Here is a 53,364-nt window from a genome sequence, read left to right on the forward strand (position 1 = left end):
GGTCCCCCCGGCCGCCCCTGGACGGAGTCCGGATCATCGAACTGGCCGGTATCGGTCCGGGGCCGTTCGCCGGGATGATGCTGGCCGACCTCGGAGCGGAGGTGATCTGCGTCGACCGCCCCGGTGGCAATTCTTGGGCAGTACAGGGACATTCGATCTTGTTTCGCAGTCGGCGCCACCTCGCGGTCGACCTGAAAACGGAAGCCGGCGCCGACGTGGTGCGCCGGCTCTGCGCGGGCGCGGACGGGCTGATCGAGACCTTCCGGCCGGGGGTGGCCGAGCGGCTCGGTGTCGGACCGGAGGACTGCATGGCGGCCAATCCGGACCTGGTCTACGGCCGGATGACCGGCTGGGGACAGAGCGGGCCGATGGCCTCGATGCCCGGACACGACATCAACTACATCGCACTGGCGGGAGCGCTGCACGCGATCGGCCGCAAGGGTGAGCCGCCGGTGCCCCCGTTGAATCTGGTGGGTGATTTCGGCGGCGGCGGAATGCTGCTCGGCATGGGCATGCTGGCGGGGATTCTCGCCGCTCGCGCCGGTGGTGGTGGCCGGGTCGTGGACGCGGCCATGATCGATGGAGTGTCCGCGCTCATGGCGATGTTCCACACCTACCGGGCAGAGGGGCTGTTCACCGACGAACGCGGCACCCATATGCTCGGCACCGGGGCGTTCTTCTACGACGTCTATCGAACCCGGGACGGGCAGTGGGTCAGCATCGGCGCCATCGAGGCGCCGTTCTGGCAGGAGCTGTGCGATATTCTCGAGCTGCCGGACGAGGTGCGCGACAACCAGTTCGACACCACGAATTGGGACGAGTTCCGACGCGTCCTGGCGGCGCGCATCGGTCGCTACGACCGCGCGGAACTGGACAAACTGTTCCTGGGCAGCAACACGTGCTACGCGCCGGTGTTATCCCTGGCCGAGACAGTCGACCATCCGCACCACCGCGAACGCGGAACATTCGTCGAGATCGACGGGGTCGTGCAGCCGGCTCCCGCGCCCCGTTTCGACGGCGTCGCGCCGACTACACCGCGAACACGCCGGTCCCCCGGCGCGGACAGCCGCAGTGTGCTGGCCGATCTGGGCTACGCCGCCGACGAGGTCGCCGCACTCGCCGACAGTGGAGTCATCGCCGACTGAGCCCGGCCGGGGCCGATCGCACCGCGACAACTAGGTTGCGGAATCCTCGCCGACAACGGAGTCGCGAGGGGCGACCGACCCGGCCCGTTCCGCTAGAGACCGAGGGATCGGCCCACGATCTCCCGCATGATCTCGTTGGTCCCGCCGTAGATCTGCTGGACCCGCGCGTCACGCCAGCGGCGCGCGACCTCGTATTCCTCCATGTAGCCGTAGCCACCGTGCAATTGCAGGCAGCTGTCCAACGCCTCGAATTCCAGTTCGGTGGTCCAGAACTTCGCCCCGGCGGCCTCGGCGGCCGTCAATTCCCCCCTGTTCTGCGCCTCGATGCAGCGGTCGATGTACACCCGCGCGATCCCGACCCGGGTGGCGAGCTCGGCGAGCCGGAACCGATTGGCCTGGAACGAGCCGATCGGCTGACCGAACGCCTTGCGTTCCTTGGCGTAGGCGACGGCGGTATCCACCGCATGCTCGGCACTGGCGACCGCGACCACGGCCATCGACAGCCGCTCCTGCGCGAGATTTCCCATCAGGTAGTGCAAGCCCTCGCCGGGTTCACCGAGGACATCCGCATCGGGAACGAGAACATCGCGGAAGAACAATTCCGCGGTGTCCTGCGCGCGGCGCCCGATCTTGTCGAGTTTGCGGCCGCGCTCGAATCCCGCCCGGTCGCCCGGGACGACGAACAGGCCGAAACCACCGCCGTCGGAGTCCGGAATCCGAGCAGCCACGATGATCAGATCCGCCTGGATACCCCGGGTGACAAATGTTTTGGCACCGTTGATCCGCCACCCGCCCGCCGCGCGGACCGCGGTGGTCTTGATGGCGCGCAGATCCGAACCGGTGCCGGGCTCCGACATGGCGATCGCGATCGCGGTGTCGCCGGCAACGATTCCGGGAACCCACCGCTGCCGCTGTTCCGCCGAAGCGATATCGAGGTAGTACGGCAAGACGATATCGTTGGTCAGCGAGAAACCGTCTCCGACGGTTCCGGTGCGCACCACTTCTTCGTTCAGAACGGCGTTGAACCGGAAGTCCCGCAGTCCGGCGCCGCCGAATTCCTCCGCGGCGGCGAAACCGACCAGCCCCTGCGCGGCAGCAGCTTTCCAGAAGCCTCGATCGACCTGACCCGCGGCCTCCCACTCGGCGGTATGCGGCACAGCGTGCTTTTCGAGGAAACTGCGCACCGCCGCGCGGAATTGTTCGTGTTCGTCGGCGAAGAGCGTCCGGCGCATCTCAGATCCCCATCGCTTTCCCGACGATTTCCTTCATGATCTCGCTCGTCCCGCCGTAGATTCGCTGGACCCGGGCATCGGCGTAGGCCCGCGCGATCGGATACTCGGCCATGTAGCCATAGCCTCCGAACAGTTGCAGGCAGGCATCGACCACACGACCCTGAGTTTCCGTCGCCGCGAATTTGGCCATCGCCGCGCGTTCGGCGGTGAGCGTGCCCTCGATATGCTCCCGCAGACAGTCGGTGACGAAGGCACGCAGCACCTCGGTCCGGGTGTGCGCCTCGGCCAGGACGAATCGAGTGTTCTGGAAAGCGGCCAGCGGTTTCCCGAACGCGATGCGCTCCCGCACGTACTCCGTCGCGTACTCGACGGCGCGGGCGGCGGCAGCGGTACTGGCCACGGCGATGGTCATCCGCTCCTGCGGCAGATTCGACACCAGCGCACCGAAGCCGGCGCCGGGTTCGCCCAGCAGGTTCGCGACGGGCACCCGCGCGTTGTCGAAGAACAGCTCAGCGGTGTCCTGAGCGTGCATTCCTATCTTCTCGAGATTGCGACCGCGGCTGAAACCGGGCGTATCGCGTTCCACCACGATCAATGACAACCCCCCGTGCCTACCCGCCTGCTTGTCGGTGCGGGCGGCGACGATCACGAGGTCGGCATTCATCCCGTTGGAGATGAAGGTTTTCGCACCGTTGACGACGAAATGATCGCCGTCGCGCACCGCGGTGGTCTCGATACCGGCCAGATCCGATCCGGTGCCGGGCTCGGTCATGGCGATCGCGGCGATGCGCTCACCGGCGGCCAGCCCGGGTAACCAGCGTTTCCGCTGGTCGGCATCGGCGTAGCGGAGAAAGTACGGCACGCAGATGTCATTGTGCAGGTTGATACCGAAGGACATGACGCCCGCGCGCGCCACCTCCTCGGCAATCACCGCGTTGAATCGGAAATCGTCGACGCCACCGCCCCCGAATTCTTCGCCGATCGCCATTCCGAGGAAGCCGTGGCCCCCGGCTTCGGCGAAGATCTCGCGGGGGACTATTCCGGCCTTTTCCCATCGCAGATAGTCCGGGACCACCCGCGTTTCCAGGAACGTGCGGAAACTCTCCCGGAATGCTTCGTGCTCGGTCTCGTAGATCGACCCGTGACGGGGCCGCTGCTCGATTATCGTCATCTCACGGACAATACATGTTATCCATACATAGCGTATGCACGATTTGTCTCGACTCTTGATGTCGGCCATCCAGAACCGAGCAGGAGTGATTGACGCCACGTCTAAACAGATTGTATGGTCGCTCTATGTCGCAGTCGTCTCCCTCCTCCACTCCTCCGAACTGGGGGGCCCAACCGGCCGGGAGTTTCCGGCCTTCGGCCGATTTCTCGGAGGACGAGCTCGCCGCCGCGCTCGCCGCCGCCAACCTGCCCGTACTCCTGGGATCGCTCGCACTGCTGACCGGCGAGGACCGCTGGATCGAAGCGCCCTACCTACCGACACCGCCGCGCGATCTCGGTGACCACGACACCGGCGGCTTCGACGAGTCGCTGCAGCAGCGCATCCGGGCCGAGGCCGGCGCCGTTCTGCGTGCCTGGCGCGACGGAACCGGACTTTTCCCGAGCACGCCACCCGATCCGGAGCGGCTGGCGCGTGTGCTGTCGGTGATGCTCGCGGATTCGATCCCCGCCGAGTACGGCACCCTGCTCGGCGAGGAAATGGGAATCTATCCCCGGCACAGCGAACCCCGGGCACCCATCGATCCCGATTTCCGGGTGGTGATCATCGGGGCGGGCCTCTCCGGTCTCGCCATGGCAGTGCGGCTGGGGCAGGCCGGCATCGAATACCTCATAGTGGACAAGAACGAGGAGGTGGGCGGCACCTGGCACGAGAACGTCTACCCCGGCTGCGGTGTGGACACCCCGAGCCATCTCTATGCGCTGTCGTTCGATCCGAAGCCCGACTGGTCGAACTACTTCGCCCCGCAGGAGGAACTGGCGCACTACTGGCGCACCCTGGCCGATCGCCACGGCGTCCGCGAGCACATCCGGTTCGGCACCCGGGTCCGCACCGCCGCCTACGACGAAGCCGCCTCGCGGTGGAAGGTCACGGTGGAGCCGGCCGACGGCGCCGGCGATGCCGAGACGCTCACCGCCGATATCGTGATCAGCGCGGTCGGCCTGCTGAACCAGCCGAGCGTGCCGAACCTGCCCGGTCTCGACGACTTCCGCGGACCCGCGGTGCACACCGCGCAATGGGATCCCGAACTCGATCTGACCGGCAAGCGCGTCGCGGTGATCGGCACCGGTGCCAGTGCCATGCAGGTCGTGCCTGCCGCCGCCGAGGTCGCCGCGCAGGTCACGGTGTTTCAGCGCACCGCGCAGTGGGCCACTCCGCACCCGAACAAGGGCCGCGAGGTAACCGACGCCTTCCGGTTCCTCTGTGCGCATGTTCCGTTCTATCTCGCCTGGTACCGAGCCCGGGTGTTCTGGCGCATGGGCGACAAGGTCTGGAGCCTGCTACAGGTCGACCCGGAGTATCCGGGCCTCGGCCGGTCGGTCAACAAGAGCAACGACCGGTTGCGCGCCGCGCTCACCGCCTATATCGAGCGCGAACTCGACGGCAGGCCGGATCTGCTCGCCAAGAGCGTGCCGGACTACCCGCCCTACGGCAAGCGGATGCTCATCGACTCCGGGTGGTTCCGCACCTTGCGCCGCGACAACGTCGAACTGGTGACCGAACCGATCGGCACCATCACCGCCGACGGTGTGCGCACCGCGGATGAAGCCCACCACGATGCCGACATCATCGTTCTGGCAACAGGTTTCAATGCCGTCGACGTTCTCGGTTCCTTCCAGGTCCAGGGCCGGGGCGGGCATACCCTCCGGGAGGTCTGGGGGGAGGGCGACGGCCGGGCGCACCTGGGTATCACCGTTCCCGGCTTCCCGAACTTCTTCTGCCTGTACGGACCCAACACCAACACCGGGCACGGCGGCACTGTCATCGCGGGCACCGAGATGCAGGTGCAGTACATCAGCGCGGCAATCGCCGCGCTGATCGACAACGGATGGGCCGCGATGGAAGTTCGCCAGGACGTCCACGATGCCTACAACCGTGAACTGGACGAAGCGCTGGCACACACGGTCTGGGACTTCGGCGGAACCACCACCTACTACCGCAACGGCCGCGGCCGCATCGTCACCAACAGTCCGTGGCGTTATGTCGACTACTGGAAGCGGGTACACGCGCCGCGGCTGGAGGACTTCGAGATCACCCACCGCGACTCGTCTGTCGCGGCCACTCCCGCCCGATGATGTGAGGAAGTCATGTCCGAACTGGTAGAAATCGCCGCCCCCGGCACGGCGCCCGGGATCTCCGCCGCCACCCTGCCCCAGGCATTCCAAGCCACCGTATCCGAGCGCGGCGAGCGCACGGCACTCGTCGTCCACGGCGAGAATCGATCCCTGACCTGGCACGACTACGCCGCCGCCGTCGAGGAAGTCGCTACCGGCCTGGCCGCGCTCGGGATCCGACGCGGCGACACCGTGGCAATCATGCTGTCCAACAGCCCGGAATTCCACATCGTCGATATGGCGGCGCTGCACCTGGGCGCCACCCCCTTCTCCATCTACCTCACCTCCGCCCCCGAACAGATCACCTACCTGTTCGACAACGCCGGCAACACCGTCCTGGTCGCCGAGGAACGCTTCCTCGACGTCATCGCCCGCACCAGCGCCCCACTGCTGAGACATGTGGTGGTCAGCGACGGTGACAGATCGGGAACCGTGGGGAATGCCGAAGTGCTGTCGCTGACGGCATTGCGGCACCGCCGGCTCACCGGTTTCGACTTCGCCCGGACCTGGCAGGCGGTGCAACCCTCCGACCTCGCCACGCTGATCTACACCTCCGGCACCACCGGCCCCCCGAAAGGCGTGGAGCTCACCCACGCGAACCTGATGTTCGTGATGCATTCGTGCAATATCCGCTTCCCCTTCGGCGCGGAGGGTGCGGCGATTTCCTATCTGCCGACCGCCCATGCCGCGGACCGCGTCTTTTCCCACTACCTGGCCACCGTCACCGGCTGGCCGATCACGACCGTTCGCGATGCCGCGGCGGTATTCGCCGCGGTCGCCGAGGCCCGGCCCTCCTGGTTCCTCGGGGTGCCGAGGATCTGGGAGAAGTTGCGCGGAGCATTGCTCACCAGATTCAGTGCCCTTCCCGAGGAGCAGCGTCTCGCGACCACCGGTGCGGTGGCCGCGGCGATCACCGCGGTACGGCTCGAGCAAGAACACGCCGAGGTGCCCGCCGTGCTCGGCACGCAGGTGGCCGCCGACGAGGAGCGGATCTTCCAGCCACTGCGCAAGCGACTCGGGTTCGACCGGGTCGCCCTGCTCATGACCGGAGCCGCGCCCATCGCGCCGGCGGTACACGAGTTCTTCCTCGCCCTCGGTCTGCCGCTTCAGGAGGGTTTCGGTATGTCCGAGACCGGGGCGCTGGGATTCACCAACCTCACCACCGAGATCCGGATCGGCAAGGTAGGCCTGGCACAGCCCGGTACCGAGGCCGTGCTCGCCGCCGACGGGGAACTGCTGTTGCGTGGACCGCACGTCATGCGCGGGTACCGCAGAGACCCGGTACGGACCGCCGAGGCGATCGATCCGCAGGGCTGGTTGCACACCGGTGATATCGCGGTCATCGACGAGGACGGCTGGGTCGGCATCGTCGACCGTAAGAAGGAACTGATCATCAACTCTGGCGGCAAGAACATGTCGCCGGTCAATATCGAAAGCGCGCTCAAGAACGCTTCGCCGTTGATCGGCCAGGCGTGTGTGATCGGTGACCGCCGGCCGTTCAACGTCGCGCTCCTCGTGCTCGACGCCGATTCCGCGCGGATCTTCGCCGAAGAGCACGATTCAGCCGACACCTCGCCCGCCGCCGTGGCGGTCGATGCGCACCTGCTCGCCGCGATCGATGACGCGGTGGAACAGGCGAACTCGCAGTTGTCCCGAGTCGAGCAGATCAAGGCGTATCGCTTACTCGACATCGAGTGGCTGCCCGATTCCGAAGAGCTCACCCCGACCATGAAACTGCGACGCCGCGGGATCGCGAGCAAGTACGCCGATCTGATCGAGGACATCTATCGCACCGCGCGTCCGGTGTGAACGAACCCACCGGACTCCGGGCGGGTGAGGAATCGTTCGCCGACTCACCCGCCCGGCCACGATGTCGCCGCACCGTCAACGGTACGGACATGCCAACCGTTCATAGTGTCCAGACATCAAGTAAGGTGGACGTGTGGACATGGAATCGTTAGCACGTCAGCGGCCCCGGGCTCACGACGGCGGCGCCGCGGCCGAACTCGCCGTGTTCACGGCCACTGAAGAACTACTGCAGGAAACATCCCTGCACGATCTGACGGTGGCTCAGATCATCAAACGAGCCGGACTCTCCCGCGCCAATTTCTATCACTACTTCGCCTCCAAATTCGACGTCGTGGTAGCCATGGTCTCCCGCCTGCTCACCGACACCTACACCGCCGAAGGACCGTGGAACTCCGAACTCGGCCGTTCCCGGCAGCGTGCGCTCGACGACAACCTCGAACGCACCATCGGGATGTGGTCCACCCACGGCCCGCTGATCTGCGCCGTGGTCGAGAACATGCACGGCCACCCGGCACTCGGTGCGGCGTGGAACGTCATGCTGCAACGCTTCGTCTCCGCCATCGCCGAACAGATCGAACACGAGCGGGCTGCGGACCGCGCGCCGGCCGGCGCACCCGCCGAACTGGTCGCCACCGTCCTGGTCTGCGGCTACGAACGAAGCTTCTACATCGGCCAGCGCGGCCTCGAACCTCGAATCCCCGACCCGGGAGCGACTGTCGCCGCGATCACCGAGCTCACCCTCGCCGGAATCTTCGGGGCCAAACGCCGGACCAAACGCGCGCGGAAGCGCAAGAGTGGGGCCGACGGTCCGATCGCCGTCGCCGCGGTCCGGGAGCCACCTGCCCCGGCAACGGGTGGCGATGCCGAAACCAAGGCCACCATCCTGCGAGCGACCAGCGAGTTGCTCGGCGAGATGACACTGGACCAGTTGAGTGTCGCGAATATCCTGGATCGTTCGAAGCTGTCGCGAGCCACGTTCTATTTCTACTTCGGCAACAAGGACGACGCCTTCATCGAGCTGTTCCAGTCCGTCGCGGACCGAATCGTGCAAGGTTTCGTCGATCTCGCCGACGCCGACCGCGCCGACGCCGATGCCATCCGAGGAATCATCCACACCTGGCTCGAACTCGATGCGGCCGACCTCGGGGTACTACGCAATGCCATTCACGAATGGCCGCGTCGGCCCGAATTGCGTCAGCGATACCTGGACACCGTGGCGACGATGACGACGACCCTCGAACGCATCATCGAGAATGATCGCGCCGCCGGGCTCGCCGTAGACGGACCGCCGGCCGCGGAGTTCGCGGCGGTACTGCTGTGGACCATCGAGCGCAGTATCGCGGGTTCGCTGGCCGGGGAAGCGCATCTCCGGGACATCGACGCGGTCGCGGCTTTCCTGGGCGACCTGCTGGTTTCCGCGGTCTACGGGGTTTGATCAGCGGTCGTCCCCGGCAACACTCGATCGAGCCGAACCCGCCGGCTGAGGCGTGCTCTGATTCAACAGCCCGGCTGCCGGTACTCGGCAGAACACCCTGCCCGAACCGCCCCTGAGCCCCCTCGATACCGAGACACATCCTCGTGCCCCGCCAGTCGGCCGAGGTTCGCCGGGAATTCCGGCCCATCCTCCCGCGCGCTGCGGGCAGTTTACGGCTCCCAGATCCACTGACTCGCCACCGCGGTCAGCCCGGTCCGAGCGGGCGGAGAGCACAGTGGCCCGCGAGACGACGCCCTGTCCCGGTCCCGACGGTCCGACACATCGTCCAGCGCTGCCCGACCGGTCGTTCACCTGCGATTCGAGCGCATTGTGGCTTGGCTCTCTTCTATCCAATTATGTGATTGACACCACGTCTATACACGTTGTACGGTCAGGTTGTGAACACTTCAGAGACCCTCGCCCAGGCCGTCCTACCGCGGACGATCGAGGAATTGACGCCGGAATGGCTCGGAGCCGCACTGAGCATCCAGCAGCCGGGAACCCTCGTGAATTCGGTGACGCAAACCGGCATCATCTGGGGCTCGGCGACCAAGGTCTTCGCCCAAGTCGAGTACGAAAAGAATCCTGCGCAGATTCCGAACCGGCTGTGCATCAAGGGCGGTTTCGACGAACGCAGCCGCGCTTTCGGGCTCGGCCCCGCCTATGAGCTCGAGGGCTGTTTCTACCGCGACCTATCCCCGGTCCTGCAAGCCGAGCACCCGGATTCGTTCTACGCCGCCGCCGAGAAAGACCAGGGTGTCGTCATCCTGGAGGACCTCAACGAGAAGAACGCCGACTTCGCCGTTCCGACCAGGCTGTGGTCGGTCGATGACGTCGCCGCGACTCTGGAGGTGATGGCCGGCTGGCACGGCCCCCTCACCGGCAGCGCCCCGGGCCGCTTTCCGTGGCTACCGGTCGGCGCAGAGGCGGCTCGACGAGCTTTCGATGTCATGCTCAGCCCCGAGCAGTTCCACATCTTGATCAACCGCGACGAGGTTCCCGACCTCTCACCCGGACTCCGCGACGACGAGCGGATCCGCCGCGCCTTCCGCGCCCTCTGGGAGTACGACGACTCCGCCGCCCACACGATCAATCACGGTGACGCGCACTTCGGGCAGTTGTATCGCATCCCGGGCGAAGCACCGGCGTTCCTGGACTGGCAGACTGCATGCCTGGCACCGTGGGGCCACGACGTCGCCTACTTCCTCGGCTCCGCCCTCACCGTCGCGGACCGGCGAACGCATGAGCGAGAGCTGCTCGCGCACTACACCGCCGCCCTCGCGGCCGCGGACGGCCCCACCGTGGACGCCGACGAGGCCTGGGCCGAGTACCGCAGGCACATTTTGCACGGCTTCGCGTGGATGTGCGTTCCGACCGTCATGCAACCCGCCGAGGTGGTATCGGCCATGACCGAGCGCTACGCTGCCGCGATCGACGATCTCGATCCCTTCGAGCTCCTCTTCGGCTGACCGGAGTCCGGCGCGCGCACCGTCGCCCGGGATGAGGCGCTTCCACGCCCCCACCATCGTGTCGCTGGTCGACCGCGCCCCACTCCAGCCGCACTTGCCGCGCCGGCCCGAAGGTCCGCCGAACCCACCGTGAACGGTGTGCGATCACCGTCGGGGCCGGTGCATGCCGAGCGTGGGCATCCACGCCGATATCCTCGTCTTCTCGGACAGTGCGCCCGACAGCACCGCCCCCGCAGCGTCCGGGTGGGCCGACAGCACACCCGGCTCCCGGTGGATATCGGCCGCCGACAACCCGGCACGTCGGCTGGAGAAACCGGGCCGCCGTCCCTAGCAGCGGTTCGCGATCCCGGCGCCGCAGCTGGCCGAGATCTGCCGGGTCGCGGCAATGACCGGCACCGATCCAGAACTCATGCTGGCCGGCTACACCCTGCCCTGAATCCTGGCTGGATGGGAGAGACTTGGAGCATGAGCAGAGTCGATGTCGCGACCATCACTCTCCATGCGCAGCGGCCCGGGGCGCGACGGGTCGTCGGGCAGGGGCATCAGCTTCTCGGGTGGGTGTCGTCGGGGTCGAGTCCGCGTGCGCCCAGGACCACGTCCAGCGCGTCGTCGTCGGCGCGCTTACGTTCGAGGTAGGCCGGGGTGTCGGTGATCTCGACGTCCACCGCCGGGCCCAGGGGTGCCGTCATCGCGTCCAGGACTGCGCGGCCTCCTCATGCCCGAGCCCGGACCGTGTCGCGCGCAGGTCGACCAGGGTGCCGTGGGCGAAGATCAGCGCCAGGCGGAGCAGCCGGTCCTGCCGACCGTAGAGCGGACCGATCTCCTCGTTCTGTGCCCCGCGGGCCAGGCCCGGCCAGTCGACCCAGGCTCCCTCGACATGGGCCTGTCGGCGTTCTGGTCGCGTTGGATCGGAGAGGGGGTGTGGTGTATCGCTTCGTCCGTAGGGTTGCTGACGCAAAATCCGTAGGGCCCGCAAGGATTGCACAGGAACGGCAGCAGACCGCAGAGGCCCGGGGACAGTGGTGGCGGTAGTAGGAGCGGGGAGCCTCCGCATGGTGCGATCGAGTCACTCCACGAAACCCTGTAGCTTGCGCCGTCGAATCCGACTTGAATCAGACCCGACCGGCTCCCGTCGCGCCAGTTGATCTGATAGGTACCCGGGGTGAGGGCTCCAGGCACCCCGCGGCTTTGCGCATCATTGGGATCGAGCACGCAACCGACGGGTGCAAGTGAGAAGACAGCCGCGTCCTGCCCGCCTGGTTTGCCCCGAACCGTCGGAATGGAAAGAACCTGGCCGCTCGCGTCGGTCTCTTCGAACCACGCTAGGAGTCCCTGCGCCGCGACCCCATCGTCGTAGGCGTTGAAGAAGGGGTTGATGCTATTGCGGTACTCGAAGGTAACCGCCTCATTGCCGGGTCCTTGCAATGTGAGGGTTTGTACAGTGGCGGGCAGCTCGAGTCCGAAGGGCGCCACTGTTCGAGTGCCGGATCTTGTTACATCCAGATCGACCGTGCGCTCCGAACCGTTCCAGCCGTATCTCTTGCGATGGAAGGGCTCCATGTAGAAGCCGAACACCGCATCCAAAGGCTCATTGATGGTGCAGGACATCAACGTGAGCGACGAGAGAATGTTGCGCATGCTGTTGCAGACACTGGCCGCTTGGTCAGGGGGAGGAAGTCCAGAGCCGTAGAGATCATCTGCCCCTGGTGAAAGAAGGTGTGCAAGCTCGTGCGCGTAGTTCATCAGACCGGATTGGTGACCGGCGAGAGATACACTCGAGCACACCTCTACGCCGGACATGGGAAGGCATCCCGGATGCCTCGTCGCTCCGGATCCGGTTGTATATCCATCGATTTCCAGGATCGTGAGCTCGTCGGTCGTGACACTGCCATCGTCGTTGGTGTCGTACTTGCTGTAGTCGAATCCCGCGTCCGCGGCGAGCAGACGCACACGCCTGGCCCTTGCCATCGAGTCGCCGTCTGATGTTCGCACGTCGGCTCTGCGTTCGAACGCTGCGCTGCGGTCTTCGAGCACGGTGACCGTATCCACCCTGCTGAAGGTGAACATCCCGCGGGACAACGCCGAATAGTAGTCGGCCACATTGCGTGAACCAGCTACGCCGGTCTCGCCGAAGATCCGATCCTCGTACCAGGCCTCGTTGTGGGCCAGCGCCGCAGGGGGCTTGAGGGGACTCGGAGGCGGAGAGAAGGGATTCGGCTGGAGCAGGATGAGCAACACCGGTCGCGCACCCCGTTCCTCAGCCGACACCTCGCCTGCAAATGTCGCCATGCTGGTACCCAACAGAACAGCGATACAGAGCAGGACACGGACGCGATGCCAGAACAACCTCGCGATGGTCTCGTTGAGCAACTCGCCTCCCTATCGACCGACCGTCGACGGACTCGGTTCCGCCCGCTCACACCACCGCACTTTGTAGCGCAATCATTCAGCCTCTCTTGTGCGACACACCGGTTCTTTGACGTTTTGTTCCTGAGAGTCCCCACCAGTGTGCCAGTGCGTTGACCTGTGGTTTTCCCGCTGATTTTCTGTACGCCCGGCCCCGACGGGGCCGGCGCTGTCGGCGGCGAGCGTGACCAGCTCGTCCTTACGACCGACGTGGTTCGGGCGCAGCCAGACCACACCGAGACCGTCCTGAGCACGAGTGAAACGGGTGCTCACCGCACGGTTGCGTCCGTCGGCCGATGTGGACCTGGCTCCGGTTCAGGACTGATGAGCGGCTTTCCTCGACGAAGTGACGCGGCCCGGTTGCGGGGTTCATGGGCAGCCGGGTGCTGCTGTTCGGTTCTCGTCGCGGGTGTTGTGGGGTAGGTGGGTGTCGAAGAAGGTGGCGAGTGTGTGGTGTTGAACAGCGAGGCTGTGGGCGGGATCGACGGCGCCGACGAAGGCTGTTGTGGTGTGCCCCAGCCGGGGGAGCAGGGTTTGGTAGTCGGTGTAGCTGAAGTGTTCGCCGTCGGGCAGGTGGACTCGGCAGAGCGGGCCGCGGTGGTGGCCGAGGAATTGTTGCCAAGAGGCGTCGGTGTCGAGGCTGTGGTCGCCGGCGCTCATCAGCAGGAAGGGTCGGTCCAGACCTTCGTCGGCGGCTCGGCCGAAGTTGCGGGAGGATTGGGAGTAGGCCATGCTGCCGTCGAGATCGGCGCCCGCGCTGATGCGCGGGTCGGCGAACATGGTCTCGGCGGTGGTGAATCCGCCACCGGAGTGACCGAACATGCCGATGCAGGAGAGATCGAGAGCCGTGTTCAGCCCAGCCGGTACAGCCCGGCCGTCGGCGTCGCGGTGTACACCGGCCGCCAGCAGTTCCAGCTGGTCCAGGACGAACCGGGTGTCCGCGATGCGGGTGGTGATCAGGCGTTTGGAGACGTCGAGGGTGGGCGCTGGCCGAAATTTGCGCGCGACGCGTCCGCCGGGGAATTCGACGGCTTCGGCTTCGTGGGTGTGGTCGATCGCCACGACGATGTAGCCGTCGCTGGCCAGTTGTTCCATCTGTGTGGTGCCGTGTGAGCGCGACAAGGTCGCCCCCGGCGAGTACAGCAGGACCGGCCGGCGCCCGTCGGCTACGGGCGCGCCGATTCCGGAGTGGGTGGGGAAGCGGTAGTCGAGCAGGTTCGGCTCGACGCCGAGTTTGCCGGCATCGGTTGCGGCTACGGCTGCGGCGACCCCGGCGGCCATGTACGGCGCTTTCGGCTCGGTGTTCGGCCGCGCCGGATAGCGCACGGTGATCATCAACTCCCGCACACGGCCGGGTACCCACGGATCTTCCCGGCTCGGGTCGATCAGGTGCAGATCAGTGCTACCGACCGGATACGGTCCGGTAGGTGCGGGCAGGCCGACACGAATCGGCTCCGCGGACGCGGCGGTGGGTACACCGGCCAGCACCACCGCGATGAGGAGCGCGCTGACCCGGCGCAGCAGGAAAGTAGCGGTCACACAGCAGAACATAGAATCGCAAGTGCTGCGCACACATCGGGGCTATCACCTGTACCGACCCCGAGATCCGGCGCCGTGGCCCGCGGCACCGACGGGGTGGTTGCCCGCATCTGTCACCGGAAAGCGTCCCGCGACGGGCCCCGCGTGACCGCGCGGGCCACCGTCGACGGTCTGCCCGCGCTCACGGCCGGCGTCGGCTGCGCTGGGTCAGCTCTGGCTGCCGAGCAGGCCGCCGATCGGCGTCGGCGGCAGCGCACGCACCAGGGTCATCACGGCGTTGCAGTACGCGCTGGGCACGGCTTCCCACGGGTTGGCGTTGCAGACGTAGTTGCCCATCTTGTCGTAGTGCGTTGTACAAATAGATTCCAGAACTGACCGCGAAGTGATCCCGAGTCCGTGCAATCGTCCTACCGCCCAACGCTTCTCCCGCCGTTCGACAGTATGAGCACGGCGGCGGCAGGTATCAGTGGGTAGGCCGGGTGGCGGCGAGATCGCCGCAAGGATGCTGGAAGCAGCACAACGTCTCGTCGAGGCGAGGGCGAGAAGAGCTGGTCGACAGGTCAGTGAATCCCATCGTGGGGCGCCACGCGGAATTCGATACAGCCTCGACCAGACCACCCATACTCAGGCGAAAGGTGAACCTCTTCGTTCCGCTCCTCCTCATCGGCAGACCGCTGCCCGGCCTGCCCCCAGGCCGAACAGTGGACCCCCTTCTCCTCCTGACAGGAGAGGTAACCAATGGCAGCCCTGACCACCGTTCAAAAATTGATGCGTTCTTGGACACATTCGACCTGAATTATCGCTGGTCAGCGACAACGGTTGCCGGAGTTCTGCCCAAGAACGCCCTTTGCGGGACATGCGTCGGTGGATCTCGGGGACCCCTACCGCTTGGGATGTTGCGACGTGCAGTCGAAGAGTCTGTCGAGGTAGTAATCGATGGCGGTCAGCGCGGCATCGGGATCGATGACGTCGAAGTCGAGAAGCGGGGTGAAGCCGGTCAGCGCAAGCAGGAGGTTCGTCTCGATGGCCGGTTCACGATCCGAGGGGATATGGCCATCGGTGATTGCTTGCCTGATCAGGCGTTCGGTCAGTGCTCTGCCGTCGTGTAGTCCGAGGCGGGCCTGTTCGTGTAGCTCTGGGTCGTGTAACGCCTCGAGGGTGTAGGCGGCGCTCATACGGCTGGTGGCGCGGGCGTCCGGGTGCAGGGGGAGCATCTCCATGAGCGTCGCTCGCAGTACGTCGCGCGGGTGTGGAGGTGAGCCGAGGCGGTCGAGGCTTCGGGTGACGCGCCGTGAGGTCTGCTCGGAAGCGAACTCCATAGCGAAAACGAGCATCGCTGTCCGGGAGCTGAAATAGTGCTGGACCTGTCCGAGGGAGGCGTCCGCCTCGCGGGCGATCTCACGCATCGTCGCTCGGGTCCAACCTTGTTGTTCCACTACTCGCCACAGGGCGCGCGCGATGGTTTGGCGACGTTCTCGGTGATCGACCTGTTTGGGCACGCGAACCCCTTCCATCTGACTCCATACACCTGACATAATACAGCTGACTTGAAAAAGGAAGTGGTGAGAATGGCTGACCGGAGATCCCTGCCGAGGAAGGTTGAAGCACCCATTGAGGACCGTTACCAGTCGAGTAGAGGGGGTTACGCTGCACCGTATGCCCTGCTCCTGCTGGGTGAGCGCCGCCGATTCGAGTTGGGGAGTGCGCGATGAGCGCATTCGCCGCCCCTGAGCTGGAGGCAGCATATTTCGGGGCCTACGACGCGGTGCTGGCACACTGGCCGGTACCGGTCGAGACGGCAGATCTTCCGGGTAAGTACGGAACGACACGGGTCACTTCCGCCGGCCCGTCCGCAGCACAGTCGCTGGTCCTGCTCCACGGATACAGTGGCACGTCCGGGATGTGGTATCCGGTCGTCGGTTCACTGGCCGAGGAGCATCGTGTGCGGGCCGTGGACATCATGGGCGAGCCGGGCCGCAGTCGACACACCGGCGCGGCTTTGACCAGCATGGACGATCTCGTGGACTGGCTGGCGGAAACGTTCGACCTTCTCGGGCTATCCAGGGCCGACCTGTGCGGCCAATCCCTGGGCGGTCACCTCGCGCTCCGGTTCACGCTCGCCCATCCCGAACGGGTGCGACGGCTGGTCCTGCTCGATCCGCCCCTGGTCTTCGCCGGGCTCAGTCCCGAATTCGAGGAGCTGGGCCGGAACCGCGACCTGCACCCGACATTCGAGGACGCCCGCGCGGCGCTGGCACCGGGCACCCCCGGCAGCGGGCCGGCGCACCTGGAGGCCTACCTCGACCTGCTCGCTCACGGAGCCGCGCACTTCCCGGCCTCGCCGATCGTCTATCCCCACCTGCCGGATGGGCTGACGCGCCTGCCGGTCTCGACCCTCGTCGCACTGGCCGGGGCGAGCGAGGTGCACGATGCGGAGGCGGCCGCGGATGTCGCGCGGCGTGCCGGGGCCCACACGGTGATTCTCCCTGGTGCCGGACACAGCCTCCTGGCCGACATCGAACCCGTCCGCAGCCTCGTCCTCGAACACCTCCGGCGAACGGACTCGCCGGCCTGACGCCGCATCAGCGAATTTCGAGAAGACCCCTTGCCGTGGACGTACTCTCGCGCTCATTCCGACCGGGTCGCCACGGCCGATGTTGTTCGAGCTGGTTGATACAGCGCTCGACAGTGTTGCGATCCCGGTAAATCACTGTGTCGAACGCCAGAGGCCAGCCGCCTTGCGAGCCGCGCCGGGGGCGGTGCCCGGCTTGATCGGCCGGGCTCGCGATGGTCGCCAGGACGCGACGTCGGCGCAGATACTCACGGTTGGCCCGTACGCAGCCCGACAAAGTGGATCGGCCAGGTACGAACCTGGCACCGCGCGCTGCCCCCGACGCTCGGTGCACTCCAAATTCCTCGTTCAAAAACCGATCCTCTTCTGGACACTGCGAGGAAGTCCGAATCCGGACCGAGATTGCCTTGTCGCTGCTCTGCTCTGGTGTTCAGAAAACGTGTACTCCCCAGGTGATGGTGGTGTGGCGCAGCCAGTGGATCGAGGTGCCGTGGGTGTGCGCTCAGGGGAGGTGTTTACCGAGGCGTTCGAACAGGTGGTTGTAGCGTCGGCGGGTGATCGGGTTGCCGTTGCGTGCGCGCAGCAGTGGACCCGAGGCGGGCGCACCGCATTGTTCGGCGTGGCGGCACAGGGCTTGCATGAGGGTCGGTGAGATCGGTTGCCACAACTGTGTTCCGCCTTCTCCCGCGGGAGGATCACCGATTGCACCGGATCGAGATCCTGCGGTCGCAGGGCCAATGCCCCAGCGCGGCGGCAGGCGGTTTGGGTGTGCAGGCGCAGGATCAGGCTGTCCAATTCGGAGTCGTTACCGGTGAGTCGGCTGTCTTCGGCGTGCCTGTACAGCTTGCGCAGCGCATCGATGACGTGGCGCCCGACTTCGTTGCCGCCACGATCGGAGCGGCGGATCACCCGGCCGGCGCGGATCTGTTCACACAGCACCTGCCGTTCGGCGGTGGTGGGTTCGTCGAGTCGCCGTTCACCCAGCCGGGTTGGGCGATGATCTTGTTCCAGTAGGTGCAGCAGTGGTCGCGGGTGCGGCCCGCGGGCATCCGGTCGATCGCGACCGGGATGAACTCGGCGAAGGTCGGTGCGAGACGAGCGGCCTCGGCCAGCGATCCGGTGCCGAGGTCCGTGACCGTCAGACCGAAGCGTTCCATCATCATCTGCACCGGGGCGAGTGATCAGAACCAGTCCCCCGGTGACCTGCCACGACAGCAGATCTCCGGGATGCCGGTCGAGGGCTCCGACGATGGCTTTGTCGACGACGCGGCCGTTGGTGTCGACGGGCCGGATGCTGTGCATTCGCTATCCCCGGAAGTCGAGGCGTCTCGGTCCACCATGAAACATGGGCTACCCCCGAGACCTGCGAGGCCCCGGGCCTTGTCCGGTACGTGACGGCCGAAACCTACCGCGCCGATCGGTCGGGGATCGACGGGCACCGATGTCGGCGGGAGCCACCAGAGCGGTGAGGCGGTCCGAGGGCGTCACGCCGAGCTCACGGGCGATCAATTCGCGGTGCTCGAGGTAGCAGCGCTGCGCCTCGGAACGGTTCCCCTCGGCCAGGTGCGCTTGGATCAGAATGCGCTGCGCGCTCTCGCGAAGGACGTCGGCATTGACGGCGACGAGAGCCACCTCGACGGCCTCGGCACTGCGGCCCAGGCGGATGAGTTCTCGGGCCATGCACTCTAGCCCGTGGAGAAGTCGTTGACGGATGCGCTCGCGTTCGAGGACCAGCCAGTCATCGGGCCAGCCGGGCAGCAGATCGACGCACGCGACGTCCCACGCGGTGTGCGTGAAATCGTCGGAGGTGCGATCGCCGCTGATCACCCGTGCCGCCCAATCCGACAACAATCGGACATCGACAAGGACATGGGACTGCAACGAAACCCAGCACCGATCGGCATCGACCAAGGACACCGGTAGCGCATTGAGGCGCCACAGCGCCGAGCGCAGATTACCTGCGGCACGGGATTCGGGCGTGTCCGGCCACAGCGTGCCCGCTATGTAGTGCCGGTCATGGGCCCCCGGATGCAGCGCCAAGAATGCGATCAGTCGGGCGGCACCGATGGACATCCCCCAATTCGCGGACGCATGGACGACGGTGACTCCTCCCAGCAACTTGACGAGGGGCGCGTGCGCTGCCGCTCTCGTCGCCAGGGCTCCTATCAAACCGGCTGCCATGGTGCCTCCACGTTCGATGGATCGACTATGACTGCACGCCGTCACTGGTCCGTCACGGAGACCGCCGAGACCCGGGCCCGCTGCCCTCGATGCGGGTGAGAGATCGAGCTGCCGCACCGGCGACCACGGGTGGGACACCGCCGTACCGGATACGGGTCAGCTTCGGCACTGCACGAGCCAATCGCAATTCTCCCGCGGCCAGTACCCCACGCAAAAGCCCCTCGGCGGATTCGATATCCGATCCGGGCAATTCCAGCAGCTCGAGGATGTCCGCGTCCTGCAGTACGGGCAGCCCGGGAGGTGAATCCGGCGAATGCAACAGGCGTAACCATGCGACGGGATCGAGCTCATAGGTGGCAACTTCTCCGGCACGCCGATAGCGGGCCACCTCCGGTTCGTCACGCACCAGCGGCGGGAAAAGGGTGACCGGGCCGCCGACCCACCCGGCACCGAGTAGTGCGGCATGCACGGCACGGAACGGGACCTCGGGCCGAACCACCCACGTCCGTGCGGCGGCGCCGGCGGTCATCGTGAACTCCCGGGTTTCGCATCGCCCTGGACTGCCACCGCCAGCACGCGGTCCAGAGCGGCCCGGCGGTTCCCGGCCTTCGCCTGCCGGGACAGTGCATGCTGGAGTTGGGCCGCTTGGGTGGGGGTCAGCTGCTCGCAGGAGACGATGACTCGCGCCAGCGCCGAGGCGGACGCGCCGGGCGGAGTCTGGTCGGCGAGCGCCAGAATGCGGTGCGCCACGTCCTCCGCGTCAAATTTTTCTCCTCGCACGATATCGACGACGAACGGCCGGCCCTCGCCGTCGACCAGGTAGCGCCCACCGGGCTCCCACTCGATGCCGTCGGCGATCGGGCTCTTCTGCGCCCGGAGAGCCAGCATCACGGCCTCGGCCGTCGCGATGGAGTCCGGTGTGACGCCGGTCGGGCGCCGCGCCAACTCGCGGAACAGTCGGGCGTCCGATTCGGCCATTCCCTCGGTGCCACCCAACCGGTAGCGCTCCACCGTGGCCCACCAGTGCTCTGCCTCCGCGATGCTCTCCCGGGCGATATCCGTGCCGCGGACCACCGAGATGTTCTTGCCGAACGACCGCAGCCGAGTCTGGATAGCCTCGAGCGTCCCCGCCGCGATACGCGTGCTCTGGCCGGCACGCACCTCGACCTGCACGCGCCGTTCGTCGACCGCCTCGAGCGCCGCACGGACCTCGGTCTCGTCGAGGCCCACCGCCATGAACGTATCCGTACGGAGCAGCTCGATCAGGCGGTCGCGGACCCGCTTCAGGTTCTTCCGAAAATTACTGTCGATCGCGCTGAAGTCGTTGACCGAGCCGGTGTAGTGCTTGGCCTCGCCCACGATGATCTTCGCGTGCACGACGCCGCCCGACCGCCGGGTCTCGATTATCACGTCGTCGAAACCCCAGCCCTGCGGGGTCTGGGCGTCGAGCTGCACCCGCTTCACGCCCTTGCCGCCGGCAGGCCGCGCGTTCTCCATTCGCATCGCGAGCTCGGCGACGCCACCGGCCCACCGGCTCGTCCGACCGGACCTGACCCAGCCCCGCTCACCCAAGCGCTCCTCGTACTTCTCCACCACGTTCCCGAAGTCGTCGTACACCTGCACCCACCTCGACCGCCGAGACCCCTCGGTGATTACCTTTCCGCGGAACACGCGCTCCGGACCGACCATCCGGACACCGAACTCCTCAGCGGTCGGCGCCTTTTTGGCGAAGAGCCGGGGCACCTCGGCCAGGAAAGGTGGCGGGTCGAGGTCGCCGATGCGGATGCGGTCGAAATCGCCGGCGTCGAGGTCGAGCAGCATGCCGCGGCGCTCCGACAGCACATCGAACGCGGCCCGCGCGTCCTCGAAGCGGTCGACGAGGTCGGCGGCCCGCTCGGTGGTCAGGCCGGGCCGGGACAGTTCCGCGTCGTACTCCGACATCAGCCGTGACTGCACCTCGAGTTCCAGATCGAGCTTGGCGTGCCACGCCGCGGCCCGGTCCTCCAGGGAGGTCGACGCCCACTGCGCCAGGCGGCGCTCGTCGAGCAGAGCCACCCGCTCGGCGTTGAGGACGTCGCGAATCTGGCGAGCGTGCTTACCTTCCTCGCGCAGCGCGGACAGCGGCGCACCCTCCCGTAGCACCACCACAGGCTCGCCGGCCACGACCAGAGTGACAGCGTGGCCACGGAATTCGCTGCCCGTGCGGGCCGTGAACTCCACATCGGGCAGCACGATGATCGGGGTATCGACGAACCGGCCGCGCTCGGCAGCGGGGATACCGGACAGGAAGTGCCGCATCATCTCGCGACGCACCTCGCGTACCGCCTCGGCACTCGCGACGGCATCCGCGGTGCCCCGGGCCAGCGCGCGATCGAAATCTGCCGGGGTGCGGTCCGGGAACCTGCGCAGATACTCCCGCCGGGCCGCCAGCCGCTCGACCGGCGATCCGCGGCGCGCCGACAGGTCGTGCGATACAACTCCGGCCGCGAGCGATTCCGAGGTCGAGCGCAGCAGCACCCGATCGGCCGCGATATCGGCCCCCGAACCCGAGCGCAGGGCGCGGATCGTGTCCACGGCGGCACCCAACGCCTTGGGGGCGTACTTCATCACGCCGTGTACGGCGGCGCCCACACCGATACCGACCAGTGCTGCCATCCCGGCCGAGGTGGCCAGGTTTCGCAGCGGGTCCCCCTGCCAGGTGCCGCGGTCGAGTGCGGCGGCGGTTACGGAGGTCGGCACCGATTGAACAACCTGCTCGGCCGCGAACGCCGCGGCTCGGCGCAGTGCGGCTTTCGTCGCACCGACCGGTTCGATCACCCGGAGTAACTTATCGCCCAGCCCGGCGGTCAGCACGGTGACAACGGCGTCGACAACTCCGACGATCAGGTCGTCGGTCAGGGCCTGCCGGCTGTATGCCGCTCCGAGAATGTCCTGTTTGGTCGCGACCGTTGCGGCCGTGCCCGCCAGTGAAGCCGCTAGACCGAGGACCACCGGCCCGGCGGTGCCGCCGGTTGCGGCGGTCACCAGCACGGCCGCGGTGATCGCCGCGCTGGCCGCCACGATCTGGGCCGTTCGGTCGACATAGGCGTCGACGGCCTCGCGGTAGTGGTCGGCCACGGCGTTCGTGGCTTCCCGCGCGGCACGGACGGACACCTCCGCCCGGCGGATCGCGCCCGCATCACCCGACCGTACGGCGCTCTCGTAGGCTTCGTATCGCTCGGTCGCCCGCCGATAGGACCGTTCGAGCATGGCGAGTTCGGGCCCGACGGCGTTGTCCCGCTCTCGGGGGTTGTTCTTGAAGTACACGTCGCGCTCGTACTGGTAACGCCGAGTCGCCGCGGCGAGCTCCTCGGCTGCCGTGGTCGGCACGCCGCCCAGCGCCTCACGCAGGTCGAAGGCGTCTCGTTCGAGGACAGTGTATTTCGTGTCCGCTGTCCAACCGCCGGTTTCGGACCGGAGCCGGGAAACCATATCTTCGCCGTCTACCTCGCGGATGTACTCGGCGCCGATCCGGGCGATCTGCTGCTTTGTCCGACCGGTGAGAGCCCTCAGCACCGGATCCCGATCCATCCCCCACCCGACCACGCCGAATCGGACGGACTGCGCGGCAGTGAGCCCGCCGCCGCCTGCCAGCCGAGACCGCGCCTCTTCCGCGCCGCCGAATTGGGTGGTGGCAGCGACCATGTTCTGCAGCGCGCCCTGCGCTTTCCCACCCCAGCGACCGGCATAGCGGGCGCCGAACGTCCGCGAGACGTCACTCATCCACTGCTGTGCGAGCTCCCGCGCGATCTCCTCCGTCGCCTCGCGCTGATAGGCCTCGATCTCGGCGGCCGCCGGGCGGCGCCCGTCGTCGGTGATGCCGTCCCGGTCCATGAGAGATTGGGCTCGCTCCTCGACCTGCCGACGGCAGGACTCCGAGCGGCGCACCTCGGCGAGCGCGTCCTGGTAGGTACGTTCCAGTTCGGCGTTCAATTCCGAATCGGAGGTGTAGAGCCCCTCGGTGGTGCGCTGCAACCGGGCGGCGCGCTCGCCGGCGCGATCGACATCGAGCAGGTCTAGCGCGATCTCACGCCGGGTGCCGCGCAGGTTCCACGCGATGGCTGTCCGCAGCGCGCTGATCCCACCGGTGGGCAGCTCGGCGCCGAATTTGCGCTCGTAGGCGTTCTCCATCGCGCGCGTTCGACGACGTACCTCGTTGTCGACCTCCTCGGCAGACCAGGCTGCAGCACCCGGTTCGGCCAGCACGGACGTACGGATCCGCGCGAACAACCGGTCGATATCCGGAGCGTCGGCGAAGGTTCCGGGGCGGATGTAGCGGTCGAGCTCGATGGCGTCGGCTTGCGCCTGCAGATCACGGATCGCGCCAGGTGGAGACTCGCCCGGATTCCGGCTCATCCGATTGATGTCCAGCAGGATTCGCAGTTCCTTTTCGCCACGGTCTTCGGTGACCGTGCCACGCGACTCGACCCAGCGGCGACCACCGAGGACGGAGACGAGATGGGCACGAGTCTCGCGGTCGTCGACGACCGCGGCGGCCTCGCCCGGTGGCAGCGCCCGGATCGCGTCGAGGGCACGACCCGGGTCATTGGACAACCAGCCCTTCGAGTCGGCAATCACCCCGCGCGCGTGGCGGGCCCGCGCCTGTGCGGCCGTCGCCGAGCCGTCGTTTCCCGCGAGGCCGCTCGCCTGGTCACGGTCGGAACCCGACATCTGCTGCTCGATACGCTGCTGTAGCGATTCACCGAACACAATGTTGTAGTACTGGTTCAGCAGGGCCATCGCTGGCCCGTCCACCCCGGTGAGTGCCACGACGACCTCCTCCTCGGCCGTGCCGTGCCACACCGTGAGTGCGCGCCGCAGTCTGTCGGCCCGGACCCCTAGCGCTCCGTCGCCGCCCGGAAAATAGATCGCGGCGAGATCTTTGGCTTCGGCCTCTCTACCCGGCCTGATCGCATACACCTGCTCGCGGAGCTCGGCCGTCTGTTGCTCATGGTGTTCCTTCTGGTACCTACCGACTAGGACCCCGGCGACGGCCGACATCGGGTCGCGGTCGGAACCGGCACTGAGATAGTGCCGCGCGATCGCCATCTGGTCGGCGTCGAGGCGGCCGGCGCGGTCCGCGCCGGCGCCGTATGCCTCGTGCTGTGCCTGCAGGTAGGCGGCTGCGGCGAATCGGATCTCCCCGACGAGCTGAGTACGGACGGCGTTCTGCTCGGCCTGTGCCTGGGCGGCGGTGATCGCGGTCTCCTGGGCGCGCGCGTCCGCAACAGCCTGGAGTCGCACGTTGTCTGCGACGAACGAGCGATGCAATCGCCGGTCGGCCCAATCCCGGACCGCGGCCCCGGCCTTGATACCGGCATTCCGTAGGGTCGCGACCAAGCCCGCTGCGTCATCGGTCGTCCGGTCGGTGAGCGTGCGCATCGCCGCGGTAAGCCTGTCGTCGACCACATCGAACCACAGGTTTTCCCCCAGATTCGCGGGCCGCCGGGGCTCGGTAGGCAGCCGCGCCTGGAAATCGTCGTCGGCCCGCCGGTAGGCGTCGCGGTATTCCTCGCGGTAACCCTCGATCAGCTCCTTGCGACGGGCAGCGGCCGCCTCGATCGCCACAACCCCTCGGCCGACGTCACGATGGATATAGGCGATCCGCTGGGCGACCAACTCCTCCACCAGTTCGGGTTTCCGGCTGTGCAGCGCCAGCCGGAGACGTTGCACACGGCGTGCTTCGTCGCGCAAGCGGGCGGCCTCGATCCGGGCGTTCGCCCGCTGTGCCGCAGCGGCCTGTGCCGCGCTCGCCCGAGTGACGGCGAGTTCGCCCTCGGTCGCGACATGCTCGAGATGGGCCTCGAGTTCATGGCGCCGCTGTTCGACCGCGGCGGCGAGAACGGCAGGCGCGATGCGGGCAGCATCCCGCAGCTGATCCATCTTCGTGGTGAGATCGGCTTGTACTGCCTTATACAGAGGTTCGGTCAGTTCCTCGAGGTGATTCGCCATCCGGGCGGGCGGGAAGGCCGCGGCGCGGACAGCCTGCACGATATGGCCGGCTCGCTGCGGGACAGTGGCGAGCACTATCGACAGGACCCGGAGAGTCTGGCCGACCTCGAGCTGCGCCTGAGCTGGTGGCAGCGGCGGCGGGGGCGGGGGCCGGAAGTCGATCAGCACAGGCGGCTCGATCGGCACGGCCGCGGGAACAGTCGCGACAGGGGTCGTGGCCGCCGCGGCGACCGCAGCCCGCGCCCGTGCGGCTTCGGCCGCGTTGACCGTGGCACTGCCCGTTCCGGGCTGGCTCGCCGGCACCTCGACCGCCAGTTCATCGGGGCCGGCCTTCGGGGCCCCGGCCAGCCGGGGTCGGGTACCGTCCGGCATCGGCTCCAGCGCCGGCAGGGCCAGTTCCGGGAGCCGCGCATTGAGCGCATCGGTAATGACCTTGGTCGCTTCGGGAACGGGGTCGATTTCGATCGGGTCGATGGGTCGCGGCAGCGGAATCCGCCTACCCCCACCGATCTGCCGCGGCCGGGTCGCCCGAGCCCGCGCCGCGGCGAGCCGGGGTTCGTACACGGCGGACAGCGGTACCGCCGAAGGTGTTTCGTGCGGGAGTGCCGCTGCGGCCGTGCGCACCGCCGCCATGAGGTCCTCGGGGCTGCGCACCGTGGCGGCGGACGGGCCGGTGATCGCCCTGGTGTCCGATGCCGGTCCGGCCGGTCTCGCCCGCACCGCGGCCGCCGCCCCGGTCGACGTCTCGATATCGCCCGGTATCGCCGCGCCGGCTTCGGCGATCCCGGCCTCGAACGGGACGGCAGCGGCACCGGCGGGTTCCGCGGGCCCGGTCGCCCCTCGGTCCCGCACCGGCGACCGAGTCGGAGAAGAATTTCGAGCAGCCGCGACCTCTTCCTCGTCCTGCCGCGTGCGGGTATAGGCGAAACCGCCGAAGGGCGACGCGGCCGACGCTACCGGTCCGGGATCGACCTTCTCGCGTATACCCGCACGCTCGATCGTTTCCGCGGACGCGGTGGTCCCGCCGTCCGGCACCGAAACCCGCGGCGGCGACGGCCGCCCCGCGACCTCGACCTCCTCCTCGTCCTGCTCAGTGCGCGTATAGGCGAAACCACCGAACGGAGACTTGTCCGGGATCGGCTCGTCCGGTGCTGCGACCTCGGCGCGGGCGCGGCCCGCTGCACGGTTCGACAGTCCCGGCGCCGCGGGGGTGACGGTGTCCGGCCGAGTGGTCCGGGGACGTCGGGCGCGGACGACAACCGCCTCCATGGTGATGACGGGCTCGCTCATATCGCCCTCCGCGCCGTCGTGACGAGGGGGGCGAGGTCGGCGAGTTCGTCGCGGGTCGGTGCGCGCCCCGCCTTGGTGAGCTCCTGCACGGAGGCACGGACCAGATGGCCGAGCGCAATCGTCTCCTCGTGTGCGGCAGCGGCGTACGCCGCGTTCAGCGCTGCTGTCCGGATCGCGCCGCCGGCGAGCTCGAAACGGTCGGCCACCGTGCGCAGAGCCGCCTCGTCGGCCACCGGCGCCGCCGGCGGGACGGACATCCGCCAGAGCCGGCGGCGCAGCCCCGCGTCCGGCACCGCGAAGTCGACGCGTTGACTCATCCGCCGCGCGAACGCGTCGTCGAGGTTCTGGCTCAGATTGGTGGTGAGCACCGTGACGCCGTCGTGGTCCTCGATGCGCTGGAGCAGATAGGCGACCTCGACATTGGCCCAGCGGTCGCGCGCCTCACGGACATCACCGCGGCGGCCGAACAGGGCGTCCGCCTCATCGAACAGCAGCATCGCGCCCGCCGCCTCGGCCGCCCGCAGGACCCGGTCGAGTTGTTTCTCCGTCTCCCCCAGATATTTGTCGACCACCCTGGCCAGATCGACCACCCACAGCTCGAGGCCCACGGCGCCGGCCACGACGGCCGCGCCGAGGGTTTTGCCGGTTCCGGTGGGTCCGGCGAACAGCAGGTGGTATCCCCGGCCACCGGGCCGATCGGCGAATCCCCAGGATTCGAGCACGCGGGCCCGGTGGCCGATCGCGCCCGCTATCTCACGCAGTTGACGATGCACCGGCGGCGCGACCACGAGATCATCCCACCCGACGCCGGCCGGTCCCGGCCGCGCCACGGTGGCCAGATCGCGCCAGATCGTCCTCCGGGCGGCGGTGCGCAGTTCGGCCAGATCGGCCGGCCCGGCGGCGGCAGTAGCGGCCTGTACCCGGAGCGCCGCGTCGTCGATCGCGCCGGCACCCAGCAGGAACTCGGCGGCGACGGTCGCCACATCCCCGCGCTCGGCAGCGACGCCCAGCCCGTCCAGTGCCGCGCCCCAGCGAATCGCCCGTTGCCGGACGTTCAGCGGATCGACAGTGACGGGTCGCCACGTCGGCGGCGGCACCCAGCAGGCGCTGCGGTCGATGCTGAGCGCGATACCGACACCCAGCGCCCAACTGCGCTCACAACCGTCGACCAGCCATGGATCAGGCGTTCGGTCGCAGCTGACGACGAGTGGCGCACCGGCCGATACGGCGGTGCGGGCCAACCGCCCGAGTACGTCGACGTCCGGTGGCTCGTCCACCAGGGCAGCCCGGTCGGCGTGGTGCGCCGACGCCGTGCACTCGGCATGCTGTACGTGGTCGGCGCCGCTCACCGCCAGCGGTGCCACCGATCCGGATTCCGGCCACGGGAACACCCCTGGGGATGCCGGGACCCAGCGCACCGGCAGGGTGTCGCCGCAGCCGACCAGCCACGCGGAGGCCAGCAACTGATTGTCCAGCGTGGAGGGCCGGCCGGCCACAGGCAGGACACGCACGACGTCGAACCACGCCAGCCGGCCCTCGGCAGCGCAGACCCGCCGGACATCGGCCGGCGACCGCCCGATGGCGCCGGCGAGTTCGCCGGCCAGCCCGACCGTCGGCGCGCGCACCGTCGGGTCGTCACCGAGCGCGGCCACCAGGGGCCGGAGCCGCGGTTCCCACTCGACGGCGACGGCGAGCGCGGCTACCAGACGTTCCGTATCGTCCAGTGCGAGCAGGTCGGCAGCGGCCCAGGCGCCGGACCACTCGCGGAACCAGTCCACAAGCTCGGCCGGCCACGGGGTGTCGCAGAGAGCCGCGGCGCGCCAACTCGCCAGCGCATCCGCGGGATCGATGTGCAAGGCCCGGAATTCGTCCGATCCGCGGTAGCGGCCTTCGCTTTCCTGCCGCTCCCACGCGGCCAGCAGCGCGGACGCGACCCATTCGACCGCGGCCCGCATCAGTCACCCTCGTGCACGACGACCACCGGGACATCCAGCCACCGGCACCAATAGGTGAACGCGTCCAGGCCCGCGAGTCCGAGCAGGACGTGCAGGGGCGGCGGCGGCAACTCGACCACCACGACGTCTTCGTCGAGCCGGACCGAACCGCCGAGTGGGAGCGTGCGTTCGGTGAGGTATGCCGCACCGGCCCGGCCGAATCCGGGGAGATGGGCAGCGAACCGGCGCAGCAGAGCATGGGCAACAGGGACCAACCGCTCGTGGTGTGCTGTCAACGCGGCGAACCACGCGGTATCGCCCGGATGTTTCCAGCCGAACACCTCGTCGGCATCCAGGGCGGCCGGCCAGCCACCCAGGCCGTCGAGCAACTGGCGGAGATCGTCGCCATTACCGTCCGGGCGATGCGGCTCCGCGCCGGCGGCCAGGCGGACCGCGGCATCCTCGGCCCGCACATCGCGGCCGAGAACCGCGGCCAGCAGCAATGCCCGCGCGTCGCCGGCAGCGCGGGAGTTACCGGCCAGGTCGGCGCCGGGTTCCGCGACGGACAGCAGATCCTCGAGGTCGGGGACGAGCAGGAAGGCGGCCGCTCCGGGTGCGGACAGTTGGGCGGGTATCAGCGGCTGCACGATTTCCTCCGGGTGAGATAGCTGACCACCGACCCGATCCGGCCCCGGTCCTTCCGCGAGCGGTACCCGAGCCGGCGGGGTATCCGAGCTGGCGACAGTCACGGACGGCGCCCCGGCCGGGGGTACCGGTTCGGCGGACCAGACCGCGGCGGCAGCCGCCGGGCCGGTGAGCCCGGCGGCCGACACCTCACCGAGCAGCCACAACCGTCGTTCGACCGCGGGTCGCGCCCACCCTGCGGCCTCGGCACCGGTCGAGCCGTGCCACCGGATATTCCGAACCGTCGAGCGAACCGCCGCACCGGCCGGGCCGAGCACTTCCCGACCGATCGCGGCCTCGAGCCGCGTCAGTTCGGCGGCCCGAGCCGCGGTGATCAGCCGCGTCCAGTGGCCAGCCGAGACGAGAGCGTCGACCACAGTGAGGAGATCGGTTTCGACGGCTCGCGCCGCCGCCACCACGGCGTCGGGTGCCGGCAGCCCGCCGAGCATGCGAAATCGGTCGAATACCCAACCGCCGGTGCCGCCGTCGAGCACGATGCCGATATACGCCGCGACGTAGGCGGCCCGCCCACCGAACCGCACGGCATCGGGTGCGGGACCACAGCGCACCACCCGCTCGACGGCAGCCACCATGGCTCGGGCGATCCGCGCCGCGGATCGTGCCGGATCGGGTTCGGTGGCCGGAATCCGGACATCCACGAGTACCGCACGAAGGACCCAGTAGGCGCCGGGATCCACCTGCTCGAGCAGAGCGAACGCGGCCGGCACCGCGTCGGTCAGCGGGGCCCCGAGGGCAGACTGCAGCCGCTGCGTGGCCGGATCGCCGAGCGTCCGTGGCACCGACGCCCGGATCCCGACTCTGCCGACCGTCGCGGCGGTCATGCCTCACTCCCGGCTCACTGCGCCCACCGGCTCGGGTTCCGACGGCACCTCCGATTCGGCGGTTTCGCGCCCGGCACCGGCCAGCTCCTCGAGCACCTGCACCGCCCCGGAGATGCGCAACATACTGGTGACCAGCTGCTCGCGCCGCTGGTCGAGTTCGGCCAGTGTTCGCTCACCCGTGGCCAGTTCCGCACGCAGTTCCGCGAGCCGCAACTCCATCGACGTCATGTGAATTTCCTTCCGATCGCGACCACGGTGATGACCGTCCGGTTGTCCTTCTCGAGTTTCCCGTCCGATTCCGCGCAGAATGCATCGCCCCATGCCTTGTTCGTGTCGAACCCGATCAACCTCGCCCACACGTGCTGCGGGATCGCCCCGGCGTGAGGCCAGTGCCCCGGGGTCGGGTTGTACACGTGGTCGGCGAGGCTGAAGCCGTTCAGGACCACGAACGCGTCCTGGATCTCGTCGAATTCACCGACCCAGAAAACCGACCACAGCCCCGGTCGGCCCACCGCCCCGGATGACGCATTCACCACCTCCGTTTCCCTGGTCACGACCTTGACCACGCTTTCGACCGACCCCGGGCCGACGCCGCGAACCCGCAGCGGGCCGTTGACTTCGAGCACCGACGGCGCGCCGCCCGCGCCGACGACCACGCTCCTGCCGGTCCCCCAATTGAGGAAGAGAGAATCCGCTGCATCGGACCCCACCTGCTTGCCGATCACGTGCCGCGTGACCACAGCAGCGTCGCCTCCGGCACCGACAGTGAGGTTGTCCCTGGTCGTGACGGCCCCGTTCACCGACAGCCGGAACTCGTCGAGATGCATCATCATCGCGCCGCCGCCGGCGTTGCCGCGCTGGTCGATATGCGACCCGCCGCGGAACCACGCCATATCGAAATGTGTGCGGAAGTAGAGCGTGTAGGGCTGCACGCCTATCCCGTAGGCGCCGCCACCGCCGCCGGACCACAGTTTGAGCATTTGATGTGTGGTGGATCCGAAGTCGAGCGAACCCTCTTCGTCGAGCATCAGGCGGCGGGTACCGCCGGCGCCGGGTTCCAGTTCCTGGGCGTCGTGCCCACCGCCGGTGTACCAGGCGAACCGCTGCGGACTCCGCAGGTACAGCGTTCCGGTTGCGCCGGCCGCCGGGCGCTGGGTACCCATTCCGTATGCGGGCGAGGACAGTTCGATTTCCTGGTCCGCGGCCGGACCGATCGCCAAGGGCCCGGACGGCATTCGGACCCGGCCGTCGGTGCGCACCTCGAGCGCGGTCGTCGAAGGCGTGCCCGCGCTGATGGCGAACGTCGTCGTCGCCGCGGCCGCCGTACCGAGCTGGAGGTGGAGCCGGTGCCCGGCGCCGTCCCGGTCGCGGGCCAGTGTCATCGGGACACCCTCATCGGCGCCGGCATCGTAGGTGAACCGCAAGGCGTCACCTTCCAGCCAGAGCTCGCGCTCGGCGTTGATCCGGCCCTGCACCCGCAGCCGGCCTTCGAACCGAGCGAAGTCCGCGTCGTCCACGCTGGTCGGGGTCCGCCGGGCCACGCGCAGGGTGTCGTCCGGGGCGAGCACCTCTGAAGCAATGGATCCGATGTACCGCCGACCCTCCGCGAGCCGCCCCGGCGCCGCGGGTCGCAGCCGGCGCGGCCCGCCGTCCCATCGCACCGTGCCGAGACGCACCAGCCAGCGGCCCACCGGGGGCTCCGGCGGAATCTCCTGGTAGGGAACGGAAGTGTCGGCGGGAGTATCCGGCGGCGCAGCGATCACGCCTTCGACGATCACGTCGGCTGTCGTATCGACCGGGTCGACGAGCAGCCGGAACGTCTCGATCGTGCGGGTCTGTCCGCCGTCGGCACAGTCGGCCCAACCGTCCTCGCTCGGCCGGGCGGTGGTCTCGTAGTACTCGATCCACAGGCTGCGGTGCGCGTCGTCGACGAATGCGTCGAAGAGGGCGGGGTCGACGAGGATGCGGGAGAACGAGACGAGCTGCCGGCCGTACCCGTCGGTGGCCACGCCGGGTGTCAGGTGGACGTCGACGAGCGTGGGATCGACCGGGTCGGGTGTCTCGACCAGGTCGAGACCGACCATGATCCCCCAGGTGTGCGCACCGATTTCGTGGCGGCCGAGGGTCCGCCGGTGGTAGTCCTGGGCCAGTTGGAAGTCGGCGGTGGTGAGGTATTGGTTCTCGAAGTACCGTGTGCGCTGCACATCGAGACCGGCGATCCGCGGGGCGGTCACGATCCCTCCCCGGCTTCGCCGAAGATCGGCCGCGGCCCGCTGACACCGACTACCGTGGCGCCGAGCGTGTACAGGGTGGCGGTTTCCCCCTTGGCCACGCGGGGCACGAGGTCCAAACCTCCCGCTCGGGCGCGATCATCGACCTCCACGACTTCGACCTCGATACCCTGGCGCCGCAGCGCCGCATGCGCCACAGCCGCGTCGGTGTGTAGAAGCGGTGCCAGCGCGATGGTGCCCTTCTCGGCGGCCAGTACCGCTTCGGCCCGCCGCAGCCGGTTCAGTGGATGCCACCGGCGCACAACCGAACCGGCCCGCGCCCGCCACAGGATCGGTAGCGCGAAGTCGTCGGATCGGATAGCCGCGAGGACTGCCGTGTACCGTCCCAGTACGCCGCCGCCGGCGGGCTGCCGGCCGAAATCCCGCCCGTTCGCATCCTGGTCGTGTGGAAGCGGCACGATGCGCCGGGTAGGCAACGGAAAACAGCACACCAGTGCGGCGAGCCAGCCGAGTACCGGCCCGAGCGGCATCCAATACTCGCGATTGACGAACGAGCCGGCGTACCTGCGGCAGCTGAGGTTGCAGACACGCACCACGCGGCCGTCCCGGACGGTGACACAGGCGAGCATGACGCGGTCATCGCACGTTTCCGGCGGACACGGCGGCAGCAGAGCGAAGCACAGGCAGTCGCGCAGATATATCAGCACCAGCTGGAGCAGCGCCTCCAATGCAGCGAGCATCCGCCGCTGGTATTGCTGAGGTGTCTCCGTCGCCTCGTCGAACGGCGAGCAGTCCACGGTCCACAGCTCTTGCGGTAGTACACATTCGGTGTGCACGGGGTCGCGCCGATACAGCTCGACCACGTTCTGGTAGAGGGTGCAGATCGCATCCCGGGCGATATCACCGGGCTGCACCTTCCCGCCGAACACCAGGGAGAGAGCGGCAATCTGCATGGCCTTTGTCATTCCCCGGCTGAGCACCGGTCGCAGATGCTCGATACATTCGACCACCTTCAACGGGAACGTACCGCTCAACCGATCCGGCAACGACTCATCGCAGCATCCGCCATCTCGGCCGGCCACACCGAACTCGTAGAGCTCGCTGACCCGGCTGGGCTCGCAGTCGGCCGGGACATGGCGGGCCGGACGCGCTGCCTCCGTGCACGAACACAGATCGCGGGCCGACCCGGAACACCCGCACGGCGCGCCCGATCCACCGGCCGGGTGGCCGCCGCACCCGCACCCGCAGCCGGCGGAGGAATCGCCGGAGCACCCGCAGCCGCGAGAATCACCTACGTTGCCCCCGGGCGGGGATACCGGCCGACCCGGTTTCTCGACGTACCTGACCCACAGGCACCAGGACTGCTCCTTTTCCGCGCAGCCGGTCACCTGCGGGGCCCGGGGCGGATCGCAGTCGGCGGCCCGCTCGCGGCGTGTACACGTGTCGACGAGATCGACCACATTCACCGAGATATTCTCGGGGAGAACGATATCGGCTCCGCAGGGGTCGATCGCGTAGCCCGGGCGCAACCGGACGCCGGGCCCGCACTCGTCGCATTCGACCTGGAGGCCGCAGACCACGCCGGTCCCGTGCAGATACCGGTTGTGTAGCCGGTCCTTCTCGGTCAGGTAAGTCGACAGCGCGGTGAGCTCGGTATCGGTGAGCAGCTGCCCGGCGAAGAACCGGGGGCGCACGAATGTACGTAGCCCGGCGCACGCCGGACATTCGCATCCGCCACCGTGCGCTCGAGTCGCGGATGCCCTGGAGCCGATCCGGGTCATATCGAGGATGCTCACTGGTCAGACCTCCCGAGTACGAACCAACTCTCGAACCGGCCGCCCTCGAGGAAGTCGCCGGTGGGACAACGTGCCGGAAGCCCGGGACCGGGGTGGTTGCCGTCGAGGGCAAGCGGTCCGAAGCTGCCGTCGATACGGGTGCCCGCGCGCAGCGACAGAATCGCATCACCGTCGAGCACCACGCGGTACACACCGTTGGGGGCCGAGCGCCCGAGTTCGATCCACACCCCGGTGACATTGTCCACCGGCGGATCCGTACGGCACTGATCGATCACGTCACCGCACTGGGCATCGACGAAGACCGGTCGCGGTTCGCGGTACAGACCCACCCAGTGGTATCCGAGCTCGGTGTAGGTCTCGGCGGGCATCCGCACATACACGGCCACCGACATGAAATCGAGCGTTCGCGGATCCATCGGCTCGCTGAACGCCACGATCAAACCCCGCCGCTTGAAGCGGTGAACGGCCTCGTCGGACGTGACGATCCCCCGGTGCTCCCAGGAGAGAGCCACGATCCGCGGCAGCTCGATAAGGGGGAAATGACCGGGTGGACCGGCTTCACCGGTCTCGCCGGGTGGACCGGGCAGCCCCTGCGAACCGGAATCGCCCTTCTCCCCCTTGTCACCCTCCTCCCCCTTATCGCCCTTCTGGCCTGGGCCGCCCGGATCTCCCTTATCGCCCTTCGCTCCGGGGTCGCCCTTCTCCCCTGTGTCGCCGGTAGCTCCCTTCTCGCCCTGCGGCCCGGCCGGCCCGACCGGGCCCGGCTCACCCGTGGCAGCGGGCCTGCTCAGCAGGCAGTGCACCGCGGCGGTCAATTGGGCGACACTGGGCAGCAACACCCGGTCCGCGCCGGTGAGAACGGTGTCCGAGTACGGATCGCCAGGAGTCCACGACTCCACCGTCGACAGCACGAGGCAGTCGCCACCGTCGCAGTCCGGACACGCCCGTTCCCCCAGACTCGCCCCGCAATCGTTCGCCGATACCGCGAGCACCGCGACACCGGCAACCGCGGGCGCTACCGCGCCACCGGTCGAGCCGACGAGCACCCGCGACCCGACCGGGTCGATGGCGACCCCGATGGGTCCGTCGCCGACGACCTCGGCCGGTCCGGCGGACGCGGGCCCGGTCCCCATCGCCACGAGATCGAGCACGCGGGCGGTACCGGCGCCGTCACCGTCGCGCTCCCCGGCGAGGACGGCCCACGCGGCGCTGCCGGCAACAGCTACCGCAACTGGGGCATCGACGGTAGTGCCGGGATGTCCCACCGCCGTCAAGGTCCCCGCGGCCAGGTCGACGGTGTACTGCTGTGCGGTGCGCGCTGTCGCATCGACCACCAGGAGGCGGCTTTCTCCGACGGTGGGCACGGCCGCAACGAGTAGTGCACCGGCGAGGGATACGGTGTGCGGGGTACCGGGGGCGGTCGCATCGACGAGTTGCACCGTGCCGTCGCCGCAGCCCACCGCCCAGCCGACGCCGTCCGACAGCACCGCGACCCCGCGCGGGTCGGCCCCGGTCGCCGCACTGCCCTCCAGCGCCGTCGACGAGTCCGCACCGGTATCGACGGCAGCCGACCAGGCGTGCACTGTCGTGCCGCCGATATCGAGGGCCACCAGGCCGCCGTCCGGCCGGGACGCGAGCCGCACCGCTGCTGTCGGCGCAGTCGTCAGCTCGAGCGCGACGACCGTACTGAGGTCGCTCGCGTCGAGAACCAGCACCTCGGCGGTATCCGCGACCGCGATATACACCCGGTGGCCGGTGCGGGAGACGGCGACAGCGAGGCCGACGGCGGGCAGCGGGACCACCGACAGGACGGCACCGGTACCCGCGGCGAACACCAGCAACGAGGTCTCGGTCAGCACATAGACCCGGTCTCCGGCCGCGTCGACGGCGAAACCGACCGTTCCCGCTACCGCCAGGGTGGACGACCAGTTCAACGCGGCCGGCAGCGGCGGAGCCGCCGACGGCGCGTCGATGACGACCCCGAACCGGTAGGAGTCGAGGACCCGGCTGGGCCGGCAGGACGAGTGGTCGCACGTCGCCTCGCCGCAGCCGCACGAGTCGAGCAGTGTTTCCACATCCTCACCCAGACATTCGCGGTAGGACAGACACAGCTGTACCCGGTGCGGCCCGGTCATTTCCTCGTCCTGGTGGTCGGCGACCCACTGGTCGAGGACGAGCTCGCGGATCGGTACGACTTCCTCATGGGTCAGCAGGATCTCGTTGCCGCAGCAGTCGAGGGCGGCCCCGGGTGACACCACCAGATAGTCGGGTCGGCAGGCGGGGTTCGGGTGCTCGTGGACGTCCAGCCCGCAGACTATGCCGAGGCCGTGGAGATATCGGTTGTGCCGGGTGATCTTGCCCAGCTGGTAACTCTGTTCATCGGTGAGGTCCCGCTCGGTCATGAGCTTGCCGACCCACCACAGGTTCCGGGAGAGCTGCGGGTTACCGCAGGTGTCGCAGCAGTGCCCGCGGACCAGGGTGTGTGACGCGTTCATCTCGTGCTCCTCACCCGAGGGCGGCCCCGGCGCCCACCCGGGCGTCGATTCCGACAGCGGACAGGTCCGCGCGACGCGGGTCGCGCGCGATCATGGTGGCGCCGGCCGGGTTCGACCCCAGCCGGTCGCCGAGACGAGCGAGCGGCAGCGGGCCACTGATCACGGCATCGAGGCCGAGTGTCGCCTGCTCACCTACTCGCGCTCGCGGCGTGACAACAGCGATCGAGCAGACGGTGTGGGCCGGCCGTACCGTCGCGGCGACAGCGGCGGCGGTAGCGGCGAGTTCGTCGGGCTCGTCATCGTCGCGAGCATGAACGAACAGCGTGAAGCGGTGCGCGTACACCGCGAACGGATCGAGCCGCGGTGACGGCGTGCTGACGAGCCGGAAGGCCCCGATCGCGGACCCGCCGTCGAGCTGCAACCGACCCACGATCTCGCGTCCGAACAGTCGCGTGGCATCCCCCAACCGACTCCGATCGTGCACCGCCCAGCGCCGCAGGCGATAGTGCTCGAGCACTTCGGTGCGCCGCCCCAGCCAGAGACCGACGTGCCGCGCAACGCCATCGGGAGTGCCGCGCCGACGGTAGAGCTCGGCCGCCGCACCGATCAATCGGCGCCGGCGTTCCTCGGGCAGGGCACCGATGCCGGCCATGCCGACCCAGGTGCCCAACCAGCGGAGCAGATCGCGCCTGCTCGATGCGTCCGCACTGCGGGCATCCAGCTCACGCGCGAAACCGTCCAGGTGGCGGGTAACGCTGTCGCGCATGCTGTCGGTGAGTGCGAGGAATCGGTCCAGCGTGTCGGATTCGCCCGCACTGTACACGGCAGGCAGGTAGCGGAGCGCGGTTTCGCGTGGGAAGTGCACTTCGATGCTGTCGACTATGGGTGTAACGGTGCCGTCGCCACGCAGCGTGAGCCGAAGCCACAGATAGCGCCCTCGGGGAGCGCGTACGAGAGTGTCCCAGCGCATCAGCTCCGGGTCGCCGAACACTCCGAGAGCCGACCAGCGGGATTCCTCGACAACGTCGATCTCTTGTTCGGTGCGGGGGGCGTCGCCGACGAGGACACCGACCGCTACCCGGCTGCCCGGTGGAACCCGCCCGGTCAGTACGACGCGATGCCAGCGGCATCCGGGGGCGCCCGAGTCGAGCGCCGATGTGACGGCCGTCCCGCTGGTACGGAAGCGGGTCGAACCTTCCGGCGGCGGACAGCCGGAGACCGTCGCCGCGGCGCGAACGCCCCGCGGCACACCGTGGCGATCGATCACGTGGACCAGCCCGGCGGTCACGTCCAGGACGCCGATCAGGCCGTCCTCGAGTCGCACCAGTCCCGCCGGATTCCAGGCGTCTTCGGGCCATTCGAGGACCGGAGCGCATCCGTCTGCCGGAACCCGCCGGACAGCCGCGACCGGGCCGACCGCGACCTCGTCACCTTCCTCGGACACAATTCGCCACGGCCCGGCCGACGCACGCACCTGTCCGGTGCCGGTCACCAGCGCCACCGTGCGCTGTGCGGGACGTAGTTCCGCGTGTTCGCAGCACGGCAGCTCGAGCCGGGTGGCGACTGGGCAGTCCAGCACACTCGGGACAGCGGTATCGGCCAGCCGCAGCGCCCCGCCGTCATAGGTCGTCCCGTCACTCAGCGCGGCGGAGGCCCGCCATCCCGGACGGTCCGCAAGGAGGAACCATCGGCCGCTCATGCGTATCCCACCCGCAGATCCGGGTCGAGCGGTTCGACGAGTTCGCCGATGCCGAGATCGATATCGCGGCAGAAGGGCTGGCGCTCCTCGTCCAGTTCGACGGTCAGCTGATTGTCGCGTACTCGGAGCACACCGGGCACCCGCAGAACGACTCGGAAAAGGTCGGAGGAGTAGAGCGGGCCGCCGAAGGGCCAGCCCCGACCGTCGTCGCCACCGCGCAAAGGATGCAGGAAGGTGACGAGCGCGTCGGCCACGGCGCGGTGAACCTGAGCCGGGTCGGCGTCGGCAGCGATCACGAGATCGGCAACGACCCGCACCCGCCGGTAAGTCGGGCAGGTCGCGAACACCTCGGTCGTGACCAGCCGGTGCCGGTCCAGCCACGCGCATACCGCGGTCAGTGTGGCCGGGGCGGCCTTCGGAGTATTGCCGGGCGCGTCCGGGACAACCAGGACCGTGATCGCGCCCGGCACCGCCACACCGGGGTACCGGGGGTGGGTCAACGCGAGCGCGTGCGCACGGGCGACGGCGGCGGCCGGTGCCGCACGAGCGAGCAGCTCGAAGTCTTCGGCGGTCACGGCGCGGCCCTTGGCCTGCAACTCGGCCGGCGCCCGCAACTTGGCTGCGTCCACGGTCTCGGCGTCCGCGCCTCCGGCGGCCGGCAGCTCGTTGCGAACGGTCTTGATACCCGGCAGGACAGTGGCGAGGGTCGTCACCGAACCCGCGCCGAGATTGGTGGCCGCTCCTCCGCCGGCCACCCACCGGCGCGCCACGATATTGGTCATCGGCGCAGCGACATTGGCGGTGGGGATGGCACCGTGTCGGCCGTCGCCGAAGCGGATCGCACCGGTGTTGCGGTCGAGCAGATAGTGCGGGTCGTCCGGGCCCGAACCGCCGAAGTCGTCCACTTCCTGCCATACCTCGAAGCCGCTGCCCTCGTCGATCTCGAGCCGCAGGCTCTCGACCGTGACCCACCGGCCGTCGGCCCGGCGCACACGTTGCGGGTGATCGAGCGGTACGACCGGCGCGCGCGACAGGGTGAGCGGCCCCTGTTCCGGCATCCCGTCGGACCCGCCGAGCACCTCGTCACGCAGGGTGACCGCGGCGCGGGCGGGAACCGTGTTGGGCGCGATCCGTTCGAGCAGCGGTCCCCGCTCGTAGGTTCCCGTCACCATCCGCACGCAGAGCCAGTACAGCGGGGTCGCGACCTGGCCGATCGCCTGCCGGACGGCACCGGATCCGGGCCCGTGCACCACGATCCGACCGGTCGCGGTGAAGCCGGCCGTTTCGTCCCGTTCGACACCGAGCGGCTCCCATCCGGCGCCGTCCCAGTACTGGTAGGCGAACCGGGCGGGCGGCGGCACCGCGAGCGCCCCCGCCTGCGCGAGCGGTACGGCGCGTCCACGCGATACGTACGCCATCAGGGTGATCGGGTTGTCCGTGCAGGGGCCGAGACCGCCGGCCCCGATACCGGTGAACCCCAGCAACAGCGCGGAGTTCTCGTGCGCATGCGGTCCGAAGGGTGCGAATGCCTGGTCGGCCGTGGTGTTCGCTCCGGTGACGTCGCGGTAGGCGAAACCGTCGAAGGTCTGCACCGCGGTCAGCGGCGCGCCGATTGCAGTGAACCCTTCGGACAGCTCGAAGACCACGGGTTTGCCGTCCGGGCCGGGTCCCGAGACCTGTGTCCCCGCCGGGACGACCCGGTCCGCGGCGGTCGCGGTGGCGAAGGTCAGGTCGACTCGGGCCGGCCGAGCCGGACGGGCCTGAATACCCAGCAGCTGCAAGAACTTCACATAGTGCAGCTCGGGAACCTGGTTGACCCGGTAGACGAGCTGATCGGTGAACCACGCGAAGAGCTGCAGCAAGGTGATACCCGGGTCGGCGTCGTTGTGGTTGGTCCACTCCGGCAGGTAGCGCGGGATCAATGATCGCGCCTGCGTGACCAGATCGTCGTACCGGCGATCGTCGAGGTCGGGCGCGACAATGGCGCTCATCGCAGTTCACCCTCCCCGATGTAGAACGGGTAGACGAGATTGTGCATCGCGTTGTTGTCCTCGAGTCGGTAGTCGATCGCGACCAGCAGCACCTCGGACAGATCACCCTCCTGCGTCACGCGGACGTCGAGCACCTCGATCCGCGGCTCCCATCTCGTCAACGACTCGCGGACATGGTGGGCCACTATCGCGAACGTCGCGTCGGTCACCGGAGCAAGTACGAGTTCATGTACTGCGCAACCGAATTCGGGGTTCATCACCCGCTCACCCCGGGCAGTCGACAGCACCAGCCAGATCGATTCGGTTACCGACCGCTCCCCTGCGGACAGCCCGAAGCCGCCGTCGGGCCCGATCGTGACCGGGAATCGGTACCCGCTGCCGAGGAACGATCTGCTGTCCACCACGCTCATTCACCCACGATCGCGTCGATGGCCGATACCGCCGTCTCGAGGACGGCGATCACCTCGTCGAGAGCCTCGGTATCCTCCGGTGGGGCGCCACCGGTCTCGAGCGAAATATTCAGCTCCATGCCCGCGATCTCGGCAAGGGTGCCGGCCAGGGCCAGGACACCGGCAATGGGTTCGAGGGAACTGGTCATCGCTTGGGCCTGCGTGGCGAGATTCTTCTGGGCGCATTCCAGTTGGGCACGTAGTTCGGGGCGCCCCTCGGCCTCACCGAACCGGAGGGCCAGACCGTTCATGGCATTGCGGATGGTGCGCAACTGGCCGAGCAGGCAGCGCAAGACGGACCGGATCAGCCTGAGCAGGTCCTCGATCATGAGCGGGACCTTGCCGAAAGCCGTGAAGCAGGTGGCGACGGCGACGGCCGCGTCGGTGAACTCCGGCATCGCCTTGCCGATCGTGGCCATATCCATTGTCGGCAGCGCCTGGACGATATCGATGAGCGGTTTCAACAGCTTCAGCATCTTTATCGGGCATTCGAGCGCCGCCAGCAACGGTGCGATCTGGAGCATCAGATTGAAATTCATCGAGCAGTCGGTGGGAATACCTTTGGACATATCGACGAAAGCCTTGATCGACCCGCCGAACGGCAGATTCACCTCGAGCGGGGCGGGCATCGGCAGCGACATATCCACGCAGGACAACGGCGCGAGCGCCTGCTCCAGTGGTTCACTGACCGGGATATCGTAGGTCGCCATGGCGTATCCCTCAGATCGGGTTCGAATTCGGAGTGACCACGCGCCGGTTGCCCAGGCTGGTCAGAACGATGGCCGCGGCATCGATCTCGAGCTGGCCGACGGCGTGCAGCACGATCTTCCCGTTGCTCATCACGATCGAATTGCCGGAGGAATCCTCGATGGCGATCCCGCCGTCGTTCCCGTCGGCCGACGTCGGGTCCAGAAAGCGGATCGTGTGCTGGTTGACCGAGCGGATCATCCGCTCCTTGGTCGATGTCGAGGGTGGATCGTCGATACCGTTCCAGAGGAAGCCGAGCACGATCGGCGAGCTGGGATCGTCGCGATCGAAACCGAGTACGGCTTCGTCACCGACCTCGGGAACGAACCAGCACCCACGGTCGTGTCCGGCCATCGGCGCCGCAATGGGTGCCCACGCGCTACGTGCCTCGTTGCCGAGGAACGGATAGGACACCCGGACCTGTCCGCGCCCGTCGGGGTCCTCGGTGTCGACGACCACCCCGAGGACCAGACCCGGCTGGGTGGCCGTATGCGTGGTGAGATGCATCGTCATCGGTGTGCCTCCTGGCGGCCCTCGAGCCGGGCCTTGAAGGTGGTCCGGTAGCCGGTGTCGTTGACGACGTGACGGGTGGAGGTCACGAAGTAGTCGCCGGTGAGGTGCGGTCCGACCCGCTCGATCCGTACCTTCCGACCGGCCCGGAGCTCGGGTAGTCCGACCACGACGCCCTCCACCTCCACCAAACGCGCGGCCAGGTCGTACAACTGCTGGATCGCGTGTGTCCGGGCCTGCTTCTCGGTCCGCACGACGCGGTTGGTGACGACCTCCTCACGGCCGTTGGCCCGGGCCAACGCCCGGGTCGTGGCCGGCAGGAACTCCCCGTCCTTTTCGATGGTCGCCTCGCCACGCACAACGGACTTGCGTACCCGGTCCCACCCGAGCACGGTGACCTTCTTGACCTGCCGAGCGGTCGATACCGTCGCCTTCAGGGAGGTCAGCGTCCTACCCCACTCGAGCACATAGGTCCGGTCATGGATATCACGCGAGGGACCGAAATACAGCTCCTGCTCCCCGGCCGGCGTACGCACCAGGAACAGGTCGTAGCCGTTGCGGCGGGCCAACTGGAGCAGGAACACGATCGGGTACTGGTTGTTCATGAACACGTGCGGCTGCGGCTCTTCGTCCTGTAGGGCCTTGTCGCTCACCCGCACTCGCGAGATTCCGGGGAGACCTGGTTTACCGGCGGCCGAGGAGTGTGTGTCGCCGATATCGGCGGCGACTTCGCTGTCGCGTATGGTGCCTGTCGCCGTTACCGGCCAGGACCACGTGTACTGGCGGTCCCGGAGCTTGTCCAGGACACTGAGTCCGCGCACGGTGATCCGAGTGCTGCCGGAGTCGGGCAGATCGATGTCCAGCGCGGTGAGGTATCCCGTCGTCATCACCCGCAGATCCGGCCGATCTCCCTGGTACCCGAGCGACAGCACGATGCCGTTGCCCGGTTGGACCTGGCCCCAGAATGTTTCGTCGGCACCTTCCCCCACGTATTGCGGCCGGAGCCGGTCGGTGTCCCAGTTGTTGAGGACGAAGCCGAAGGAATCGATCCCGTCGATGCTGTCTTCGAAGGTCACCTCGACGATGTCCCGGACAATATTTCGCGGCATCGGCGACCCGTTCACCTCGACCTCGAACGCTGGCACGTAGAACGCCTGCCCGGCGCTGGAGAGCGGCAGTACTCCGGTCACGACGCCGCCCCCTTCGGGATTCGCAGCACGGTACCCGCGCGCAGCGACAGCGGGTCGGTGATCGCGTTCTCGTCGGCGATCCGGCGCCATGCCCGCGCATCGCCGTACTCCCGATAGGCGATCGCCCCGATCGTGTCCCCCGCGCGGGTGACCGTGGCCTTGGTGTGGTCGGCCGAATGGAATCCGAGTTCTTCCAGGTGCAGTGTGAGTGGCTTGTACTCCTTGAGATCGACGGTCAGTTTGGCGCGCAGCGGGACACCGTTGGGAGCGAACATCGTGAACTGTTGCCGCACACTGGTCACCACGCACCGGAAGCCGTCGCGCCGTGCGCCGGGGAATGCCGTACCGCCCCAGCTGAACAGCAGCACGGGCGGCGCGTGGGTCGCTCGGTCGGCCTTGATCAGGTTGTAGAACTTGTCGGTTCTACCGGTGACAGGTTCTGCGGCGGCGCTGGTGCCCTCCTCGGTGGAGTCGAAGAACAGCTCCACCGAGACGGTCTCGGCCTGCCCGCGCACATACTGGAGCAGTGGAGTGTCCAGTCCCGGAACCGGAATCTCGGCGATCTGCGCCGCCTTGCTGAACGACAGCTCCGTCGGGTTGTACTGCACGTCGAGGAAGCTGCCCGTCGCATCGGACGGGGTCGCGAGCCGCTGGAAGCGAGCCTTCGCCAAGACAGTCATCCCAGCCCTCCCTCTCGTACGGAGCCCCACAGGGTCGCCTCGTCGCGGCGCGCCGCATCGAGGCGGCGACGCTGTTCGAGCCTTTCCAGCACGGCCTGGGCCACGGCGTCCAGCACCTCGGGGCTGAGCAGCGAGCGGTCGTCGACCGCCCGGACCGTAGTGTCGATTTCCCCGATATGGACGTCCATCACGACCTCCCGAAAACCGACGACACAGTGTTGAGCAGTTCACCCGCGGCGCCACCGGTCTGTACGAAGAGGCCCTCGTGCGCGATCTCCAACTCTTCGACGGCCACCGCGCTCGACAGCGCCGCGAGGGCCGGACCCGCCCAGCGCACGGGAAGCCCCCGGCGGAACCGCCAGGTCCGGACGGCGGCGCCGGTATCGTCGAGCAGTTCGATCACACCGTCGCGCCGCCGGCCGCGGCCCTGCAGGAAGGTCTCGTGCCAGGTCCACAGTTCCTTGCTCACCGCAAGGCCGCGACGGAGCTTGATGTTCGGATGCGTGACACGGCCCGGGAATCGCAGCACCGCGTCGTTGCGCCCGCCTTCACGCCACTCGTCGACGGCCATGGTGGCCTCGAGCCCCGATACCTCCGCGAAGCCACCGGCGACGGGAGGCGCAAAGGTTCCGATGACCGCCGCCGCCGGTTTGGCGGTCTCCACCAGGCGGACCGTGAAATTGAAGCCACCGACCAAACCTGTCATCAGATTTTCTCCGCCCGAACAGGTTCCGGCAGTTCGGCGATATCGAGCCGATTGTCGGTGCGGGAGACCCGCAGGGTGAGAAACTCCGCCGGCCGGGACAGCGCGACCCCCAGAACCAGTTCGAGCTGTCCGATCCTGGCCGGTCCCGGCTCGACCCGCAACAGATAGGAATCCTGTGCCCCGGCCCCGGCGAGTCCACCGGCCTCCCACACCTGCTCCATGAGCGTCGCCACCACCGACTCCACCGTCTTGGCCAGCAGGGTGTCGTTCGGCTCGAAGACCGACCACGCCAGGTGCACCCGCAGGGCCCGGCGCAGGTAGATCATCGTGCGGCGCACTGTGAGGAAGGTCCACGACGTGTCGACCGAGAGAGTCCGGCCGCCCATCGGGACGAGCCCCCGGCCGGGCAACGCCCGCAGGACGAGCATGCCGTCGTGGTTGGCGAGGGCGTGCTGCTCGTCGGTGAAGGACAGATCCACCCCGTGGGCCCAGGCGAGGGTGCGGTTCGCGGGGCCGAGCCAGGGGCCGCTGAGCGCATCGGTACGCGCGATCATTCCGGCCAGGTGGCCACAGGCGGGGATACGCCGTATCTGTCCGGCGGTACGCGGGTCGAGGACGGTCGGCCACGGCACCACGGCGACGGCGTACGACGAGGAGAACCGCGCCGCCCACGCGCGCAGGGCACCCAGCTCGGCTGGACTATCCGCGGTCGGGGGATCGAGCAGGGCGATCCGTTCGGTATTGCGCTCGCACGACTCGACCAGTGCGCATTGCGCCGCCACGACCTGCTCGGCGTCGAACGCGGCCCCCGCGTCCACGGCCACCGCGTCGAGTGGCGGCGGGACGGATATCGGCTCGGCGCACGGATCGCAGGGGTCCGCGGGGGGCGGCGGCGCGAAAAGAGCTGGCGGAGTCCGCGTTCCGACCAGGTCCGGCACAGCCAGCACGGCCGGTTCTTCGAAGCCGAGGAGCGCGGCGGCGCCGCGCCCGTCGCCGAGTATCTCGTCACCCACCAGGTCGGCGACCGTCAGCGCGGCGGTCCCGTCCCGACCGCCCCGCAGCGAGGTACGCACCGGCCGCGCAGCGGTGAGTCCCGGCGCGCGGACCTGAACCCGCGTACTGCCGGCGACGACGGCGGGGGCGAACCTCGGATGCTCCGGTCGCATCGAGAGGTCCGGCCAGATTTCCACCACCCGCCCGTGCTCGAGGACCGTGAGGGAGGTCCTCTCCGTTTCGAGGATGATCGGCGCGGTGAGGTCCAGTGCTGCCGGGAGCGGCGAGGTCCAGCACACAATGCGGTCGGCGGGGTCGATTCGCTGAACGATCCGCGTCTCGGAGACGACACTCCCCGCCCCTTGGCCGACCCACACCACATCCCCCACGGCGAATCCGGCGGTCGATACCACCGGAGTCGCCCGGGAGCTACCCGGCTCACCGGCCCGGCTGACGGTCACCGTCCGCCGGCCGGGGGAGGCCACCACCTCCAGCGCATTGCCCCACGATCCCGGGCTGGCCGCCACGACGTCGAGCGCCGGGGCTCCGCCGGCGGCGCGCAGCCGGGCGGCCGCGAACCCTGCGCCGGTCGACACCGTCATCGGCTTCGTGCGAACGAAACTCGGATGTAGCGGGCGGTCCCAGGTCAGCGTCGATGCGGTCGGGTCCACCGCGGTGACGAGATAGGTGTGCGCCGTGTCCTGCTGACGAACCGTCGCGGCCGCACCCACCACGAACCCGGCCACCGAGGCCACTCGGGTCCACGTCCGGTCGTCCGGTTGCGGGGCCTGGGCCGTGGTCGTCACCTCGGGGGCCACGACCCGGATCACCCAGCACACTCGTCCGCCCTGTTCGAAGAAGGCCTTCACCGCATACGCGCCGAACCCATTCGCTATGAACCCGCCGAATACGAGGCGGAACTGCGCCCAGGAACCCAGTCGTACCGGCTGGTCCACGGGGCCCCGTTCACAGACGCAGACGAAGGCGGGCACATCGATGCGCACCGGCTCGACAGGTGGCGGCGGGTCGGCCACCTGGACGAGAACACCGGGTGGGCGGGCCCCGGCCGCGGCGAAAAGTGCCATAGCTCAGACCATCTCCAGTTTCTCCACACACAGCTCGCACGAAATGACGGCGACCTCGTTCGTGGTCGCGTTGAAGGTCGGGAAGTCGACTTTGCAGGGCCAGGCGGCGTAGAAATTCCAGCGCAAGGCGTCGTTGTGCTCTTCGTCGAGCAGGACGACGGCACCATTGCGGCGGTCGGCGACGCCGTTCACGATCTGGCGATACCACAGCCACAGCTCGTTGTTGGTGGTGATTCCGCGCTTGAGGACGAGGTTGCTGTATTTGCGCAGTCCGAACAGCTTCTTAGGATGCAGGTCACGTGAATTGCCGTCGCGGTACTCGGTGAGGTCGGTATTCACGGTCAGGCCGCTGACCTCCCGGAATGCCGCCACCGCCTCCGACATGGTCGTGACCTCGACGCGGAAGTTGAACCCGCGGAACGGATCGACGCGATCTCCTGTGGACATGATGTAGCCTCCTGGCGGTCAGAGTTCCGCGACGCTCGACCCGCCCAGCCATTGGCCGATTCGCAGGATCACGAATTCGGCCGGGCGGACGGGGCAGATACCGATCTCGACGACGAAACGGCCGCCGAGGATGTCGTCGTCGGCCATGGTCGAGCGGTCACAGGTGACGAAGAAGGCCTCCTCTTTCTTCTCGCCCATCAGCGCGCCGTCGCGCCAGACACCCTCGAGGAAAATGGAGATCGAATCCTTGACGCGTTGCCAGAGCCGATAGTCGTTGGGCTCGAATACCACCCACTGGGTGCCCTCGTCCAGGCTCTCTTCCAGGAAGATGAACAGCCGCCGCACATTGACGTAGATCCAGTCCTGCTCGCTGGTCCGGCAGCGTGCCCCGTAAACCCGGAAGCCGCGGCGGTCGGCGCGCAGGTCCCGGAGCACGTTGATACCTCTCGGGTTCAAGATCTCCTGCTGACCTTTGGTGATCGTCTGTTCGAGGCCGGTGATACCGAGGATGACCTCGTTGGCCGGGGCCTTGTGCACGCCGCGGGTGTTGTCGACGCGCGCGTAGATACCGAGTACATGCCCCGAAGGCGCCACCACCCGGGGCGCGCCGGTCACGGGATCGCTGACGACGACGCGGGGGTAATACAGCGCCGCATAGCGGGTGTCGAACTTATCGGCGTAGGTCTGCACGATGGGCAACGACGCCGAACTAGGTGGGTCGAGTACCACGAAGCGATCCATCAACCGGGTGGCCTGCTCCACGAGCGCGCCCTGCACCGCGGCATCGATGACACCGGGCGCGGCGAGCAGTGCGATCTCGTCGACCTTCTCCAACGCCAGGAGCCCCGTGGCGTCATTGGGTGCCACCTCCTTGCCGCGGTAGTCCGACGCGATCGGCGCGGCCGTACCGTCGGTCCCCTGCGTATTCAGGGTGTCGGCCAACCCGTCCGCGGGGCTCGGGAAGAAGAAGGGATGTGTGCCGGCCGGGTCCGCCACGGTGGAATCGACCTGTACGAGCGCGGAGCCGGCGAGCTGGTCCACGTAGTAGCGACCCGGCACCTTTTCGAGTGTCAGTCCGGTGAAGCGTTCGGTGACGGGGGTGTGCTCAACCGGGTCGGACCAGCTCACAGTGAGGTCGAACTCGCATGTCGCGATCCGGGTCTCGGTGATCGGCGCGGCCGGATCCCACGCCCCCGCGGCGATATCGGGCCCGTCGAGGACCAAGGCCTGATCGACGACCCGCTCGACCTTGCGGTAGACCTTCTGGGGCTCGGCGGTGCCGAAGGAGACCTCGACCCAGGCCCCGGGGTAGAAGCCTGCCGTCGATACCACCGGGATAGACGGGGAAGCGGTGGTCATCAACGTATGCCGGACAACGGACCGACCGGCGGACTTGTAGTCGACGCCGACCCGGATCTGGTTGCCCCATGACCCTTGGCTGGACGCGACCAGTCCGAATGTGTCCGGCTTGGCCGAAGTCGTACCGCCGAGCTCGCTCACCTGCCCGTTGTTCGCCACTCCTTTCACATTGGTGAGCACCCTGGTGTAGCGGGCTTCCCAGGTCTTGTCTGCCGGCAGTTCCGGCGTGATCGTGACGATGCCGGTATCCCGGTCGTAGTCAGTGATGGTGAGGTTCGCGGAGTCCTCCTCCACGCCGTTCTTCTCCATGACCAGCCTGAGCACGCTGCCCACGCGAAGCCCCCGGGTCGTGGCCAGGGTCAGCGTCGTCGCCTCGGGCAGGGCGTCGGAGGCCAGTCGGGTGATGACACCGCCGTGCAGGGTTCCCAGCGCCGCAGTGGCGCTGGTCGGCACCACTCGGCTTATGTAGATTCGCCTACCGCCGTTGGCGAAGAAGCCGCGCACCGCATCCGGCAGATCCCGGTGTTCGGCGAATGCGGGGCCGAAGTCGAACGCGCCGCCGAAAGTACGCACGAATTCCGCGTAACTGGTGACCAAGGTGGGAGGCCCTTCGGCGGGGCCGCGGCGGGTGACCCCGATCATCCCGGTGGTCGTGGTCCCGACCCCGGCTATCGGGGGTGGACCGGAGCTGATCTCCTCGACGTAGACGCCGGGGGCGAGGTACTCGGGCATGAGCACTCCCTCTTCTGGTCAGGCGGGCAGGTCGATATCGATCACGTTCGGATCGGCAGCGGCGCTCAGCAGGTGCACGACGGGACCGACAGTGGTCAGGCCCGGGGCGGATACGGTCAGCGTTACCCGGGGAATACCGCGCACTCCGTCGAGGCGCCAGCGTCCGTCCGTATCCGAGCGCAGACCGGTGGCCCGCAACTCGGTCCGGGCACCGTCGCTCACCTCGATGACACCCGCGGTCGAGGCCGCTGCGGAGACGATCACGCCGTCACCCGGGTGGACCGCGCGCGCCAGCATCGTCGGCGCGGACAGGCCGCCCGCGCCGAAAAGTCGCACGGGCGTGCCGTCGATTACTGTGCGCGCCAGGGGAATTCGCAGAACCACGGTGTTGCCCGGCTCCACCCTGGCAGCGATGACATGCTCTTCGCGCTCCGGCGGGCCCAGCGCTAGAACCGTGCCGCCCCCGATGTCGGCGCTCGGTGTGACGACGACGCGGATCGAACCGGAAGCGGCCGGTCCGGCAGTAGCTGTTCCGATCGGGGTGAGAGCGCAACCGGAGACGGCGATTCCCGCCTCGTGCGCGAAGGCCAAGGGCGCACGCAGCGCCACGAGCTGTCCACCCGCCGCACCCCGGAACTCGAGGGCGGCACCCGGGACCGGAGCGTTCGGGTGGTCCGCTTCCCTGACGCGACCGGCGACCGCAACAACCGCCGAGTCCAGCGCCAGCGCCGGACCGAACCAGGGCAGGTCACTGCCCGACGGCACCACCAGATCCACATCCTGGTTTCGGTGCCCGCGCCGTTCGATCCGGACCGTCACGGTCCGGTCGGCAGTGGCAAGGCCCGGCATGGCCCGAGCCGGTACGCCGGTGAGCACCAGGTAGCCGTCGGTAACGTGCGCGCGGACGCACGGCGTCCGCGACAGAGCACGTACCTGTTCGGGCGCGGCGCCGGTCCACTCATCGAGTAACGCGATCACCACGAGGGCCTCGGTACGCAACCGCTCACCCTCGACGGTGCGATAGGTCCCGGTCGGGGTCACGACCGTCCTGGTCACCACAACTGCCACCTCATACCGGCACCTCCGTGATCTGTTCCACCACCGAAGTGGACGAAAGCACTCGGCTGCTGTCCTGCGATGTGAAGTGGGTATCGATGACCAGTCCGTTCACCCGCAACGCCACACCCGGACGCATATGGGTGTGCAGAGTGCCCCACAGCAGAGAGAGGTCATACTGCCCCAGTGTGTCGACCCCGAGCAGGAGGGACGTCGATGAACCGGCCAGACCGCCGACGAGGTCGGCCCCGGCGAGGCGACTATGGTCGGAGAGCACCTGCACGATCCGCCCCAGCATCAGCGCGCGGACCGGCCCGGCCGGATCGAGGGGGGTGATGTGAATGAGCAGTTCGACCGGTGTCGGCCGGTGCAGCATACGGTCGGGTGCAGGCCGGGGTGCGCAACGATTGACGAGATCGGGTTGAACATCGATTCGGTGCAACCACACCGAGACCCCCGTGGTGGTGGGCACGAGTTCGAGCTCTCGGGGGGACAGAGTCGAGACCGGCACCCCACTCAGGCCGGTCTCGCCGGACTGGGTGATATGTCGCTCCAGCAGAGTGACAACCGAGCCCAGCGCATCCCGTACGGCGGTATATCCAGCCATGACTGCAATGCAACCGCTGCCCTGTCACTCGACTGTCGCGCCGTTCACCCACATTCCGTCACCGTCGCGTCACCACCTGCCGTTCCCTACTCGAAAACGCCCTCGACGTGCACTCGCCCTCGTATCACTGGAACAGAACGAGGCCATGCAGCGCATGTCCAGCGCAAGCTTCGCCCAGGGCGAAGAAGTCAAGAAGATCTCCTCTTGGGCAGCCATCCTGTTCACCTCCACCCTCATCGCGTCGGTATACGGCATGAACTTCGACCACATGCCCGAAGTAGGTGGGGCGGATGCCGCAGAGGCCATGGGTCAACGGAAAGCGGGGCCGTCTTCACGTTTCACCGCGATCTCGACGTTGTTCTGCTCGGCGTCCTCACTCCGATGCGCGCCGATGCTCTCCCCCGCGGTCGTCACTGCGGGCTCGGGAAGATTGTCGTTGTCGAACTGGGTCATGGCTGTGGATCTTCCTCTCCGAACCGGGCCGCTGTCTCGGATCGTCGCGTCATACTTCGGTTATGGGGAGCGAGTCGCCACGGGGGCATGCACGCGGGGGACGTCTGGGCGGCACGAACGTGAAGGGGTACACCCGCTTCACCGACCGGCCCCGCGCCGCGGCGAGGCGGTGGCCGGTCCCCGTACTACCCCGGATCGCGCAGCGCCTCGGTCATGCCGACCCTGTGGGCCCTCGGCGCGCTCCTGGTCGGCGGGATTCTCGTGCTGGTCGTACTGACCCTCACCCACATGGACTCACCCGCCGAACGCACCGAGGGACCTGCCGCTCCTTCGACGGTCGTGCCCGCGAAACCTGCTGCCCCGCCCGAACCTGCTGTGCCTCCGCCCCCGTGCTTCCCCCTGGCGCCGTGCTGAGGAGTGCCCAGCCGTAGCGGTGATCTCGTTCAATCCAGGTAGCCGAGCTGCTGAACCGTGCGACCCAGCGCTGGCGTTCCTCCCGGTTCAACAGCTTGCGGACCGCGAGCAGCTGGGTTTCGTCCGCGTCCGGGTCGGCGTGCACCGCGAGCTCGCAGGGTTCCGACCGTCGTCCTCGGTGAAGAACCAGTGCTCGATCTCTCGCACCGTCAGATACAGCGCTGTCCGAACGCCGGCGAAATGGAGCCGGTCACCAACACGCGGCAGGGCCACTGCATCGACCAGGAAGTGGACCGACTCGCCCGTGGGCGCTCCCTCGTCGTTCTTGGCCGCTATATACACCCTCACCCCTCCCCACCGGTCATTCGGAACAGCGCACCAGGACCTGACCGCGGACCCGACCGCCACACCCTGAGTGGACAGAGCTCAGGCGGTCCGGACCTTGCGGCGAAACTCGTACGGCGAGGTGGCCCCGGGATGCCCTGCGGCCGTCGGAAGGACATGATGATTTCTTGATGTCCTCGGACCACCGCCGACCGTTACACGCTCTCCGCGACCAGCGGTCAATCCGGCGGGAGACGTTCGCTTGATGAACCCCACCTCGTAGGTGGACTGCATGTGGCCGTATTTGCGTAAACCGCACATGGTCCATCAGTAGGTGCCGACGCGTTAGCCCATTAGCGGTGCTTCGGGGTCCGACCTACGGAACTTCACCGAACTGGCCGGAACAGCGGCGCGGGTGGTTTTTCCGGGCAAGCCAGGGCTAACGCGGCCTCGTCGCGACTTCTTGGATCAGGTGCAGCAAAGCCCGCGCAGCGGCTGGGTTGAGCTCGGGCGGATTCTCCGAGACGATGACCTGGAGTTCCCCTGAGCTCCTGCTACTTTGCGGCGAGCGAGCGTTAGTCGACCTAGGAGTCTCTGTCTGTTCGCCGTACTCCATGACGCCACCTTCTGATCGTTGTGGCAGGAAGCGAGGAAACACCCCAACGGCGGGCACTCAACCGATACCCTCGAGAGCCGGAAGGACACCCACGATACGGCGAAGGCGATGCGCTACGCCAACCTGCCGATTTCTCAGTATTCCCTCAGCTTAGTCCGAATCGAACCCCCACAGGCCCCTACCTGCAGTTTCGCTTCCACTTCGCGCCGCGAAAGTGTCGCTGATCGGGAAACCCGAGGGCGCGCCACTCCGTTGCCCGCACACCACACTCGGCGGTGAACTGATCGCAGGCTTCGGCGAGCCAGGATCGAAACGTGGGCAACAATGCGCGATCGTAGCTGTGCAGGGTCACGGCTATGGAGGCGCCGATTTCGATCTGCGTCTCCATATCGGCCACCAGCTGGTCGTGCCCGGCGCAGCGCGCGGACGTGGGCACTCGAATCCGGGAGTTCTGATCGTGTGTGCGAACAACACTGCAAGGGCGACGTCGTAGGCCCAGAAAAAGTGCTCGACAGTACCGTCGTCGAAAACCACCGCAGTGGTGTTGCTCATGGCTTGGCAGGCTATCGGATGCGGATAGAGGTCGTCGGCATTCTGCATCTCCAGATGTACGTGACCTCTACCCGCCGGGATGCCGACATCTTGCCGAGGGCGACGCGCCTTTCGTAAAAGCCGCCGGCTAGCCACCGAACCGGTCGTCGTCGACACCTGCAGTACCAGCGCCCTCCGGTCTGTTCCGAATCACGCCGCCTACAGCGCATCCAATTGGGTGGTGCGCGGCATGACCCGGGTAACCACCCGGGCTCAGGGGGTGGCCTGCCGGACCGTCATGCGTTTGATTCCGTGGATGAGCGCGCTGTGCCCGTACTCGGGT

General features: G+C 68.0%; 41 protein-coding genes and 1 pseudogene (1 of these 42 running past the window's edge). 9 read left to right on the top strand and 33 right to left on the bottom strand.

The features are described from left to right. A protein-coding gene (locus tag IEY68_RS15280) for a CaiB/BaiF CoA transferase family protein (protein WP_062997376.1) crosses the window boundary here: on the top strand, positions 1 to 1,145 show its 3' portion. The gene continues 7 nt to the left of window position 1, outside the view; only the last 1,145 of its 1,152 coding nucleotides appear in the window; its start codon lies off the left edge, out of view; its stop codon occupies positions 1,143 to 1,145. A 92-nt stretch (positions 1,146 to 1,237) separates the two neighbouring features. Here IEY68_RS15280 and IEY68_RS15285 read toward each other — a convergent pair whose 3' ends face one another. Both IEY68_RS15285 and IEY68_RS15290 read right to left on the bottom strand, forming a co-directional pair. Then, positions 1,238 to 2,377: an acyl-CoA dehydrogenase family protein gene (locus IEY68_RS15285; RefSeq protein ID WP_062997374.1), complete on the bottom strand. Its 1,140-nt coding sequence runs from the start codon at positions 2,375 to 2,377 to the stop codon at positions 1,238 to 1,240. A 1-nt stretch (position 2,378) separates the two neighbouring features. Further along, complete coding sequence (locus IEY68_RS15290; RefSeq protein WP_062997372.1) at positions 2,379 to 3,548, bottom strand: acyl-CoA dehydrogenase family protein; 1,170 nt, start codon at positions 3,546 to 3,548, stop codon at positions 2,379 to 2,381. Positions 3,549 to 3,673: 125 nt separating this feature from the next. Between IEY68_RS15290 and IEY68_RS15295 the strand changes: the two genes are divergently transcribed. From IEY68_RS15295 to IEY68_RS15310, 4 genes are all read left to right on the top strand, one after another. Continuing rightward, the gene (locus tag IEY68_RS15295) at positions 3,674 to 5,680 is read left to right on the top strand and encodes a flavin-containing monooxygenase (protein ID WP_062997370.1); all 2,007 of its coding nucleotides are present in this window, start codon (positions 3,674 to 3,676) and stop codon (positions 5,678 to 5,680) included. Positions 5,681 to 5,692: 12 nt separating this feature from the next. Further along, positions 5,693 to 7,528 (top strand): AMP-dependent synthetase/ligase, encoded by a 1,836-nt coding sequence (locus IEY68_RS15300; RefSeq protein ID WP_062997368.1) that lies wholly within the window; start codon positions 5,693 to 5,695, stop codon positions 7,526 to 7,528. Between the two features lie 139 nt (positions 7,529 to 7,667). Beyond that, complete coding sequence (locus IEY68_RS15305) at positions 7,668 to 8,963, top strand: TetR/AcrR family transcriptional regulator (RefSeq protein ID WP_062997991.1); 1,296 nt, start codon at positions 7,668 to 7,670, stop codon at positions 8,961 to 8,963. A gap of 437 nt (positions 8,964 to 9,400) precedes the next feature. Next, positions 9,401 to 10,471, top strand: a complete 1,071-nt coding sequence (locus IEY68_RS15310; RefSeq protein ID WP_062997366.1) for a phosphotransferase — start codon at positions 9,401 to 9,403, stop codon at positions 10,469 to 10,471. 542 nt (positions 10,472 to 11,013) lie between these two features. Here IEY68_RS15310 and IEY68_RS15315 read toward each other — a convergent pair. The 5 genes from IEY68_RS15315 to IEY68_RS15330 all read right to left on the bottom strand — a co-directional run bounded on the left by IEY68_RS15315 (position 11,014) and on the right by IEY68_RS15330 (position 15,930). Further along, positions 11,014 to 11,160 (bottom strand): hypothetical protein, encoded by a 147-nt coding sequence (locus tag IEY68_RS15315; RefSeq protein WP_189094303.1) that lies wholly within the window; start codon positions 11,158 to 11,160, stop codon positions 11,014 to 11,016. A gap of 82 nt (positions 11,161 to 11,242) precedes the next feature. After that, positions 11,243 to 12,841, bottom strand: coding sequence for a metallopeptidase domain-containing protein (locus IEY68_RS15320; RefSeq protein WP_062997365.1), 1,599 nt, complete (start codon positions 12,839 to 12,841; stop codon positions 11,243 to 11,245). A gap of 405 nt (positions 12,842 to 13,246) precedes the next feature. Continuing rightward, on the bottom strand, positions 13,247 to 14,416 hold the full coding sequence (locus IEY68_RS15325; protein ID WP_229718798.1) for an alpha/beta hydrolase family protein: 1,170 nt from the start codon (positions 14,414 to 14,416) through the stop codon (positions 13,247 to 13,249). Between the two features lie 207 nt (positions 14,417 to 14,623). Continuing rightward, positions 14,624 to 14,752, bottom strand: a complete 129-nt coding sequence (locus IEY68_RS36775) for a hypothetical protein (RefSeq protein WP_268241626.1) — start codon at positions 14,750 to 14,752, stop codon at positions 14,624 to 14,626. 545 nt (positions 14,753 to 15,297) lie between these two features. Then, on the bottom strand, positions 15,298 to 15,930 hold the full coding sequence (locus IEY68_RS15330; RefSeq protein ID WP_229718799.1) for a TetR/AcrR family transcriptional regulator: 633 nt from the start codon (positions 15,928 to 15,930) through the stop codon (positions 15,298 to 15,300). A 194-nt stretch (positions 15,931 to 16,124) separates the two neighbouring features. On the opposite strand from IEY68_RS15330, the gene IEY68_RS15335 reads away from it, so the two are divergent. After that, positions 16,125 to 16,991 (top strand): alpha/beta fold hydrolase, encoded by an 867-nt coding sequence (locus tag IEY68_RS15335; RefSeq protein ID WP_062997361.1) that lies wholly within the window; start codon positions 16,125 to 16,127, stop codon positions 16,989 to 16,991. Positions 16,992 to 17,490: 499 nt separating this feature from the next. Here the strand turns inward: IEY68_RS15335 and IEY68_RS15340 are convergent, their stop codons facing one another. After that, positions 17,491 to 17,655: a hypothetical protein gene (locus IEY68_RS15340; RefSeq protein WP_189094304.1), complete on the bottom strand. Its 165-nt coding sequence runs from the start codon at positions 17,653 to 17,655 to the stop codon at positions 17,491 to 17,493. A 35-nt stretch (positions 17,656 to 17,690) separates the two neighbouring features. Between IEY68_RS15340 and IEY68_RS15345 the strand changes: the two genes are divergently transcribed. Then, entirely contained in the window at positions 17,691 to 18,002 is a 312-nt protein-coding gene (locus tag IEY68_RS15345) for a hypothetical protein (protein WP_189094305.1), read from the top strand. Positions 18,003 to 18,338: 336 nt separating this feature from the next. Here IEY68_RS15345 and IEY68_RS15350 read toward each other — a convergent pair whose 3' ends face one another. From IEY68_RS15350 to IEY68_RS15460, 23 genes are read right to left on the bottom strand one after another with little or no spacing between them, the layout of a single operon-like run. Further along, positions 18,339 to 19,169, bottom strand: coding sequence for an AfsR/SARP family transcriptional regulator (locus IEY68_RS15350; RefSeq protein WP_063916242.1), 831 nt, complete (start codon positions 19,167 to 19,169; stop codon positions 18,339 to 18,341). Positions 19,170 to 19,221: 52 nt separating this feature from the next. Continuing rightward, positions 19,222 to 19,698 carry a hypothetical protein gene (locus IEY68_RS15355; RefSeq protein WP_062997355.1) on the bottom strand — a complete coding sequence of 159 codons (477 nt, stop codon included), beginning with the start codon at positions 19,696 to 19,698 and terminating at the stop codon, positions 19,222 to 19,224. Then, positions 19,695 to 26,450 carry a hypothetical protein gene (locus tag IEY68_RS15360; RefSeq protein ID WP_062997353.1) on the bottom strand — a complete coding sequence of 2,252 codons (6,756 nt, stop codon included), beginning with the start codon at positions 26,448 to 26,450 and terminating at the stop codon, positions 19,695 to 19,697. The genes IEY68_RS15355 and IEY68_RS15360 overlap by 4 nt, the downstream gene beginning before the upstream one ends. Further along, the gene (locus IEY68_RS15365; RefSeq protein WP_062997351.1) at positions 26,447 to 28,405 is read right to left on the bottom strand and encodes an AAA family ATPase; all 1,959 of its coding nucleotides are present in this window, start codon (positions 28,403 to 28,405) and stop codon (positions 26,447 to 26,449) included. Before IEY68_RS15365 ends, IEY68_RS15360 begins: the two co-directional genes overlap by 4 nt. Next, positions 28,405 to 29,910 (bottom strand): hypothetical protein, encoded by a 1,506-nt coding sequence (locus IEY68_RS15370; RefSeq protein WP_062997349.1) that lies wholly within the window; start codon positions 29,908 to 29,910, stop codon positions 28,405 to 28,407. The genes IEY68_RS15365 and IEY68_RS15370 overlap by 1 nt, the downstream gene beginning before the upstream one ends. Before the next feature lie 3 nt (positions 29,911 to 29,913). Beyond that, complete coding sequence (locus tag IEY68_RS15375) at positions 29,914 to 30,138, bottom strand: hypothetical protein (protein WP_058856611.1); 225 nt, start codon at positions 30,136 to 30,138, stop codon at positions 29,914 to 29,916. Continuing rightward, the gene (locus IEY68_RS15380) at positions 30,135 to 32,144 is read right to left on the bottom strand and encodes a hypothetical protein (RefSeq protein ID WP_058856612.1); all 2,010 of its coding nucleotides are present in this window, start codon (positions 32,142 to 32,144) and stop codon (positions 30,135 to 30,137) included. The genes IEY68_RS15375 and IEY68_RS15380 overlap by 4 nt, the downstream gene beginning before the upstream one ends. Continuing rightward, entirely contained in the window at positions 32,141 to 33,937 is a 1,797-nt protein-coding gene (locus tag IEY68_RS15385; RefSeq protein WP_058856613.1) for a hypothetical protein, read from the bottom strand. The genes IEY68_RS15380 and IEY68_RS15385 overlap by 4 nt, the downstream gene beginning before the upstream one ends. Further along, entirely contained in the window at positions 33,934 to 36,432 is a 2,499-nt protein-coding gene (locus IEY68_RS36215; protein WP_058856614.1) for a collagen-like protein, read from the bottom strand. The genes IEY68_RS15385 and IEY68_RS36215 overlap by 4 nt, the downstream gene beginning before the upstream one ends. Positions 36,433 to 36,442: 10 nt before the next feature. Beyond that, positions 36,443 to 38,131, bottom strand: a complete 1,689-nt coding sequence (locus IEY68_RS15395; protein WP_058856615.1) for a phage tail protein — start codon at positions 38,129 to 38,131, stop codon at positions 36,443 to 36,445. After that, positions 38,128 to 40,122, bottom strand: coding sequence for a putative baseplate assembly protein (locus IEY68_RS15400; protein ID WP_058856616.1), 1,995 nt, complete (start codon positions 40,120 to 40,122; stop codon positions 38,128 to 38,130). The genes IEY68_RS15395 and IEY68_RS15400 overlap by 4 nt, the downstream gene beginning before the upstream one ends. After that, positions 40,119 to 40,532 (bottom strand): GPW/gp25 family protein, encoded by a 414-nt coding sequence (locus IEY68_RS15405; protein ID WP_058856617.1) that lies wholly within the window; start codon positions 40,530 to 40,532, stop codon positions 40,119 to 40,121. Before IEY68_RS15405 ends, IEY68_RS15400 begins: the two co-directional genes overlap by 4 nt. Continuing rightward, positions 40,529 to 41,281: a hypothetical protein gene (locus IEY68_RS15410; RefSeq protein WP_058856618.1), complete on the bottom strand. Its 753-nt coding sequence runs from the start codon at positions 41,279 to 41,281 to the stop codon at positions 40,529 to 40,531. Before IEY68_RS15410 ends, IEY68_RS15405 begins: the two co-directional genes overlap by 4 nt. 10 nt (positions 41,282 to 41,291) lie before the next feature. Then, the gene (locus IEY68_RS15415) at positions 41,292 to 41,831 is read right to left on the bottom strand and encodes a phage baseplate assembly protein V (protein ID WP_058856619.1); all 540 of its coding nucleotides are present in this window, start codon (positions 41,829 to 41,831) and stop codon (positions 41,292 to 41,294) included. Beyond that, positions 41,828 to 43,018, bottom strand: a complete 1,191-nt coding sequence (locus IEY68_RS15420; RefSeq protein ID WP_058856620.1) for a phage late control D family protein — start codon at positions 43,016 to 43,018, stop codon at positions 41,828 to 41,830. The genes IEY68_RS15415 and IEY68_RS15420 overlap by 4 nt, the downstream gene beginning before the upstream one ends. Further along, positions 43,015 to 43,698, bottom strand: a complete 684-nt coding sequence (locus tag IEY68_RS15425; protein ID WP_058856621.1) for a CIS tube protein — start codon at positions 43,696 to 43,698, stop codon at positions 43,015 to 43,017. The genes IEY68_RS15420 and IEY68_RS15425 overlap by 4 nt, the downstream gene beginning before the upstream one ends. Then, positions 43,695 to 43,886, bottom strand: a complete 192-nt coding sequence (locus IEY68_RS15430; RefSeq protein WP_058856622.1) for a hypothetical protein — start codon at positions 43,884 to 43,886, stop codon at positions 43,695 to 43,697. The genes IEY68_RS15425 and IEY68_RS15430 overlap by 4 nt, the downstream gene beginning before the upstream one ends. Continuing rightward, on the bottom strand, positions 43,886 to 44,404 hold the full coding sequence (locus IEY68_RS15435; protein ID WP_058856623.1) for a phage tail protein: 519 nt from the start codon (positions 44,402 to 44,404) through the stop codon (positions 43,886 to 43,888). The genes IEY68_RS15430 and IEY68_RS15435 overlap by 1 nt, the downstream gene beginning before the upstream one ends. Further along, a complete protein-coding gene (locus tag IEY68_RS15440; protein WP_058856624.1) occupies positions 44,404 to 46,482 on the bottom strand; it encodes a phage tail sheath C-terminal domain-containing protein in 2,079 nt (692 codons plus the stop codon). The genes IEY68_RS15435 and IEY68_RS15440 overlap by 1 nt, the downstream gene beginning before the upstream one ends. A gap of 3 nt (positions 46,483 to 46,485) precedes the next feature. Next, positions 46,486 to 46,929 carry a phage tail protein gene (locus IEY68_RS15445; RefSeq protein WP_058856625.1) on the bottom strand — a complete coding sequence of 148 codons (444 nt, stop codon included), beginning with the start codon at positions 46,927 to 46,929 and terminating at the stop codon, positions 46,486 to 46,488. An 18-nt stretch (positions 46,930 to 46,947) separates the two neighbouring features. After that, complete coding sequence (locus tag IEY68_RS15450) at positions 46,948 to 49,020, bottom strand: phage tail sheath subtilisin-like domain-containing protein (RefSeq protein WP_156426372.1); 2,073 nt, start codon at positions 49,018 to 49,020, stop codon at positions 46,948 to 46,950. A gap of 18 nt (positions 49,021 to 49,038) precedes the next feature. After that, the gene (locus IEY68_RS15455) at positions 49,039 to 50,088 is read right to left on the bottom strand and encodes a hypothetical protein (protein ID WP_058856627.1); all 1,050 of its coding nucleotides are present in this window, start codon (positions 50,086 to 50,088) and stop codon (positions 49,039 to 49,041) included. A 1-nt stretch (position 50,089) separates the two neighbouring features. Then, on the bottom strand, positions 50,090 to 50,683 hold the full coding sequence (locus IEY68_RS15460) for a Pvc16 family protein (protein WP_058856628.1): 594 nt from the start codon (positions 50,681 to 50,683) through the stop codon (positions 50,090 to 50,092). An 80-nt stretch (positions 50,684 to 50,763) separates the two neighbouring features. On the opposite strand from IEY68_RS15460, the pseudogene IEY68_RS36220 reads away from it, so the two are divergent. After that, a pseudogene (locus IEY68_RS36220) lies at positions 50,764 to 50,969 on the top strand (CorA family divalent cation transporter); the annotation flags it as partial. Positions 50,970 to 50,992: 23 nt separating this feature from the next. Here IEY68_RS36220 and IEY68_RS36225 read toward each other — a convergent pair. After that, the gene (locus tag IEY68_RS36225) at positions 50,993 to 51,136 is read right to left on the bottom strand and encodes a hypothetical protein (protein ID WP_229718801.1); all 144 of its coding nucleotides are present in this window, start codon (positions 51,134 to 51,136) and stop codon (positions 50,993 to 50,995) included. Between the two features lie 213 nt (positions 51,137 to 51,349). Between IEY68_RS36225 and IEY68_RS15470 the strand changes: the two genes are divergently transcribed. Then, positions 51,350 to 51,550, top strand: coding sequence for a hypothetical protein (locus tag IEY68_RS15470; RefSeq protein WP_189094321.1), 201 nt, complete (start codon positions 51,350 to 51,352; stop codon positions 51,548 to 51,550). A 1,118-nt stretch (positions 51,551 to 52,668) separates the two neighbouring features. Here the strand turns inward: IEY68_RS15470 and IEY68_RS15475 are convergent. Next, a complete protein-coding gene (locus tag IEY68_RS15475; RefSeq protein WP_229718802.1) occupies positions 52,669 to 52,887 on the bottom strand; it encodes a hypothetical protein in 219 nt (72 codons plus the stop codon). Between the last annotated feature and the right edge of the window lie 477 nt (positions 52,888 to 53,364).

Source organism: Nocardia jinanensis, assembly GCF_014645735.1.
In the GTDB taxonomy this organism is placed as follows: Bacteria; Actinomycetota; Actinomycetes; order Mycobacteriales; family Mycobacteriaceae; genus Nocardia; species Nocardia jinanensis.

Excerpts from the sequence above, each read along its gene's own strand:
- IEY68_RS15470 (WP_189094321.1), top strand. The coding sequence starts at position 51,350 with ATGCCGACCCTGTGGGCCCTCGGCGCGCTCCTGGTCGGCGGGATTCTC.
- IEY68_RS15365 (WP_062997351.1), bottom strand. The coding sequence starts at position 28,405 with ATGCGGGCCGCGGTCGAATGGGTCGCGTCCGCGCTGCTGGCCGCGTGG.
- IEY68_RS15350 (WP_063916242.1), bottom strand. The coding sequence starts at position 19,169 with ATGGCAGCCGGTTTGATAGGAGCCCTGGCGACGAGAGCGGCAGCGCAC.
- IEY68_RS15290 (WP_062997372.1), bottom strand. The coding sequence starts at position 3,548 with ATGACGATAATCGAGCAGCGGCCCCGTCACGGGTCGATCTACGAGACC.
- IEY68_RS15460 (WP_058856628.1), bottom strand. The coding sequence starts at position 50,683 with ATGGCTGGATATACCGCCGTACGGGATGCGCTGGGCTCGGTTGTCACT.
- IEY68_RS15425 (WP_058856621.1), bottom strand. The coding sequence starts at position 43,698 with ATGACTGTCTTGGCGAAGGCTCGCTTCCAGCGGCTCGCGACCCCGTCC.
- IEY68_RS15315 (WP_189094303.1), bottom strand. The coding sequence starts at position 11,160 with ATGACGGCACCCCTGGGCCCGGCGGTGGACGTCGAGATCACCGACACC.
- IEY68_RS36225 (WP_229718801.1), bottom strand. The coding sequence starts at position 51,136 with ATGACCCAGTTCGACAACGACAATCTTCCCGAGCCCGCAGTGACGACC.
- IEY68_RS15400 (WP_058856616.1), bottom strand. The coding sequence starts at position 40,122 with ATGAGCGCCATTGTCGCGCCCGACCTCGACGATCGCCGGTACGACGAT.
- IEY68_RS15355 (WP_062997355.1), bottom strand. The coding sequence starts at position 19,698 with ATGACCGCCGGCGCCGCCGCACGGACGTGGGTGGTTCGGCCCGAGGTC.
- IEY68_RS15300 (WP_062997368.1), top strand. The coding sequence starts at position 5,693 with ATGTCCGAACTGGTAGAAATCGCCGCCCCCGGCACGGCGCCCGGGATC.
- IEY68_RS15450 (WP_156426372.1), bottom strand. The coding sequence starts at position 49,020 with ATGCCCGAGTACCTCGCCCCCGGCGTCTACGTCGAGGAGATCAGCTCC.
- IEY68_RS15395 (WP_058856615.1), bottom strand. The coding sequence starts at position 38,131 with ATGAGCGGCCGATGGTTCCTCCTTGCGGACCGTCCGGGATGGCGGGCC.
- IEY68_RS15305 (WP_062997991.1), top strand. The coding sequence starts at position 7,668 with ATGGAATCGTTAGCACGTCAGCGGCCCCGGGCTCACGACGGCGGCGCC.
- IEY68_RS15295 (WP_062997370.1), top strand. The coding sequence starts at position 3,674 with ATGTCGCAGTCGTCTCCCTCCTCCACTCCTCCGAACTGGGGGGCCCAA.
- IEY68_RS15370 (WP_062997349.1), bottom strand. The coding sequence starts at position 29,910 with ATGACCGCCGCGACGGTCGGCAGAGTCGGGATCCGGGCGTCGGTGCCA.
- IEY68_RS15330 (WP_229718799.1), bottom strand. The coding sequence starts at position 15,930 with ATGGAAGGGGTTCGCGTGCCCAAACAGGTCGATCACCGAGAACGTCGC.
- IEY68_RS15410 (WP_058856618.1), bottom strand. The coding sequence starts at position 41,281 with ATGGCGACCTACGATATCCCGGTCAGTGAACCACTGGAGCAGGCGCTC.
- IEY68_RS36215 (WP_058856614.1), bottom strand. The coding sequence starts at position 36,432 with ATGAACGCGTCACACACCCTGGTCCGCGGGCACTGCTGCGACACCTGC.
- IEY68_RS15440 (WP_058856624.1), bottom strand. The coding sequence starts at position 46,482 with ATGGCACTTTTCGCCGCGGCCGGGGCCCGCCCACCCGGTGTTCTCGTC.
- IEY68_RS15415 (WP_058856619.1), bottom strand. The coding sequence starts at position 41,831 with ATGACGATGCATCTCACCACGCATACGGCCACCCAGCCGGGTCTGGTC.
- IEY68_RS15375 (WP_058856611.1), bottom strand. The coding sequence starts at position 30,138 with ATGACGTCGATGGAGTTGCGGCTCGCGGAACTGCGTGCGGAACTGGCC.
- IEY68_RS15335 (WP_062997361.1), top strand. The coding sequence starts at position 16,125 with ATGAGCGCATTCGCCGCCCCTGAGCTGGAGGCAGCATATTTCGGGGCC.
- IEY68_RS15445 (WP_058856625.1), bottom strand. The coding sequence starts at position 46,929 with ATGTCCACAGGAGATCGCGTCGATCCGTTCCGCGGGTTCAACTTCCGC.
- IEY68_RS15435 (WP_058856623.1), bottom strand. The coding sequence starts at position 44,404 with ATGACAGGTTTGGTCGGTGGCTTCAATTTCACGGTCCGCCTGGTGGAG.
- IEY68_RS15285 (WP_062997374.1), bottom strand. The coding sequence starts at position 2,377 with ATGCGCCGGACGCTCTTCGCCGACGAACACGAACAATTCCGCGCGGCG.
- IEY68_RS15430 (WP_058856622.1), bottom strand. The coding sequence starts at position 43,886 with ATGGACGTCCATATCGGGGAAATCGACACTACGGTCCGGGCGGTCGAC.
- IEY68_RS36775 (WP_268241626.1), bottom strand. The coding sequence starts at position 14,752 with ATGGGCAACTACGTCTGCAACGCCAACCCGTGGGAAGCCGTGCCCAGC.
- IEY68_RS15360 (WP_062997353.1), bottom strand. The coding sequence starts at position 26,450 with ATGAGCGAGCCCGTCATCACCATGGAGGCGGTTGTCGTCCGCGCCCGA.
- IEY68_RS15405 (WP_058856617.1), bottom strand. The coding sequence starts at position 40,532 with ATGAGCGTGGTGGACAGCAGATCGTTCCTCGGCAGCGGGTACCGATTC.